The organism is Algisphaera agarilytica, from assembly GCF_014207595.1.
In the GTDB taxonomy this organism is placed as follows: Bacteria; Planctomycetota; Phycisphaerae; order Phycisphaerales; family Phycisphaeraceae; genus Algisphaera; species Algisphaera agarilytica.
Window position 1 is genome coordinate 3,199,143 of the sequence record NZ_JACHGY010000001.1, and the last position, 57,426, is coordinate 3,256,568.

The following is a 57,426-nucleotide window of genomic DNA, read 5'->3' on the forward strand; positions in this document are numbered from 1 at the left end:
TCCCGAGCCTCAGCTGCCGTCGGCCTATTCGGATCTGCTTTCGGCTGAGTGAATCCACCATCCCATCTTGATTGCACCATTTTTCAGAGGCTTCTTCATGGATATCGTTGCATCGGCCTGCCGATCCTTCTCATGGTTCGTGGTTCTGGCCGCCGTTTTGACCGCGGCGATCGCTCAAGCGGGCGAGCAACCGCCGAATATCCTCTGGATCATCACGGACGACCAGCGGAGCGATTCGTTGGCGGTCTACAACCAAGTCACCACAGGCAAGGCCGAGAGCCCGCTGGGTTTCGTGATGTCGCCGCGGATCGACCAGCTGGCCGCCGAGGGTGTCTTCTTCACCAACGCGTATTGCAATTCGCCCGCCTGTGCCCCGTCGCGCAGCTCGATGCACACCGGCAAGTACCCGCACCGCAACGGCATGTTCGGCTTCCGCCCGGCCCACCAGAAGGTCGACGTCGCAAGCCGCATGGTCCCCGAGGTGATGAAGGAACACGGCTACCAGACCGCGCACTTCGGTAAGAGCGGCTACTACATCTTCGACTACCCCGGCCGGCAGACCTACAACCAGATCGGCCACTACGAAACTTTTGTAAGTCGACGCATGCTGCAGGAAAGCGACGGCAGCGACTTCTGGTTCAACAGGCCTTGGGGGACACACAACGGCAAGGGCGGCGTGCTCGGCACCGAAGAGGTGTTCCGCTTCCCCGATGGCACCGTGAAACGTTTCTGGCGCGAACGCCGGGACGCTGAAATCACCGAGGAAGATATCGCCCAGCGAAAGGCGGTCGAGGAAGAACTCGACATCCTGCGCACCTACACCCGCAGCAACCCGAACCTCATCATCGGCGGGGTCTCGTCCAACACCACCTGGAACACCCTCGACGGCGCGACCGCCAAGAGCATGCAGGAATACCTCGCCCAGGAAGGCCAGCCCTACACCCTGGTCGATGGCAAGACCAAGGCCAACGGCCCCGACCCGAGCAGGCCGGTATTTATTCACCTGGGGTTCAGCGCCCCGCACACACCGGTGATGCCCAGCAAGGAGTACCGCGACAAGTTTGCGGGCCAGACCTACAAGGTCCCCGCCTTCAGCGACCGGGAGATCGAGCTGCTGCCCGAGACGCTGCAGCAGATGCATAACGACATGAACTTCTCTCGGATGACCGACGACGAGCAACAGCAGGCCATCCGCGACTACTACGCCCTTTGCGCGATGCTCGATGAGTTGGTCGGCGCGTCCGTCGATTCGTTCAAGGCCTACTCCGAAAAACGCGGCCAGGACTTCCTCATCGTCTACGTATGCGGCGACCACGGCTGGCACCTCGGCGAGCAGGGCATCGAGGCGAAATTCGGCCCGTGGTACCAGTCCAACCACGGCAGCGTCATCGTGGTGTCCTCCGACCAAGAGAAGTACCCGCCCGGCACCGTCTACGACGGCTTCATCGAATACGTCGACTTTGCACCCACGATCTACGAATCCGCGAGCGTCCCGACCTCCGCCCACCCGGGGCTCGATGGCTTTGCCCTCAACCACATCCTTACGGGTGAGGCGGTTCAGCGTGACTACGTCATCGGCGAGTTCAACCAGGTCCGCGGCGAGCGGGCCTACCTCCGCACCAAGGATTTCGCCTTCTCGATGCGGGCACGCCCGTACTTCACCAAGCCCGGAGAAGGCTACGCCCCCGGCGAGCGGAATATGTGGGGCCTTGAGGCCTCGGCCGAGGAAGTCGAGATGTCGCTCTACGATCTGCGGATCGACCCACACGAACGGGTGAACCTGGCCTACCACGAGCTGTACGTCGAGCTGGCGGCCTTCCTCCGCAACAAGCTCGGCCGGATCATCCTGGGCGACGGCCGTGTGGAAGTCGACTGGAAGCAGGAAAACGTCTACCACGTCAGCGACTTCGCTCCGGGAGCTCACGACCGGAAGCTCGACATCCCCGCTGATATCCTGCCCGAGCCGCAGGTGCCCGAGGCGTATGCGGATTTGATAGAGAAAAACTAGGTTTCCTGTTGATGAGGCTGGCGGGCCGAATGGCTACACTATCCCGCCATGCCCGACCTCCGCTTCTACAACACGCTGACCCACCAGATCGAACCGTTTACGCCCCTCGAGGCGGATCGGGTGTCGATGTACAACTGTGGGCCGACGGTTTATGACTTTGCCCACATCGGCAATTTCAAGACGTTTCTGTTTGCGGATGTGCTGCGTCGGTTCCTCGAATTGGTGGGCTACGACGTGCATCAGGTGATGAACCTGACCGACGTCGGCCACATGACCGAGGACCAGTTGGCCGACGGCGGGGGGGAAGACAAGATGGAGGTCGCGGCCCAGCGGCTCGCCGAGGCCAAGAAGGCGGGCGATGCGCACGCCTCGGCCATCGACAACCCCAACGATCCGTACCAGGTGGCGGAGTTCTACATCGATGCGTTTATCGAAGACGCGCAGTTGCTGGGGATGAAGATTGCCGACGAGTTTCCGCAGAACATGCCGCGGGCGACGGATTTTGTGCCGAACATGGTTTCGATGGTTGAGCAACTCGTTGCCAAGGACCACGCCTACGTCGCGGCCGACGGCGCGGTGTACTACTCGGTGGAAAGTTTTGAGAGCTACGGAATCCTCTCGGGCAACAGCATCCACGAGTTGAAGGGCGGGGCGGGCGGCCGTGTGGTGGCTGAGAACCAGGCGGGGAAACGCCACCCAGCGGACTTTTTGCTTTGGAAGCCCGACGACACCCACCTCATGAAGTGGAACAGCCCGTACGGCACGGGTTACCCCGGCTGGCACATCGAATGCTCGGCCATGGCTCGGGCGGTGCTCAAACGTGATGTCATCGACATCCACACCGGCGGCGAAGACAACATCTTCCCCCACCACGAGTGCGAAATCGCCCAGTCCCGTGGCGCGACCGGCGAGGAGGAGTTCGCCCGCTTCTGGATGCACTCCCGACACCTCATGGTCGAGGGCACGAAGATGTCCAAGAGCAAGGGCAACTTCTTTACCGTCCGCCAAATCCTCGACGGCAGATTCACCGATCGCCCGGTCGACCCCGCGGTGCTGCGCTACGAGATGATCAAGGCCAACTACCGCAGCCAGATGAACTTCACCAAACGTGGATTGGAAGACTCGGCTGCGAACGTGAGGAAGCTCCGTGAATACGCCGCGGCTTTGGAAGCCCAGGCGGGCGAACCGGCCGATGTGGGGATCGCCCACCCCGCGGTAGCGCGGTTCGTCGATGCGTTGGCGGACGACCTCAATATCGCCGGGGCGTTGGCCTCGGTGTTCGAGTACATCAACGAGAACCCGGCGGCGGGCATGTCGGCAGAAGCGTCGGCCGAATCGCTTGGTGTGATCCGCTGCTTCGATCAAGTCCTGGGGGTGCTGCCCGTGGCGGACGCCGCGGGTGACGATGAAGCCTGGGCAAGCGAGAAAGCCGCCGCCCTCGACGCCGCCCGCGCGGACAAGGACTACGCGGCCGCCGACGCGATCCGTGGCGAATTGCAGGATGCGGGATACGACGTCAAGACGACCAAAGAAGGCACGGTCGCCACGAAACGCCTTGCGTAGTTTTCGTTGTCGGGAAGAGCTTTACGCCGCCTCGGTGTCGAGGTCGACACCTTCGTAGTGGTACTGCTCAGCGATGTACTGCTCCAGTGGGCGGATATCGGTGATGACCACGCGGAAGGGGATCGCCAGGGTCCGGGTGAGGTAGGCCAGGGCGGTGCCGAGCGTTTCGGAGGTGGTGCAACACAGCAGGTGGCCGTCGGGCTCAATCGCCAGGGGGAGGATCAGGAAATCCCAGGCGTCGCGGGCACAGATGTACTCGAGGGCCGCGGGGTCGTGAGCGGTCTGGGTGAGCTTGACGGCCGTGGCGGTTTTGCGTGTGTGTTCGATCAGGCCGCCGAGGAGATCGGATTCGTCGAGCTCAAGCTGCTTGGCGGCGTGTTCGAGGAAACACCGGTTATCAGACGTCACACCGGGGTCGGACAGCACGGCGGCGCGTTGTTCTTGAGAGATAAGGTTTTGTTGAACCAGAACGGAGGTCATCTGCTCGTGAGTCATCGACGGGGCTCCCTTGGTCGCGCAGGGCGATATATAACCATCGGCCGACGCGGAGCGGGGGTTGATTAATCTTGTGAGAAAGATGTGGGTTTGCGTTCGCGCTATTCCGACTTCTCGGGCTCGGCTTTGAGCTTCTTGAACGCTTGGATTCCATCGGTGATGTAAGGCACGCCGGAGAGGACGGTGGTGATCACGGTGGCGTAGACGAGTACATCACGAACCCAGCCGAGCCAGGTGTAGCCCTCGCGGTTCGGGTCGATCATCACGATCACCAATACGATCGGGACGACCACGGACTGGAGGATCATCTTGAGCTTGCCGGTCCAGGTCGCGCTGAAGTCGATGCCCGCTTTTTCGACCTCGCCGCGGATGCCGGTGACCAGCAGCTCACGGGCCAAAACCAGCACGACCATCCACGGGTACACCCCGCTGACCATCGTGCGGAAACTCCCTGCTTCCACCGCCATCGGGTCGAGGAAGCGCGGGCTGCCGAGGTAGATGACCGCCCCGAGGATCAGGATCTTGTCACAGAACGGGTCCATGATCCGGCCGAACTTCGAGACGACGTCCCACCGCCGGGCGAGGTAGCCGTCGAGGGCGTCGGTGATGGCGGCGAGGATGAACAGGGCGGTCGCCACTGGCAGGACCCAGAGCGGCGATTCGTGCTGCTCCCCGTACCGGTAGAGCTGAAGCACCCCGAAAAACGCCGCGGCGAAAACCAGGCGGAGCATCGTGAGCTGGTTGGGGATGTGCTTGCGTTCGAAAGCCATGTCGGACGCATGGTAAGGGAAAATGAACTGGGGTATTCGTAAGCGGAGCGCCTGCGCGGCGGGCGGTCAGGGCTTTGCCCCGACACCCCAAAGGCAAGCTGCGGCGGCTGGGCATCGGCAATTGGGCAATGACTTCCTTGGCGGCTTGGCAAATTGGCGTTCAATCCTGCGCCAGCGCCTTGGCGGCTCCGAGGCCCGCGAGCCGCCCGGTGCACCAGGCCCACTGGAAGTTGTAGCCACCGATCCGGCCGTCCACGTCGAGGATCTCGCCCGCCAGGTGCAGGCCCGGGCAGACGCGTGATTCCATGGTCGACAGATTGACCTCCGATAGCGGCACCCCGCCCGCGGTGACCTCGGCGAATTCGTAGCCCCGATCGGCCGTGACCGGCAGCGGCAGGGCGGTCAGCGTCCGCACCAGCGCTCGCCGGTTGTCTTTGGAGAGTTGTGAGAGCGGCAGCCCGGGTTCGAGCTTTGCCCCGTGCTGCACCAAAGCCATGGCCAGCCGGTCGGGGAAGTGGGCCTGCACGACCTGCAGCACGGTACGGCGGGGATGGGCCGTGGATTGTTCGAGCAGCTCGGTTTCGAGCGAGTCGAAAGTGTGAGAGGGCAACAGGTTCGCATTGAGCGACATCCCAGCCCCCTTTGCCCCGGGCTCTGCCCGGGGGCGATTGCCAGATGACTCCGCCCCCGGGCAAAGCCCGGGGCTAAGGGGGAAATCGCCGCCGAAGTGGCGGGAGATGTCCATCGGAGCGGGGCCCGACAGGCCGAAGTGCGTTAGCAGCATCGCCCCGTCCTGCTTGTGCAAGACCTTCCCCGTCGGCCCAGCAAGCGAAAGCTCCACATCCACCGCGATGCCCTTGAGTTCGGTCAACCAGTGGCCCTTGGGCAAGAGCAACGGCACAAGCGCGGGCCAGGTGTCGGTGACGGAGTGGCCCAGAGAACGGGCGAGCTGATAACCGAAGCCGTCGCTGCCGGACTTGGGCAGGGCTTTGCCGCCGGTCGAGAGTACGACGCGTTTGGCGTCGTACTCGCCTTGCGAGGTGGTGATACTGAAGCCGCCCTCGACACGTTCGATGGCCGAGGCGCGGTGCTCGGTGAGCAGCTCGGCCCCTGCCTCGTAACAGGCTTCAAGCAGGGCGTTGAGCACCGTGCGGGCTCGGTCGGTGGTCGGAAAGAGCTTGCCGGTGTCTTCGCGTTTGAGCTCGACGCCGCGGTTTCCGAAGAACTCAATCGTGTCGCTCACTGTGAATGATTTGAGCACCTTCTTCACCGCGTTACGCGACGACCCCGGCCCGCTGGCGTAGTCGTCCGGCCGAACGACGTCGTGAGTTACGTTACAACGCCCGCCCCCGGCGATAAGGATTTTGGCTCCGAGTTTTTTGGCGCCGTCGAAGGCTAGGACCGATCGCTCAGATACCGACTCGTGTTGAGCAAAGATCGAGGCGAACAGTCCCGCTGCCCCGGCACCGATGACAGCAATATCGACTTTGTTAGTCATCGATATGCCACGTGATATATGTCGGTATTGTGTGATTCTGTTCAAAATCGCTCAATGCCTGGCGGATCAGTTCAATCGGTAGAGCCCATGACTCGGGGTACTCGTCCACTTGGCCATTGGAAAGCTGGTACTCAATCGTTGAGTCATTGTCATCCGAATAATCAGGATTGCGGGACGTTCGGCTGCTACCGTTTTCAGAGTTCATAATCACGAGAAATCCGCGTTTGCCGTTGATGAGAGCGAGCAGGGAATCTCCATTCGGAGATTGAATGCAAAGTTCATCAAAGCTATCGCGATTTTCGCTCATGAGGTCTTACTTGAAGTCGTCCAACGACAATCCGCCCAGCCCCATGCCGCCGACGTTGCCGAGGCCGGACTTGAGGTTTTCTTTGGGGATGCGGGGCTTGGCTTTGCCTTTGACGATGGGCTGTTCGCCGCCATGGCGACCGCCGCCGCCGTGGTCGCTGCCCGCGGGCTTGAGCGACAAGCTGATCTTGCGCTTCTCTTCGTCGATGTCTTTGATGCGGAACTCTTTGGAGTCGCCGACCTTGACGACGTCGGTGACTTGACCGACGCGTTTGGTGTCGAGTTCGGAGATGTGGACCAGGCCCTCGATGCCTTGTTCGAGTTCGACGAAGGCGCCGAAGTCGGTGGTGCCGGTGACGGTGCCGGTGACCATGGCGTCCTTGGCGTATTTGACCGAGGCACCCACCCAGGGGTCGCCCTTGGCGGCCTTGAGGCTGAGGGTGAGGCGGTGCTTCTTGGGATCAACGTTGAGGATGGCGACCTGAACGACGTCGCCGACCTTGACGACTTCCTCGGCCTTGTGGATCCGCTTCCAGCTCATCTCGCTCATGGGCAGGAGCCCCTCGACGCCGGGCTCGACCTCGATGAACGCGCCGAAGTTGGCGGTGCGGGTGACGCGGGCCGAGACCTGTTCGCCGGGCTTGTACTTGTCGGCCACGCCTTCCCACGGGTCGGGCTGGACTTGTTTCATGCCTAGGGCGATGCGGTTCTTGTCGGAGTCGATTTTCAGGACCTTGACCTTGACCTTGTCGCCCGCCTTCACGACGTCGCTGGGCTTGTTGACGTGGCTGTGGGACATGTCGGTCACGTGGACCAAGCCGTCGAGTCCGCCGAGATCAACGAATGCGCCAAAGTCGACGACGCTGGAGACCACGCCTTCGCGTTCCTGGCCGACTTCGAGCTCGGCCAGGACTTTGTCACGGTTCTTGACCTTCTGGTTCTCGAGGTGGGTCCGGCGGGACAGCAGGACTTTCTTGCCCTTGCGGTCGATCTCCTGGACCACGGCTTCCATCTTCTGGCCGACGAATTGCTCAAGGTCCTCGACGTGGTAGAGGTCGATCTGCGAGGCGGGCATGAAGGCCCGGATGCTGCCGACCATTTCGAGCTCGAGGCCGCCTTTGTTGGATTTGGTCACGCGCGCTTCGACCACGCTGCCGCGGACGAGCTGGTCCCAGGTGGCAAGGCTGACGGCACCTTCGCGTGAGAGGTAGACCAGGCCTTCTTGTTCGTTGACCTTGTCGACGACGAAGTCCATGATCGAGCCCATGCGGGGTGGGCGGTCGAACTGGACCAGGGGCAGGACGCCTTGGAGTTTGGCGCCTTCGGTGGAGAGGCCGCCGGTGATATCGATGAACACGTCTTCGCCGCGGATGGCGGAGATACGGCCGCGCACGACCTGGTGATGGAACTCGCCCGTGCCGCCTGCGGGAGCGGGGTTCTCGGCGTCGCCTTTCTCGGCGGCGGCTTCGGCTGCGGGAGCAGCCTCGGACAGCGATTGTTCAATGAGTTGATCCACACCACCGGCGGCGTCGAGCTCGGCCTGGACCTGCGCATCGATGTCTTGCGCGCTGTCCGTGGCGGCGGGGACCGGGGCTTCTGGAGCCGGGGCGGCCGCTTCGGGCGTGGCCTGGGGGGCGGCTTCCTGAGTTTCGGGGGCCGGTTCGGGGGTGTTGGTCGGGGGGACGCTGTCGTTCATGTGGCTCTCGGAACGTTTTCCGGGGGGCGGGGACTAATGGGTACGCCAGAATCGTCCAGTTTATCCGGCGAGGCGTGTCGATGCTAGAAGCGTGGGACGATGAGCGGAGAATCATACGGGTTTTTGCCCGATTCACCGAACGCTCACATGCTGATTGCCTTTGAGGTAGAATCGCAGCGGGGCGGCGGCCCATTCCTCGGCGTAATCCACGCCCACCCGGGTGGTCGTCTCGATCAGCCGTTTGGGCATCGCTCGCTGGCGGAGCTGTTCCACAAATAGCGAGCGGTTTTCGACCAGATCGACCCCGTCGTGGCTCAGATCGATCCCGAAGGCCGCCCCCAGCTTGCCGGGGCCCGAGCAGAGGTCGGTGTCTTTTTTAGATTTGGAACGGCGTTGGTACATGGCATCCAGCCCTTCGGTCGGCTCGACCGCCCGGAGCAGGACGGCCAATGGTTGTTCGACCCCGGCGACGACGATGTTGAGCAGGTGGTGGATGCCGTAGTTGAGAAAGACGTAAGCCGTGCCGCCGTCGGCGAACATGGTTTGGGTGCGTTGGGTCTTGCGACCGTTGAAGGAGTGCGCGGCCTTGTCGATGTGTCCTAGGTAGGCTTCGGTCTCGACGATGAGCCCCGCGACACGCACTCCTTGCGACACGTGGACCAGGCGTTGGCCGAGCAGAGCCCGGGCGACCGTGACGGGGTCGCGGCGGTAGAAGTCGCGCTGGAGGCGGGGCGGTGGTTTCACGGGGGTGGGGCCACGCGGCAGCTTTGCCGCCGCGGGCTTTCGGGGGAGCCGGTGATTTATGCGTAGGCGTGAAGGCCGGGCAGGAGAAGGTTCACGCCCTTGTAGCACCACAGCATGATGATGAAGCCGACCACGCTGAGCCAGGCGGTGACCAGGCCGCGGTCGCGTACGCCGAAGCGGACGTGGATCGCGATGAGATAAACGATCCAAGTGATCAGGGCCCAGGTTTCTTTCGGGTCCCACGCCCACCATCGCCCCCAGGAGTGGTCGGCCCAGTACGCCCCGAGCAGGATACCCACGCCCAGCAGCCAGAACGCCAGCTGCATCAGTGTCAGCTGGGCCTGGTCGAGGTCGGCGAGCAGTTTCTTCCGGCCCGGCAGTTTCGAGTCGCCCGCCGCAGCGTCCATGTTGCCGGTGCCCGCGGCGACGAAGTTCATCGCTTCTTTCGATTTGACGTAGTGGGCGTAGAGGTAGGACAGGCTGACGAAGAACGACAGCGCGATCAGGCTGTAGCTGACCAGCACCATGTTGACGTGGACGTAGAGAATCCGGCTGGTGCCCAGGATCGCGGCGACCTGGCCGACCTCGTTGGAGGGGATGGCCCAGAGGTTGGCAACCATGAGCGCGATCGCGCCAAGGGCAGCCGAGGCAGCGCCGAAGACCCAGATCTTCTTGGTGAACATGAGGATCATGCCGACGAATACCGCGAAGAGCGAGATGGCGATGAACGATTCGTATTGGTTGTGGATCGCCCAACGGCCCGACAGGATCGCCCGGATCGCGAAGCTCGCCGCGTGGGCCAGGAAGCCCAGGAGCAGCATGGAGACGCCGAGGGTGAGCAGGGTTTTCCGGCCGGTACCGAGCGCAAGGATCATGGCGACGGTGGCGATGGCGTAGAGCCAGTACCCGATGGTGAACTTGCCGGTGATGTTGTAGACGTGCTCGAGGCTCAGCCGGTACTCGGCCGGGTAGGTCGAGGGGTTCTGGGCGGGCAGTTGCAGGGCGATGATCTCAAGCAGGCTGTTCACGGCCTCGGCGTCGCCGTGGCTCCAAGCGTTCTGGAGCTGTACCCAGAGGTCCGAGAGCTGGGCTTGGCGGACCGTGGTCGAGGCGGGCAGGATCACTTCATCATGTTGCTCGACAGGGATAGCGATGTGGGCCCAGTTCTCTTGACCCGGCGGGGGGCTGATCATCAGCAGCCGTTGCCCGGCGTTCACGAACGCGTCGGCCGAGCCGAAGAGCTGGTTGCGCCCTTTAATTTCGGTCTGATTGGTTTCGGGGCCCTGATACACCGACTGGACCGCGGGGTTGGCAAACATCATCCAGGAGATGCGTCCGAGCTGCTTCCATTTTTCCTGGTCGTCCTCGGGAAGGTTCGCCAGCAGCTTCTCACGGAAGGGCAGCACCTCGACGTAGAGGATGGGTTTGTCGGCGTAGTACGAGGCGTGGAACACAATGTCCAGGTAAGTGAAGACTGGGTCGTACTTCAGCTTCTTGCGGTCGCGGGGGTCTTCCTCGTCGGCGGTGTCCCAGGTGTAGTCCTGCCAACGCGACTTGCCGTAGATCGAGGTGAGCTGTTCGCGGGCCAGGGTGTCGAGGATCTTGACCCGGCCGCCGTCAAAGACCGCGAGCTTTCGGAAGGCGTCGAGGTCGACCTGCTTGGCAAACTCCTGGTGCTCTTGGCGGGTCATCGGGGCGTGGTTGTGCCCGGCGTGCGCGTGCAGGCTGTGGATCGCCGAGGGAGCCGTGGTCTGCGTATTGTCGGGCAGCTCGTTGCCCGCGGGGGCGTATTGCGCTGCGGCCGCCGCGGTGAAGAGAAGCAGGGCCAGGCACAACGTCAGTGGTTTGGCGAAAGCGTTCATGGTGTTCATCCGCGTGGGGCGGAGGTGGGTTCGAAGCGTCTGCGGCATGCTAGGCGGCATCGTTGGCCGTCGGGGCCGACTTGGATTGTTGGGTGATCGCCGCGGCGATTTTTCGTGCCCGGCGTTTTTCCAGCCAGGGCTTGGCGTAGAAGGCGTAGGGGATACCAATGGCCATGAGGAACCCGCCAAAGGCGATGACCCTGATGCCTACGTTGTTGCCCACGCCCAGGATCGTGAAACGCTGCTGGTTCACGAATCGACCGTTGGCATCGGTCAGCATTTTATCCTGCGGCGACGTCATCGGATCGCCCGGGTCCCAACCCGCCTGGCTGAGCTTGATCTTTCGCAGGGGCAACGCCACGTCTGCGGTGCGGTGGACCACCGGGTGGTTCATGTGGGGGCTGGCCCGCTCGGGGGCCCCGTTGGGCTGCCCCGACTCGTCCACGGGGTAGATCAGCAGATCGGACTGGAAGTCCTTGGGAATGGTGGAGCCGGGGTAGGGCGTCATCTCAAAGTCGGTCATCGCCACGGCGAAGGGCAGCTGAATACGGCGACGGCCGAAGGCGACCTCGACGTTGCCGTAGCCGGGGATGCTGACGATCTCGGGTTTCATCTCGCCGCCTTGCTGCTCGAGGTAGGGCATCTGGCGGAGGGTGATGGTCTTGGAGAAGGTTTCGCCGGTGAGCTTGTAGTTTTCGTCACGCAGGTCGTACTCAACACGCACCGGCAGCAGGGCTTTTTCGTAGGTGCCCTCAATCTTCGGGTCGCGTAGCTGACGCGGTGTGACCACCGACCGCTTGGCTTGCACCGCGCGCTCCAGACGCTGCACCACGTGGATCCACGAATCCCCACGCTCGGGGTCGGCCAGCGGCATCTTGCCCTCGCTCAACGGACTGATGATCGGCTTGATGCCCGCGATCCGCAGCAACACCCAGATGTCGTCTTGGCTCCCGACCGACGCGAAGCTCTCGGGCAGCGGCGGGTCGGTGAGCAGGTGCGCTTGGATCTTGCTCTGGTCGAGGTAGACGGTGCGGATGGCGGGATCGGGATCGCCGCGTTGGCCCTCGACAAAATCCTGCGTGCGTTCGGGGTAGCGGTGCAGAGCGAAACGTTTGATCGGCTTGGTGGGGCCGGGGGTGGTGATGTTGAGGGTGGTCTGGGTGTCGGTTGCGCCGCGGTAGCCTTCGGAGACGAAGGGCAGGCCGTAGGGCCCGATGTCCTCGATCTCGATGCGGTAGCCGGTATCGCCGACCTCGAAGACATCACCCGGGTTGATCTCACGGACCTCGCGGAAGCCTTGCTCGGGCACTTCGATGAGCAGCGCGTGGCGGGCCTGGGCGGGCGGCTCGGACATGAGGTCGGCGAGCCGCTGCGGGCTGGGGGCGTGGAGGTATTCCAGTGCCCAGGCTTCGTTTTCCATCAGCCGGTCGGCGGGCTTCGCGGAGGTCAGCGTGGTGCGGGGCCCCATGCCGGGCGTGTCCTGATCGCCCATGGCGAGGGTGATGGCCGGGCCGCTCCCGGGGGCGACGGTGTCGTCGGGGGCTTCGATCCAGATGGGTTGCAGCTCGCCGTAGGCGATGAAGCCCGGGATGGTGATCCGCAGGTCCTCACCGAGCCGGTCGGCAAAGCCGGGTTTTTCGTGCAGTCGGATGTCCAGCTCGCCCATCTCGTATTCGTTGTAACGCGGCAGCTCGGGCAGCTCGACCTGCACCGCGGGGGCGTTGTCCACCGACACGAAGACCGCGGGCATCTTGCGGTCGTAGAAGTGCGACACCGGCCGAGCGCCGGGCAGGTCGCTGCGGACGATGAACATGTCGCCTTCGAGTTTGAGCTGGGCGTAGAACACCGAGCCGAGCGCCATGGTCACGATGCCGGTGTGGACCGTGAGCACACCCAGTCGAGGGATGGAGAACTCGATCCGGCGGATCGTCGCCCAGATCATGTTGACCACGAACAGCAACAAGATGATCTGCAACGGCCACCAGCCGAAGAACTCGGTCTCGTTCATTTCGATCGCGGGCAGCTTGTAGACCTTCGTCGCCTTGTGCTGCTCGAAGACGGGCATCGAATCGATCAACGCATACGACAACTGCCCCAGCAGCAACGCGCTGCCCACCAGCCCGAGCAACACGCCCGCGCTGATGATCATCTTCTTCCCGGTCGACCAATCGGTCTTGCCGCCGAGCCGAACACCAAACGTCACCAGCCCCGCGACGAGCCCCGCCAGGATCAACATCCAGGCCAGGCCGATCAGCAGGAAATAGAACGGCATCGAACCCGCCGCGCCGTACAACGCGACGCAGATCAACAAGATCACCGAAAGGGTGATCGAGCTGAAGGCCCGGGTCAGCCAACGCAGCGGCGCGGGCAACGCCTCGTCCGCCTGTTTCACTCGTTTGTATTTCGCGCTCATGGTGGGGCAAAGAGTATAGGTGTTCCGCCATGCCCCGGGACGGCCGTTTTGTGGCTTTATCGTGCCAGGCTCACGATCATCCCCAGCCGTCTCCCCGCTACACTCTTAAATATGTCTCGCCTCTGGCCCATCCTGCTACTCGCCCTCGGCGGGGCGCTCGGCACCCTCGCCCGGGTCGGGCTCGCCGCGGCCGTGAACAAGCTCCACGGCGGACCCTGGCCCTGGGGCACCTTCGCCGCCAACGCGGTGGGCTGCTTCCTCTTCGGCATCCTGTTCACCGTCATCGACAAGAACCACCCGCTGGGCCCGCTCGCCAGCCTCGCCCTGATCGCGGGCTTCTGCGGGGCCTTCACGACCTTTAGCACCTTCGCCTTCGACACCACCCACCTCGCCCAGGGCAACACCTTCGCGGGGTCCAACGCCCTCCACGCCCTGGGTAACCTCTTGCTGCACAACGTGGTAGGCATCACGCTGCTCTTCGCGGGCCTGGCCCTGGGCCACCGTATCGCCTCCAACTCATAACCCACGAAAACCCGCCGCTGCAGAGCTGCGGCGCGGCTCGGCCGTTTGCCACCCCATTCCGTCCACCTCGGCATCTTGTCCCGCCCCTCAGACCGGCTATCATGCGGGATTCCCACATTTTCCGGGGTGGCCCACCACCCCGCGCCCCGCCTGTGAACCCGCCCATGCCGCCCGAAACCCTGACCCCCGCCAGCGAAACCGAACGCACCCAGCGCATCAACGCCGTCATCCGCTTTGCGGGCGACTCCGGCGACGGCATGCAGCTGGCCGGCACCCAGTTCACCGACACCTCCGCCGTGGCGGGCAACGACGTGGCGACCCTGCCGGACTATCCCGCCGAAATCCGCGCCCCCGCGGGCACCGTGGCGGGCGTCTCGGGCTTCCAGATCAACTTCGCCAGCGAAAACATCTACACCCCCGGCGACATCGTCCACGCCCTGATCGCCATGAACCCCGCCGCGTTCAAGGCCCACATCCACGACGTCGAGCCCGGCGGCTACGTCATCGTCAACGAGACCGAGTTCTCCAAGACCAACCTCAAAAAGGCGGGCTACCCGCTCATCGAGGGCACCCGCGACCACGTCAACCCGCTGGACGACCCCGAGCTCAACGCCCAGTACAAGATCGTCCGCGTGCCGATCACCAAGCTCAACCAGGAAGTCCTCAAAGAGTCCGGCCTGAACCCCAAGGGCGTCAACCGCTGCCGCAACATGTGGGCGCTGGGCCTGGTTTATTGGCTGTTCGAGCGTCCCCTCGACACCACGATCAAGAACCTCAAGCAGACCTTCGAAGTCCGCAAAAAGATGCCCGAGGTCGCCGAGGCCAACATCCGCGCCCTGCGTGCGGGCTACGACTTCGGCGAAACCGCCGAGCTGTTCCCCGTCACCTACCGTGTGCCGCAAGCCTCGATCAAGCCAGGCAAATATCGAAAAATCACGGGCAACGAAGCGCTCGCGATGGGCCTCGTCACCGCCGGGCAGTTGTCCAAGAAGGACGTGATCTACTGCTCCTACCCGATCACCCCGGCGTCGGACATCCTGCACTACCTCGCCCCGCAGAAGCACTACGGCGTCAAGACCTTCCAGGCCGAAGACGAGATCGCCGCGTGCTGTGCCGCGATCGGCGCGTCCTTCGCCGGGCAGCTCGCCGTCACCGGCACGTCCGGCCCGGGCCTGGCGCTCAAGGGCGAAGCGATGGGCCTGGCCGTGATGACCGAGCTCCCGTTGGTTGTGGTCAACGTCCAACGCGGCGGCCCGTCCACCGGCCTGCCCACCAAGACCGAGCAGTCCGACCTCCTGCAAGCCATGTTCGGCCGCAACGGCGACTGTCCGATGGTCGTCATCGCCCCGCAGTCCCCGGCCGACTGCTTCACCAGCGCGATCGAGGCCTGCCGGATCGCCATGCAGCACATGGTCCCCGTGCTCCTGCTCACCGACGGCTACCTCGCCAACGGCAGCGAGCCCTGGCCCGTCCCCCAAGCCTCCGACTTCGCCCCCATCGAAATCAGCCACCCCAAGCCGAGGGCTGCGGAGCAAAGCGACAAAGCCCCGGATGCCGAGTCCGACTTCCACCCCTACACGCGCGACGACAACCATGCCCGCCCCTGGATGCTCCCCGGCACGGTCGGCGGCGAGCATCGCCTCGGCGGCCTCGAAAAGCAGAACGGCACCGGCAACGTCTCCTACGACCCGCAGAACCACCAAGACATGGTCCGCCTCCGGGCCGAGAAGGTTCAAAAGGTCGCCGACGCGCTGCCCGACCTCGAAGTCAACGGCGATGCCGAGGGCGACCTGCTCGTCCTGGGCTGGGGCGGCCCTTACGGCAGCATCACCACCGCCGTCAACGCCGCTCGGGCCGAAGGCAAGTCCGTCAGCAGCGCCCAACTCCGCTACCTCAACCCGATGCCCAAGAACCTGGGCGACGTGCTCAAGCGGTTCAAGAAGATCCTCATCCCCGAACTCAACGACGGCCAACTCCGCCTGCTCATCCGCGGCAAATACCTCGCTGACGCCCGCGGCCTCAACAAGGTCCAGGGCAAGCCCTTCCTCGTTGAGGAAGTAGAGCAAGCGATCGAGTTAATGCTGAATGGTGAGTGGGGGGATGCCGAGGCACTGTGGCCGGAGAGTGGGCAAGTACTCGGGGCAAGATAATGCTGTTTTATTTGATGGTAATTATTGCGACATATTGCGTTACCAAACTGCTTTATCCCAACGGCTCACATAAACGACCTGATGGAAAAGAAGTTGGAGCCTTTGCAGCGTTATTCAACCTATTTGTGCATGCGATCGCCATCATAATTATCTGCGGATGCGTTTTCTGAAGCTACCTGGAAATTCAAGATTCCGAGCAAAAAAGTTTGCACGAGTCTGCTCAGGATTTCGTCGAATCACTTAATGAGATGCAAGAAAACAATTTCGGTCGTGAACCATGAGCTTGATAACAATCGATTCAATCAGTAGCGATAATTGAAAGTAGGTCAGGCATGCTTGCCTGACACCAACCAATAGAAACTGCGCGTCAGGCAAGCATGCCTGACCTACGAAAACGACGTTATGTCTGAAACCAAACTCCCCGTACTGAAAGCCAAAGACTTCGCCTCCGACCAGGAGGTGCGGTGGTGTCCCGGCTGTGGCGACTACGCGATCCTCAACGCGGTGCAGCGGGTCGTGGCCCAGACCGGGCACAGCCGTGAGAACACCGTGTTCATCTCCGGCATCGGCTGCTCGTCGCGGTTCCCATATTACATGAGCACCTACGGGTTCCACTCGATCCACGGCCGGGCCCCGGGCTTTGTGACCGGGTTGAAGGTCGCCAACCCCGAGCTGGATGTGTGGATGGTCACCGGCGACGGCGACGGGTTCTCCATCGGCGGCAACCACATGATGCACATCCTCCGGCGGAATGTGGACGTGAACATCATGCTGTTCAACAACCGCATCTACGGCCTGACCAAGGGCCAATACTCGCCGACCTCGGAGCAGGGCAAGAAGACCAAATCGACGCCGATGGGCTCGCTGGACTTCCCGATCGACCCGATCCAGGTCGCCCTCGCCGCGGGTGGCACCTTCGTCGCCCGCTCGACCGACAAGGACCGTGGCCTGGCCGACGTGCTCACCGAAGCGAGCAAGCACCGCGGCTCGTCGTTCTGCGAGATCTATCAGAACTGCAACATCTTCAACGATGGCGCGTTCGAAGACCTCACCGGCAAAGACACCCGCGAAGACAACGTGCTCTACCTCGAACACGGCAAGCCCATGGTGTTCGGCAAGAACAGCGACAAGGGCCTCCGCCTCATCGGCAACCGCCCCGAAGTCGTCACCCTCGGTGAAGGCGGCGTGAGCGAAGACGACCTGCTCTTCCACGACGAGACGAACCACGCACTGGCGACGATGCTCGCCTGCCTGCACCACCCCGAGTTCCCCGAGCCGCTGGGCGTGTTCTACCGCGAAGATCGCCCGACGTACGAGACGCTGGTCGCCGACCAAGTCGCCGAGGCCAAGGAAAAACGCGGCGCGGGCACGCTGGACGACCTGTTCAACGCGGGGGACACCTACGTCCTCGAAGGTGCGGATTCGAATCACGGTCTGCACGATTGATTTGGTCCACATTAGCCCCGGGTCAATGACCCGGGGTGCCGCGGCAACCCATAAATCCATCATCACCGGCCCCGGGTGACTCACCCGGGGCTAAATTTTTGCCTTTGGGGTGTCGGGGCAAAGCCCTGACCGCCCGCCGCGAAGGCGATCCGAAACCCAAACCCCACATCCAAACACTCTTATCCTTCTTGTTAAACTTCCTCCCATGAGTGAGACCACCACGATTCAATCGGGCGACGGCGCGATCACCGTCGCGACCCGCGGCGCTCGGATCCTTGACTGCCGCGTCGACGGCGTTGACGAAAACCTGTTCTATGACGACGGCATCGGCATCGGCATCGGCAACGGCGGCGACCGCCTGTGGATCGCGCCCGAGGTGGCGTACTACTGGCCGAGCCTGGAAGACGCGCGCACCGACCCCGTCGGCACCGCCGAGACGCCCGCGGACGTGGACCCCGGCGACTACGAAGTCGTGGGCGACTACGAAGACGGCAAGGGCCTGGTGCTCCGCAACGACTGCTCACTGATCGACAGCCGGGACGAAAAGGCCATCGGCCTGGAGCTGACGCGGTCGTTCGCCGCCGCGGATATGCCCACCGATCTGCTCGAGGGCGTGAAGTGCGTGAGTTTCACCATCACCAACGAACTGCTCGTGCGCGGCGGCGACGACGGCGCGGTCGCCTCGGCCTGGAACATCCTGCAGGTCCCGCCGACGGGCACGCTGATCTGCCCGACCAAGGGCAAGGTCGATCCCCGCTCGTACTACGACCCGTTCGGCGAGAAGCACGTCCAGAGCGACGACACCGCGGTGCGGTTCCTCATCGACGCCCAGCGTCGGGTGAAGATGGGCATCAAGCCCGCCGACACGCTCGGGAAGATGGGGTACTACCGGCCGCTGGGCGATGGCCACAGCACGCTGATCTATCGCGAGTTCGAGGTGGACCTGGACGGGACGTACGTGGACATCCCCCGCGACCACCCGGCCGACCAACGCTCGGACGGCGACGCCCTGCAGGCCTACAACGACGACCAGACCTTCGGCAACTTCGGCGAGATGGAGTACGTCGCCCCGGCGGTGATCGTCGGCGAAGTCGAGTCGCGTGCCGTGACCTGTACGACCCACGTCCTGGCCGGGCCGGATGCTGCGGTGAAGGCGACGGGCGAGGCACTGCTGGGCGTGTCGGTTTCGATGATCGGCTAAGCTATTGGGATGAACGCCAAGACGCCAAGACGCCAAGACACCAAGCAGAACCGCTTGGTCCGTTTGAGGCATTGGCTCGGTGTTTATTACCATTTCTCTTTCAGTTGGATTGATTGTGCTAATCCGGGTCTCCCTGTCTTCCTTGGCGTCTTGGCGTCTCGGCGTCTTGGCGTAGAACACAACGGGAGAACAGCCTGATGGCCCGAAAGATGCCCGCCAAATCGGTGACGCTTGACGCGGATGTCCGCGTTCTGGCGCTGCATGGCCCCGAAGAGGCGATCAAGAAAGAGAAGATCGATCAGCTGCGCGAAGCCCTCGAAGCGGAGCACGGCGAGATCCAGAAATTTATCTTCGACGGCAAGATCGCTACGTTGGCTGAGGTATTCGATGAGGTGCGTGGCTATTCGCTGATGGGCGGGTACAAGCTGGTCATCGTCGATCCGGCGGACGACTTCGTGAAGGCCCACCGTGAGCCTCTCGAACGCTACGCCCAGAGCCCAGTGGACCATGCGACGCTGGTGCTGCGGTCGGCCAGCTGGAACCGGGGGAACCTGGACAAGTACATCGCCAAGGTCGGCGCGGTGATCAAGTGCGAGCCGCCCAAGCCCGCCGAGGCGGTCGCCCGATTGGTCGCCCGGGCCAAGGACGTCCACGGCATGTCGATCGATCGGCCCGCGGCCCAGCTCATGGTCGATCGTTTGGGCGTGCATCTGGTCCGTTTGGAGACCGAGCTCGACAAGCTTGCGGCGATGGCGGGGGCGTTGTCACCCAAGGGCCGATCGATGAAATCGGCGGGCGGGATCGACCGGGCGATGGTCGAACAGGCGGTCGGCAAATCCAGCGACGAGAAGGCCTGGGAAGTGCAGGAAAGCATCCTCGCAGCGATGGGGGCCCGCAACGCTTCTGCCGGGACGATTGTGACCAAGGTTCGCGAGCTGATCGACCTCGGCGGGCAGCCGGAGATTCTGGTCATGTACTTCGTGGCGGACCTGGCGCGGAAGCTGGCGGTGGGCGGGCAGATGCGGGCGGCGGGGGAGCCGGAAGGGGCGATCAGCAAAGCACTTAAACTCTGGGGCCCGCGTCAGCGGCTGTTTATGGATGTCTTGCGGAAGGTCGGGCCGGATGGCGGGGCGAGGCTGTTGGATATGGCGTTGACCGCGGACGCTCGCAGCAAATCGGGGTTTGGCCCTGCGGGGCGGAATCTTGAAGGTTTGTGCGTGCAGATGGCCGATGTTCAGGGGTAGCCCGGGTTCCGATAAGCGTTTGGCTTGATCGGGGTTGGGCGGCTCACCGCAGGAGGCGGTGGGGTGGTTGATTGGCATGGAGGCACGATGCGTACGGAAGCCTGGAGCTGGATGCTGAGTTGGTCGTTGATGCTGGCCTTGGGGCTGGTGGCGACGCTGATGTTGATGGGCTGCGAGTCGAGCGGCGGCGGGTCTACACCGTCGCTGGCGACCACGTCGAACTTTAACGGTGACGGCAGCGTGCCCCAGCGCGACAGCGCGTTGGCGGATGAGACGCGAGCGCTCGCTGAACGACTGACCGCCTCGATGGACGCCGCCCCGAGCGGTGAAGGGGCAGACGACCCGTTCGCCGATGCGATGGGGTTTGGCGATGAGAGAAGAGCCACGGCGGCCTCGCCGAAGGCCATGCCTGAGCCCGATGTTCCCGCGCCGGTGGATCGCGAAGCGGCGCTGCTCAGCCAGAAGCCCGATCCCGCGGTGATGGTGGATGTGCCCGGCGGGGCGTACGAAGTACGGCCCGCCACGGTCGTGCCGATGCCCGAGATGCAGAAGCCGCTGAGCCGTGAAGACCTGCTCGCCGAACTCTCGGCTCAGGTCCGAGCCAGCGACGACCCGGCCCTCGTGGTCGCGGTGACCGACGCGGCGCTTAGCCTCGCTCGCCCCGACCATCAGCTCGACCCCGCGGTGCTCGAACCGCTCAAGCCGATGCAGCGTGAGGCGGTCAAGCGGCTGCACACGCTGTTTCTGGGGATCCAGCAACGGGCCGAGGAGCAGGGCAAGGTGTCGCCCACGTCGCGTGCCCAGATCGGTGGGCCGACCACGGCGGGTGGCGGCGGGTTTGATCGCAAGGCGTTGGACGAGGCGATGGCGGATGCATTCGGCGAGATGCCGGTGACGATCGTGCACTCGGACCTGTGCCGAAGCGTGTCGGGTTACGGCGTCTATGAACCGTTGGGCACCCACAATTTCCTGGCGGGCCGTAACAACCGGGCGATCGTGTACGTGGAAGTCGAAGACTTTGCCGCGGCGAAGCTGGACGACAACCGTCGTGAAGTGCGCCTGACCCAGGAACTGATCCTCTACAAAGAAGACGACGGCCTGGCGGTTTGGCGTCACGAGCCAACCCAGGTCACCGACATCTCACGCAACCGCCGACGGGATTTCTACGTCGTGCAGATGGTCACGCTGCCTGCCCGGCTGAGCGCGGGCAAGTACCGCCTGAAGGTCCGCATCACCGACCAGCACGGCGATTCGGTCGACGAGACCACGCTCAAAATCAACGTTGTTGCAGACCCCCAACTGCTCAACGCCAACGAGCAGCAGTAGCCTCCGCTCTCATGCCTAGGCAGCGGCCAAACGGGAGCGATCCTGCTATCCTCTCGGCATGCAAGCCCTGGCCGACGCATCACAAGTGACCCAACTCATCAGCGAGATGGGCGCGTGGGTCGATTCCAAGCGGCAGGCCAACCCCCAGCACACCTTCGCACTCGTCGGCATCCGCAGCCGGGGCGATGTGGTTGCCCACCGGGTCGCGGAACAACTCGACATCACGCAGGTCGGCGTGCTCGACATCACGCTGTACCGCGACGACCTCTCGGAGATCGCCAGCCAGCCGACGGTTCGGACCACCGAGATCGACTTCTCGCTGGACGGGTTGGATGTGGTGCTGATCGATGATGTGCTGATGAGTGGCCGGTCGATCCGGGCCGCGCTTTCGTCACTGATGGACATGGGCCGACCCCGGCGGGTGTGGTTGGCGGTGCTGGTCGACCGGGGTACCGATGTCCGCGAGTTGCCCATTGCGGCGGACTACGTGGGGCTGACGCATGCGGGCGACGAGCACGTCCGTGTGTTAGTGATGCCGACCGATGAGAAAGACGCGATCCTGCTCGGAGAGGACGCCCGATGAGCGACTACGCCTGGCCGCACCGACACTTGCTCGGGATCGAAGAGCTCTCGGCCGAGGACATCCGTTTCGTCCTGCAAACCGCCCGCGGCCTCGAAGATGTTTCGACCCGTAGCGTGAAAAAGGTTCCCGCTCTCCGCGGAAAAGTCGTGGCCAACCTCTTCTTCGAAGACTCCACCCGCACCAGCAGCAGCTTCCAACTCGCCGCCCAGCGGCTCTCGGCCGACGTGCTGGATTTCAAGGGCAAGGGCAGCAGCGTCTCCAAGGGCGAAACGCTCGTCGATACCGCCAAGACGATCGAGGCGATGGGCGTCGATGTCATGGTCTGCCGTCACCACCACTCGGGGGCTGCCCACAAGCTCGCCGCGAACGTCGGGGCCCACGTGGTCAACGCGGGGGACGGCCAACACGAACACCCCACCCAGGCCCTGCTGGACCTCTACACCATCGCCAAACGGCTCGATCGCCTCGACACCTTCGACTTCACCGGGCTGACCGTCGCGATCGTCGGCGACATCGCCCACTCCCGCGTGGCCCGCTCGAATGTGTTGGGCCTGCAGAAGCTCGGGGCCAAGGTGATCCTGGTCGGCCCGACGACCCTGCTACCCGGCGCGTTCCGCGACCTGGGGTGCGAGTTGTCCAACGATCTGGACAACGTCCTGCCGCGGGTCGATGTCGTGAATATGCTCCGGGTGCAGTTCGAGCGGATTGCCTCGCAAGCGTTTCCCTCGACCCGGGAATACGCCGTGCTCTACGGCCTGACGCCCGAGCGACTGGCCCGCTGCAAGCCCGAGGTCGTGGTCATGCACCCCGGCCCGATGAATCGCGGCCTGGAGATCGACGGCGAGGTGGCCGACGGCCCGAACTCCGCTATCCTCCAACAGGTCACCCACGGCCTGGCGGTCCGCATGGCGGTGCTCTTCCTCGTCAGCACGACCCACCAGAACTGAACAACCTAATCGGCACCGATGTCTGTGCTATAACACCCGATCCATGACCGACCCCGCCGACACCCCGACCGAAACCCGCGAAGGCGTTCTCCTGATCATCTCCGGCCCGTCGGGCGTGGGTAAATCGACCCTGACCAACGCGTTGCTCGAGAACCTCGATGCCGATCTCTCGGTCTCGATGACCACTCGGCCGATGTCGAAGTCGGACGTGGACGGCGAGCACTACCACTTCGTGGATGTGGCGACGTTCGAGCAGAACATCATCAACCAGCAGTTCCTCGAACACGCGGTGTACAACGGCAACTACTACGGCACGCCACGGATGTACGTGCAGCAAAAGCTCGATCGTGGCCGTGTCGTGATCCTGGAGATCGATGTCGAGGGAGCCCGCCAGATCAAGTCGGCCATGCCCGACAGCTACGCGATCTTCATCAAGCCGCCCAGCGAAGACGCCCTGATCGACCGCCTCCGTGGCCGAAAGCGGGAGGACGAGGAGACGATCCAGAAGCGGTTCAGCCTGGCGAAGAAGGAGATCGCGTTCGCCGAGAGCACTGATGTCTACGACGTCTTTGTCGTGAACGATGACTTCAACCGTGCCGTGGCCGAGATCGAGAAACTGATCCGCAGACGCTTGGCCGAGGGGCAGGAACCGACGCTGTTCTGATCCCGTGCCCTTGGGCGGTTCCATCGCCCCGGCATCTGCTAGATTGTGTGCATGAAACGGCCAGCGGTCTTCCTCGACCGTGACAACACGATCATCCACAACGACGGCGACCTCGGCGACCCCGAGGAGGTCAAGCTCATCCAGGGCGTGGCCTCGGCGATCGCGTCGGTCTGCGGGCTCGGCTACAAGGTCGTGGTCGTGACCAATCAGGGCGGGGTGGCCCGGGGCAAGTACGGCGAAGAAGACGTGGACGCGGTGCACGACCGGATCGAAGAAGTCATCCGCGAGCGGGCCAACGGAGCGCGGATCGACGCGTTCTACTTCTGCCCGTTCCACCCGCAGGGCACGGTCGCCCGGTACAAGAAAGAACACCCCACACGCAAGCCCAAGCCGGGGATGCTGCTGCAGGCGGCCGAGGATTTGGACCTGGACCTGAGCCAGAGCTGGATGGTGGGCGACGCCTTGCGGGACATCGAGGCGGGGGCCGCGGCGGGGTGTCGGACCGTGCTGCTGCAGGCCGACTGGACCAACACGTCGCTGGCGGACCTGCGCAAGCGGGAGGCGGCGAAGGCGGGGAAGAAAACGACGGGGCGGGGAAAGAAAAAAGTGGAGCCGGACTTTGTGGCCAAGGGTCTGGTCGAAGCGGTGCGGATCATCGCGTCGCAGCGTAAGCCCGAGGCGAGCGAAGAGATCAGCCGCACACGCATCGCGGGCAAGCGATGGGACGCCGAGGCGATGGCCAAGCTGCAGCAGCCACGGGCCAAGACCCCATCGGCCGAGCCCGAAAGCGCGGACCCGCCCGCCAAGGAATCGGAGCCCGCAGACCCGGCCAGTCCCTCGGCTGAAGCGGAGAGTTCGGAATCCCCCAAGGTTGAAATGGTGAGCCAGGTCGAGGCGTCCTCCACCTCGTCAACCTCCAGCCAACCAGCCCGGCCGTTTGTTCCCTGGACCAAGCAGGCCCCTCCCGAAGAGCTTACCGAGGCGGAGCCGTCCGCCGAAGCAGATGCACCCTCAGGCACTGCGTCACAAGAAACGACCGGGGCCGACGACAAAGAGGCTTCAGCGTCCCCCTCGACATCCGCCTCGCCCGAACCTGATGAGTCTCCCGCTACTCCGGACCCGGAGCCCGCCCAACCCACGGCCCCGGCCAATCCCGAGGCCATGACCGCGCTCAACAAAACCATGCGGCTGGTTCTTCAGGAACTCCGCATGCAGCGCGGCACGTCCGGCGAGTTTCAGCAACTCGGGGTCGTGGCGATCGTGATCCAGGCCGTGGCGTTCATCTGCATGCTGGGGGCATTGTGGATGGGCGGCGGCGACGGGGCGTTTCTTCGCTGGATATCGGTGGCGATCATCTTGCAGCTTGCGGTGATCGCGACGCTGCTGTTTTCTAAGCCCTCGGGCTGAGCACTCTGGGTATACTCGTCGGTCCGATGGCCAAACGCGATCAGCACCAGCCCGCCGAGCGACTGCTCGTTGTCCTGCCGACCTGGTTCGGCGACATCCTCATGGCCACGCCCACGCTGCGGGCGCTCAAACGCCTGTGGCCCGATACGCAGCTGTCGGTCCTGGTCCGCGAGAGCGTTGCCGAGCTGGTGGAAGGGCTGCCGTACATCGACCACCACGTGCCGGTGCTGATGAAGGGCAAGGGGGCCTCGGCCTTCCGCCTCGCCAAGCGCCTCTCCAAACAGAAGTACGACGCGGCGATCCTGCTGCCCAACAGCTTCCGCTCGGCGGCATTGGTCTCCATGGCCGGGATCCCCCGCCGTATCGGCTACGAGCGTGACGGGCGGGGCGTGCTTCTGACCGACAAGCTGATCCCCCGGCGTGACGGCCGAAAGTTCCTGCCTGTGCCGACGCTGGACTACTACCTCAGCATCGTGCATTACCTCGGCGGCGAGGCCTACGAGGGCGACCACCTCATGGAGGTCGCCACCCGCCCCGAAGACGACGAGCGTGCCGCGGGATTGCTCGCTGGGGCAAAGGGCAAACCCGTGGTGCTGCTGAACCCCGGGGCTCAGAAAGAATTCAAACGTTGGCCCGCCGAGCGGTTCGCCCAACTGGCGGCCCGCTGCAGCAACGAGCTGGGCTGCGCGGTGGCGGTGACGGGTTCGCCCGCCGAGCGCGATGTGCTGGCCCGCGTCACCGGCGCAGCAACGACGACGATCATCGATCTCCCCAAGGCGGGCATGAACGTTCGGCTGCTCAAAAGCGTCACGAAGCAGTGTGCCCTGATGGTGACCAACGACACCGGCCCGCGCCACCTCGCGGCGGCCTGCGACACGCCCCTGGTCACGCTCTTCGGCCCGACGACCCCAGAATGGACCGAGATCGGCTACGACAAAGAGCGGCAGGTCGTGGCCCGGGACGCAGGTCACGCCGAGAGCATGAAGCAGATCGGCGTCGATGAGGTCTTTGATGCCGCTCGTGATCTGCTGAGTTCGTCTCAAGCAAAGGTCGGCTCGTGACCGAGGCGCTACGCCTGGCGGTCGTGATCGAATCGTTCAACCCTGCGGCGGGGGGCAACGAGCGTTCGACCCAGCAGATCATGCAGGAACTGGTGAAGCGGGGCCATTCGGTGACGTTGATCACGGGTTGCTGCTCGACGGACAACGAGCCCGAGGGTGTTGAGACCGTAGCTTTATCGCAAAAGAAGTCTTCGTCGGTCATCCGGCTGATGCGTTTCTCTCGTTGGGCCAAGCGGCAACTGCGGGAAGGGCGGTTCGACGCGAGCCTGTCGGTGACCATGGCGGTGCCTGCAAGCGTGGTCCAGCCCCGTGGCGGCACGATCCGCGAGACGCTTGCCCGGAACGTCGCGATGCGTGGCGGCGGCTTCCGCAGAACGAAGAAAAAAATCGAACTCGCGCTCGATCCCAAGCAGCGGCTGCTGCTGGCGCTCGAGAAGAAGACCCTGGCCGACCACTCGGTTTACCGCATCGCGGCGCTGAGCCGATACGTGGTCGAGCAGCTCGAAACCCATTTTGCGTTTCCCGAATCGCGGACGGTCGTGATCCCCAATGCGGCGGTCATGCCCGACCTCGACGCGGACCAGCGGGCGGAATCACGCCGCTCGATCCGCCATTCGTTCAAGGTGCCCGACGACGCGGTGCTCTACCTGTTCGCGGCCCAGAACCCGAATCTGAAGGGCTACCCGACGCTGCTCGGCGCTCTGAAGCGTCTGCGTGATCAGGGGCTGAACGTCGTGGCGTTGCTGGCGGGCGGGTTCGACTACCCCGAGAACCAGGCGGCTGAGGCCCAGGGCGTGCGGGACGCGGTGCGGATCGTCGGCCCGACCCGCGAGATGCCCAAGCTCTTCGCCGCGGCGGATGTGACGGTGCTGCCCAGCTGGTACGACCCGTCCAGCAAGGTCGTGCTGGAGTCGCTCATGATGGAAACCCCTGCGATCAGCACCACTTACAACGGGGCCAGCGACCACCTGGCCCCGGATGGCAGCCCGCCGCGGGGTTGCGTGATCGACGACCCCGGCGACCCCGACAAGCTGGCCGACGCGATGGCCCGGCTGGCAGATAGTGACTTCCGGACGGCTTGCTCCGCGGCCTGCGAGGGACTGGCGGATCAGCTCAGCATGGCTCAACACGTCGATCAATTGGAAGAGGTCCTCGCGGAGGCTGCTCTGGCGGCCCGAGACTTCTGATCGGCGTCGGATTTCCGATTTGCAACCAGGTGATGCTTTTGGGTATACTGCGTAGCTCGCTACTCCGAACCAGAGAACCGGCCCATGCCCACTATTAACCAACTCGTCCGTAAACCCCGCCGTACGCCCAAGTTCAAGTCGAAGGTCAAGGACCTCGATCAGTGCCCCCAGCGTCGCGGCGTCTGCCTCCAGGTCAAGACCGTGACCCCCAAGAAGCCTAACTCGGCTCTCCGGAAGGTCGCCCGTGTCCGCCTGTCGAACGGCAACGAAGTCACCGCCTACATCGGCGGCGAAGGCCACAACCTCCAGGAGCACAGCATCGTGCTGGTCCGCGGCGGCCGTGTCCGCGACCTCCCCGGTGTGCGTTACCACGTCGTCCGTGGTGCCCTCGACACCCTCGGCGTCGACGGCCGTAAGCGTGGCCGCTCGAAGTACGGCGTCAAGAAGCCCAAGGGCTAAACCCCCGGTCTTCCGGGACCGTCCTTGGTTAGGACAACCGCCGCTTGCGGCGTAGCGAAAGACAACCCAGCGATTTTTCAACCCTCGGCAAGTAATCGCAGACGCAACATCTGCGGTGAACGAGAGAACGCCCCAGCCCGCGACGTAGCGAGCAGGCCGACTCCGAAAGCCGACCCCAGGAGTGCCCAACATGGGACGTGGATTCACCGCCTCAGAAACTCAGCTCAAGCCCGACCCCCGTTACGGCGACAAGACGCTCGCCCGTTTCATCAACTGCCTCATGCTCGACGGCAAGAAGTCCGTCGCCCAGCGTGTGGTCTACCGTGCTCTCGACGAAATCGATAAGCGTCTCGAAGGCGACGAAGTCACCGCCATCGACGTGTTCCGCAAGGCCATCGAAAACGTCAAGCCCAACGTCGAAGTCCGCTCGAAGCGTGTCGGCGGTGCGAACTACCAGGTCCCCATGCAGGTCAAGCCCAAGCGTAAGCAGGCCCTGGCCTTCCGCTGGATCCTCGCCGCGGCCCGCTCGGAAAAGGGCAAGCCCATGCACATGCGTCTCGGCCGTGAGCTGATGGACGCCTACCACGGCGAAGGCCGGGCCATGAACACCCGCGACCAAACCCACCGCATGGCCGAAGCCAACAAGGCGTTTGCCCACTTCGCGTGGTAAAACTCTGCACAACTCAAGCTTTGAAATTAACCCGCCTCATGGCGGGTTTTTTCTTGGGGTAACGCGCGGATGTGTTAAAGTGCTTTAGTTGCTGGTTCGTGTTCAGCTTCATCTATTAATTGCATTGGAGGCCGTGTTGTGAAGATCCGTGTATTGCTTCGCACAGCTTTGTTGTTCTCGGGTGTTTTTGCTACGAGTTTTTCATCCGCCGAAGGGCAAGAGGCGGGCAGCGTCCTGTTTGTTCGCGGAGCCGACCGCAGCGGCGGGTTCCTCGAAGCGGGCAATGACAACTCCCGCACCGAGCAACTCGCAGACATCAGCAATCAATCACAGTCCGGGGGCAACCACGGCTGGTTCGAGTTCGCCACGCTCTTGGAGAGCAACGGCTACCTCATCGAACAGGCGAAAGAGCCCCTTGAGTCCGGTGCACCTTCAACCGGCCAAACCACGGGTGCAGCGTTGAGCCTCGACGGGAGCTTTTCAGTGATCGATCGTTTTGGTTCGAGTCCGGGTTCCACACGCCAGCTTTCGGATTACGACGCCGTGGTCTTTGGCTCGAACAATGCGGTCTACGGCAGTTCGCAGATCGATGCGGTCGAGAGCTACATCCGTGGCGGGGGCGGGGCCTTATTCATCAGCGACGCCAATTTCGGCAGCAGCTGGAGTGATGCCTCGAATTCCGATCAGCAGTTCCTCGACCGCTTCGGGTTGATCGTCAACCAAGACCGCGGGACTACGGTGCACTCCAGCGCTGAAGTCCCGGGCACACCGAACGACTACTCGCAGAATGACCACCCGATTTTGAACGGCGTGGATGCGTTTGATGGCGAAGGTGTCACGCCCTTCCAGATCGGTACGTTGACCAACGGCGTGACCGCAGAGATCCTGGTGAAGGCCGAGGGCAATACCAGCGACAACACCGGAACCAGTACTCGGGGTGCTTCACGGCCGGTGACGGACAACGATGCCGCCTTGCTCATTGCGTTGGCGGACGCGGGACGCATCGCGGGGCACTTCGACCGCAACACTTTTTTTAATGCCAACGGCGCAGGATCGAGTTTGTTTGAAACGCAAGACCGTCGCCAAGGGGTTGTGCTGGACAACGACGAGTACGCGCTCAACCTTGTCGGGTGGGTGGTCAATATCCCCGAGCCGACTTCATTTGCCTTGCTCTGCAGCGGAGGGCTGCTTCTACTGCGTCGGCGTTGTGGATGAAGACAAACCGTTTTGGGCTTATCTGAGCTGCATCAGCAGGTACATCCAGATCATGCCCGCGAGGATGCCGAGTAGGCCGGTGATCAGCACAACGTATCGGCGTCGCACTCGGCGCAGCGGGTCGGTCCACCGGCCGGCATAGGCTTCGACCTTCTCGGGGACCGCGTCGCGGAAAGCCTGGAGGTCAGTGATGAATGTGCTCACGCTGGGGTAGCGCTCTTCGGGGGCTTTCGCCAGGCAGCGGAGGCAGATGGCTTCCAGCTCGTGGGGGATGTTGTTGTGCGGCGAGACCTCGTGCGGAGCGGGGGTGGGGCGTTCGAGGATCTGCTTGAGCACGTCGTCGATCTGGTTGCCGAAGACCAGGGGCTTGCCGGTGAGCATCTCGTAGAGCACGATGCCCAGGGCGTAGACATCGGTCCGTTCGTCGGTGTGATCGCCGCGGGCCTGTTCGGGGCTCATGTACAGAGGGGTTCCGAAACGTCGGCCCGGCTGGGTGAGCTCGAGTGAGATTCCGGTTTTGCCTTTGGGTGGGAGGGCGGCGTCGGGCGTGGGTTCGCCCCGGATTTTCGCGAGGCCCCAGTCCAGCACCGTCACTTCGCCGAACTCTCCCACCAGGATATTGGCGGGCTTGATGTCGCGGTGGATGACGCCCTGCACGTGGGCGTAGGCCACGGTCTGCGAAGCGCTGATGAGGATGTCGATCAGTCGCTCCAGCGGGTAGAGGTCTTCGGTCCGGTGCTTGCGGGCAGACAGATCCGCCAGGATGGAGCGAAGGTCCCGGCCCTCGAGTTTCTTCATCGTGAAGTACGGGTGGCCCGACCGGTCCCGGCCGATCTCGTAGAGCGGCACCGTGCCGGGGTGGGGGATCATCGCGGTCACCCGGGCTTCACGCACGAACCGCGCGGTCTCGACCTCGTCGTCGGCGAGGTGGGGGTGCAGCGATTTGTAGGCCACGACACGGTTGAGGTTGCGGTCGACGCAGGTCTGCAGCGCCGCGGTTCCGCCCTCGGCCAGGGGCTTGAAGTCGTCGTACTTCAAAGAGCCCGACTTCCAGTACTTGGGGAAGTCGGCGTCGGTCAGCTTGAGGTTAATCGGGTGCTCGGGCGGGTGCTCGTCGGCGGGGGCGTGCCCCGTTTCCGCTCCTTCGGCCGTCGCCGCGTCGGCGTTGATGGGGTCGGATTCGTGGGCAGGGTCAGTCATAGGGGCCGCGAGTCGAGGTACTGCGTGTTTCGCTCGGTTCTATCCTATTCGAGTTCGGTGACGGGGAAAGGCCCGGGTATCCTGCAATTATCATCGGGTTGACTCGGGGGATAGATCGAGATATTATTTGTTGCTCGGCCTAGCCGAGGACATCCAAGCGTATTGCACTTATCCAGAGTGACTGAGGGACGGGCCCTATGAAGTCACCGCAACCGTCGAGCCACGGCTCGAAGAGGTGCGAATTCCCGCTCTCGGCCGTGCCGGGGGGAAGATAAGCAGCGGTTCGAGCTTCTTTTCCAAGAACGCACCAACCCTTCTTATCTTTCGATTTGAAGGGTTTTTTACTGGCTTTTATGCCTCCAGCGTTTTCGACGAGACCGAACCATGAGCTACGTCAAATCACTCCGCGGTAAAGAATCGGGCGTGGATTACCCCATCGAGCCCCGAACGATCTGTGACTCGGACTTCGGCCCGGTCGAGGTCACCTACGACTACGAAGCGATGAAGGGGAAGGTCACCCGTGAATCGATCGAAGCGGGGCCTTTGTCGCTATGGCGCTACCGCGACCTGCTGCCGATCGAGAACGAGCCGCGTGCAGGCCTCCAGTCGGGCTGGACCCCGCTGGTCAAGGCCGACCGTCTGGCCAAGCACCTGGGCGTCAAAGAGCTCTACATCAAGGACGACTCGGCCAACTACCCGAGCTTCTCCTACAAGGACCGCGTCGTCGCCGTGGCGGTGACCAAGGCGTTTGAGTTCGGCTTCGACACCGTGGGCTGTGCGTCCACCGGCAACCTGGCCCACTCGGTCAGCGCCCACGCCGCCGCCGCAGGGCTTAAAGCCTGTGTGATGGTGCCCCACGACCTCGAGGCGGGCAAGATGGTCGGCATGAACGTGTTCGGCCCGCGCGTCGTCCGCATCGAAGGCAACTACGACGACGTGAACCGCCTCTGCTCGCAGATCGCCGACAAATACAACTGGGCGATCGTCAACGTCAACCTCCGTCCGTTCTACACCGAAGGCGCCAAGACCCACGGCTTTGAGATCGCCGAGCAGATGGGTTGGAAGCTGCCCAAGCACACGGTCGTCCCCGTTGCCGGCGGCACCATCCTGCCCAAGATCTGGAAGGGCTACCAGGAGTTCATCGAGCTCGGCCTGGTTGAGGACAACAAGCCCGCGATGTACGGCGCACAAGCCGAGGGCTGCAATCCGATTGTCACCGCGCTCGAAGAAGAAGCCGAGCTGTTCCGCCCGCAGAAGCCCAACACGATCGCCAAGTCGATCGCCATCGGCAACCCCGCCGACGGCTACTACGTGCTCAAGAACATCCGCGAGTCGGGCGGCTACGGCGCCTCGGCCAGCGACCCCGAAATCCTCGAAGCCATCAAGCTGCTCGCCGAGCACGAAGGCATCTTCACCGAGCCCGCCGGTGGCACGACCATGGCTTGTGCGATCAAGCTGATCAAGTCCGGCCGCATCCCCAAGGACGAGCCGATCTGCGTCTGCATCACCGGTAACGGCCTGAAAACCCTCGAAGCGATGGACGGCCAATTCCCCGAATCCCGTGCCATCCCCGCTAAAATGGCTGACTTCGACCAACTGATTCAAGAAACCTCGCAAACCAAAGAGCCCGCCCATGTCTGATACCACCCTTGCTGTAGAAATCCCCACCGCGCTGCGTCCGCAGGTCGGCGACCAAGAGTCGGTCGAAGTGTCCGGCGGCACCGTCGGCGAATTGCTCGGCAAACTGAAAGCCGAGTACCCCGACTTCGGCGCCAAGCTGTACAAGACCGACACGGAACTCAACCGCTTCATCAACATCTACCTCAACGATGAAGACATCCGGTTCCTCGAGAACCTCGAGACCCCCGTGAAGGCCGGCGACCACCTCGCCATCGTCCCCGCAATCGCTGGCGGCTAAAGCCGCCCCGTGATGAGTAATGAGTGAACCGTGATGAGTTCACTCGCTCCAACTTATCACTGTTCACTGTTAACTCATCACTCGGATTTGAGGTTGGCATGGCTTCTCGAAAATGCTGGTTAACTTTTGAAGGCGGCTGTCAGGATCAGCCCGTGATCTGGCAGCTCTCGCAAGCGTTTCCCGCGGTGCAGTTTGATGTCCGGCAGGCGTCCGTCAGCCAACAGATCGGCATCATGGCCCTGCAGTTCACCGCCGAGGACGAAGAGCAGCTCGAAGCCGCGATCGCGTTCCTCGTCGACAAGGGCGTCCGCGTCGATCCGGTCGAGGGCGGCTCGTTAGTGGTGGGTTGATCCCATGAAGGTCCGCAACCCGGCCTGGTTCCGCTCGGCGATCGTCTCGAACTTCTTGGCGTTTGCCTGCTTCGCGGCTTCGACCATGTTGAACGCCAACCTCGCCTCGAAGGCGATCGTTCTGGGGCTGGGCTTCGCGGTTGCGGGCCTGTACATGTTTGCCGTCTCATGTAAGGACAGCAAAAAGAAAAAGGAATAGAAACCGTGTCATCCGAACTCGATCGATATCACCGCCAGATGCTCCTGCCCGGATTCGGGGAAGAGGGCCAACGTAAACTCCTGGACAGCACCGCGCTGGTCGTCGGTTGCGGCGCGCTCGGCACAGTGATCGCCAACATGCTCGCCCGGGCTGGCGTCGGTCACCTCATCATCGTCGATCGCGACTTCATCGAGATGACCAACCTGCAGCGGCAGGTGCTGTTCGACGAGAGCGATGTCGCCAACGCGATCCCCAAGGCCGAGGCGGCGAAGAACAAGATCGCCCAGATCAACTCGCAGGTGAAAGTCACGGCGGTGGTCGAAGACGTCAACCACACCAACATGGAAAAGCTCGCCTGCGGTGATTACAACGACGGCAAGCCCGTCGACATCATCGTGGACGGCGTGGACAACTTCGAGACCCGTTACCTCGCCAACGACTGCGCGGTGAAACGCGGCATCCCGTACGTCTACGGCGGGGCGGTCGGCACGGTCGGTGCGTCCTACGCCGTTCTCCCGCACACCGCGTCGGGTGACTCGGCGTGGGAAAAAGCGGGCAAGGCTACGCCCTGCCTCCGCTGCATCTTCGAGCAGGCCCCGCCGCCTGGCCTTAACCCGACCTGCGATACCGCGGGCGTCATCGGCCCGGCCGTTTCGATCATCAGCAACTACCAGGTCGCTGAGACTCTGAAGATCCTCACCGGCAACCTCGACCGCGTCTCCCCGACGATGCTCAACTTCGACCTGTGGGGCAACACGTTCCGCCAGTTCAAGGTGGCCCGTGCGTACGACGTCGGCGATTGCCAGTGCTGCAAGCACCGCAACTTCGAGTTCCTCGACGGCAAATTCGGCAGCAGCACGACGACGCTGTGCGGGCGAAACGCTGTGCAGCTTACGCAGAAGGACGACGGTGCGAACGGTTCGAAGCTCGACTTCGACGAGATCGCCAAGCGGCTGGAGTCCCATGGCAGCGTGAAGGCCAACAAGTTTATGCTCCGCGCGGACATCACGGACAACGGTGAAAATTACGAACTCACACTTTTCACCGATGGCCGCGCTATTGTGAAGGGCACGAAGGAGGCGAACGTCGCCAAGAGCGTGTACGCGAAATACGTCGGGGCCTAACCCCGCTTCACAAGGAGTCGTTGCATGGCATTCGAACAAGAGATCACCGTCTACCGTTTTCAGGCCGGTTACGCCGAGATGCTGCTGGACGGGTTAGACGCGGACAAGGCCTTCTCGCTGATCTGTGACGGCGGGGTGAGCCCGGCCTGGATCATCGGGCACCTGGGCTTTGTGTCCAACAACGTGGCGTCTCGTTTTGGCGGCGAATCCAAGATCGACCTGGAAGCCTGGGGCAAGCTCTTTAGCGGAGGCAGCACGCCGACCGCGGACGCGTCGGACTACCCGTCCTGGGACGAGTTGCTTGGTGTGTACCGGCAAGGGCACGAAGTTTTTATTGCCACGATTTCGGGCATCGGTGAAGATGTTTTGTCGGCCGAGAACCCCAATGAACGGATGCGGCAAGGCCTGCCCACCGTTGAGGATTTCCTCAGCTTCGTCGCCACCGGCCACGTCGCCATGCACCTGGGGCAACTCTCGACCTGGCGTCGTGTGCAGGGCCAGCCGCCGTTGTTCTAAGGGCTGGCTCAAGGCTTCTCGATTCACCTCTTCAAGGACAAGCCATGATCCGCAACATCCTCAACCTTCGGTACGCCGCGAATCTAGATTACGCTCACCGTTTGGTCGAGGGGTTGGATGAAGCTCAAGCCAACGAAGCCCCCGCGGAAGGAATGAATACTCCACGCTGGATCATCGGCCACCTCGCTCAGACGGCTGATCAGGTCGGCTTGGGTTGGGTGTTGGAGATGGATCGCACAATCCCGGAGTGGGATGCGTGGTTCGATCTGGGCACCTTGCCGAGTGATCTGGCCGAGGAGCAGCCCTCGTTGGCCGAGGCGCTGGATCATCTCGATCGTTTGCACGGTGTCGTCAGTGAGCGAGTTCTTGCATCGCCGCCGTCGTTTTTTGAAAGGTCGTTACACGACGTCGCCCCCGAACGCTTCCGCAAGCGCTTCCCGACCGTGGGCAATGCCTTGGCCCACATCATGCTGTCGCACGAGATGCAGCACCTGGGGCAGCTCTCGGCGTGGCGGCGAGTGAAAGGGCTTTCTGCGGTTTAACGCGGGTGGTAACCAGGGATGCAGATGGACTTCGCGAAAGAGATCACGGTGCTGCGTTTCATGCAGGGGTACGGGGATGACCTCGTGGCGGATATCGAGCCCCAGGACATGTGCAAGCAACCGGTTGTCGGCATGAACCACCCGGCGTGGATCCTCGGGCACCTCGCGATGGCGGTCGACAGCCACGCTGAGAGCGTCGGCGGCACGCCGCAGCTCATCGATTGGCGGGACCGATTCGGTTTCGGTACGACGCTCACCACCGACCCCGCGGACTATCCCGCCAAATCGGAGTTGATCGAAACCTGGCACGCCGCCAACGATCGGTTCATCGCTGCGGTCTCCTCCGCCTCGCCCGAGGACCTTAGCAAGCCCACGCTGGGCCCCGCGGCCTTGGGCCTGCCGACCGTTGGCGATTACACGAGTTTCTCGCTGACCGCCCACACGGCGCTGCACCTGGGGCAGCTCTCGGCCTGGCGCAGGGCCGACGGCCGTCCACCACTGTTCTAGACCCAATAAACCGCTATCTTGTCGGGCTTCGACCCGCTCCTCGAGGCCAGAGTTACGTTGGCCGAACCTGAACCAAGACATGATTTACCTCGATAACGCCGCAACCAGTTTCCCGAAAGCCCCCGGTGTCGGAGAGGCCGCCGCCGCCTTCATCGCCAAGGACGCCGCCAACCCCGGCCGGGCCGGTCACCGCATGGCGGTTGCGGCCGAGCAGATGCTCGACGGTGTACGGCTGAGGTTGGCTCGCCTGTTCAACGCGCCCGACTTCGAACGCATGGTCTTCACCATGAACGGCACCGATGCCCTGAACATCGCGATCAAGGGTGTGGTGTCGGCCAAGTCCGCGGGCGGGAAGGTGCCGCACGTGATCACGACGGTCCTCGAACACAACTCGGTCAGCCGACCGCTGCAGGCGTTGTCTGATGCGGGCAAGATCACGCTGACGCGCGTTGATTGCGACGATCAAGGTTTCGTGAGCCCCCAGGACATCAAGGCGGCGATCAACGACGACACTGTGTTGATCGCGATGACCCACGCCAGCAACGTCACCGGGACGATCCAGGACGCGGCGGCGGTGGGCGCAATCGCCCGGGAGGCAGACGTGCTGTTCCTGCTCGATGGGGCGCAAACGGTCGGCGTGGTTCCAGTCGACGTCCAGGCGATGCAGATCGACCTGCTCGCCTTTCCCGGCCACAAGTCGCTGCTCGGCCCGACGGGCACGGGGGCCCTGTACGTGGGCGAGCGTTGCCCGGCTTCCAGCGAGGACGCCAATGACGCAGAGCGCTTCCCGCCGTTCCGTGAGGGCGGCACCGGGGGCGACTCGGCAACACCGACGCAGCCCTCCCTCTTCCCGTATTACCTCGAGGGCGGCACGCCCAACACGGTCGGGATCGCGGGCTGGTCGGCGGGCATCGACCACGTGCTGAACAACCCCATGGCCGAGACCCTGGCCCACGAGCAAGCCCTGTGCGGCAAGCTCATCGACGCGGTGAAAGACGACGAACGGTTCACTGTGCTCGGCAGCCACGACCCTCAGGCCCGCGTGGGCACGGTGGCGATCAACGTGGTCGGCATGGATGCGCCGGACGTGGGCTCGATCCTGGATGACAGCTTCGAGATCGCGGTCCGCCCCGGGCTGCACTGCTCGCCGTATGTCCACCAGAGCTTCGGCACCTACCCGGACGGCGCGGTGCGGGTGAGCCCCGGGGCGTTTACCACCGAGGACGAGATCGACCAGCTCATCGAGGCGCTCGACCAGATCGCCATGTGATCCGGTCTGAAATAACTCAACTCAAAGAAAAAACCCGGGCCGCGTAAACGGCCCGGGTTTCGGAGTTTTATGAGTTCGCGAGGTTGAGGCCCGGGTTCCAAGAAGGCCTTTAGCCAAGCGTCTCGTCAGAGCCGTGCACGACTCTGGGAGGGTTTTTAGTACTCCATGCCGACGCCGAGGAGGGCGGCGATTTCGAAATCGTCGCCGTCGTCGAGCAGACCGGCATCGTCGTTGACGAAGTACAGGTCCAGACCGGCCGAGGCCGACCAGACGCCGTAATCGGAGGGGATGAAGTCCAGCGGCATGCTGGCGGCAGCACCGATCTTGAAGAAGCCGAAGAACTCGTTGTCACCACCGGCGTCGGTGTAGTAGTCATCGATGCTCAGACCCAGAGCGATGGGGAAGCTCAGTTCCACAGGCAGGTCTTCGCTTTCGATGAAGAACGCCGAGAAGGCGCCACCGAGTTCGAGGTAGACGTCTTCCGAACCGCCAGCATCGCGGGTTTCGATGGCGAGCAGGGCGTAAGGCGCGAACGCGTAGTCACCCAGGGCTTCGCTGTCGTCGTACTCGACGCCGAAAGCGATTTCTTCGATGTCGGCGAACGCGTTGTTCGGCGAATAGTAGCCGGTGAACGTGGCGCTGACGGCGAATTGATCGTTGATGGCGTAGCCGAGGCCCGCATACAGGTCCGACTCGTACCAGTTCGAGGGGCCGCCCGCGACAGCGCCGGTGGCGTTGCTGTGGATCGACGACCAGGTACCGAGCGTGAAGTCGAGGCCGGTGTCACCCAGAGGGGCACCCACTTCAACGTAGGGCTGAACGATCAGACCGCTGTCTTCTTGCTCGATGCCACGGAACATGTAGGTGGAGACGACGTCTGCACCAGCGCTCCAGGACAGGAGGCCGTTGTTGACGGCGGGGGGCGCGTCTTGGGCGACGCTCGAGGTGGTCAGTGCCGCGGCAGCCAAACCACCAACCAGGCACAGCCCGGCAAATTTACTTTCCTTTGTCATCTGAATGACTCCTTACCGTAGGGGGAACCCTTGAAACTGAATCCGGGGTGTGCCGTCAACGTGACGGACCCGTCTGTGAAACACTTGATTCGCCGAGATAAATACCAGATGCGTTAGCGTCCCGCAAGATTTGCATGAGCGTGGTGTTAGCATCTGCTCGGGCGATGGCTGAACGCCCAGCCAAGGCTTATCACCACCTATCGGCGGGACCTGCTCTCGGTGACCAGAAAAAGTCGGATTTATCGCGTTTACAGGCCAAAAACACCGCTTTTGACACAAAGCCAAGAAGATGATTTTGCCGAGACCGTTGACGCGGTCGAGGTGAACACCGTTCTCTGTGTGGGGCTTTCTGGGAGGCGAGATTATCGGGCGTGGGCCGAAACTTGGTGGAGCGGTGCGGGTACAGATCACGGCCGGTCAGGCTGGCGTCAAGCCGCGATACAACTCCTGGACCCGTTGCGATTGGGTCCGGCGGACGGTTTCCAGGGTCAACCGATTGATGTGGTAGTCGGCGGTATCCTCGGGTAGCAAGCGGCAGTGTTCCTGGACCACGTTGTAGAGGAACTTGAACGCGTCGCGTGGCTGGTGCATCTGATCGAGCGCATCGATCAGGGTTTCACGCGTCACGCTTTCCTCGAAGAAGTCGGTCAGCGAGAGCTCGCCGGTCTTGCTCGCGGTCTTGCATGCGTTGAGTCGGCTGGAGCACAGGTCGTAGAGCGTGGCCCCGGACCAGGTCAGCTTGTCGATCATGTTCTGCTTATCGAGGCGGGCTTCTTGGAAGAAGCTCGGGCTTTCCTTGTTGAGGAGGTAGCTCAGTTCGATGGGCAGCAGAAGCTTGAGGCCGATGCCGTCCTGCTTCAGGAACTTGTTGTCGAACATCGGCCAGATGAGATCGCGCATCTTGCCCGCGTCGCCCGCCACCGCGGTGGGTTCGTCGACGCGGTCGACCAGTACGACCATGCCCGAGTAGCCCAGGGCTTTGAGCACATCCACGAAACGCCGGGTCAACTGGTAACGGCTGTCACGCTGCTCGGCGGCGTCTTTACCCGCAGCGGGCAGCGGCTGGCCGACGAGGGTGGATACTCCCAACTCGCCGAATACGCCGCGGAGCGTCGCGGTGTTGCGGCCGATGGCGGGCATCTCTTTCGCGACTTTCCGGGCCAGCCCCCAGGTCCGCATGAACTGCACCGCCCAGGTAACCCACAACGCGATCGTCCCCGCCGCGACAAGTCCCAGCACCGGGATCATCCAGCTCGCGGGGGCACCGGTCACGGCACCGGTCGTCTCATCAACGGTCTTGCTGTAATCCAGCCAGGCGTACCAGCCGCCCAGGCCCGCCGTGACCAGCGTGACGAAGATGGCCGCGTTGCGCCAGAACGCGATGGGCAGACGCCATTTCAATCGCAAGGTTTTACGCAGCTTCCGCCATCGTGGAATCACGATGCCGGACGGCGGCTGGTCGTACAGGCCCGCCAATACCGCCAGGTCCAAGCGCTGTTGCTGAGTCAGTCGCTTGCGGAGCTTGGAAATCTTTTCGTTGGGCAGCGACATCGCCTCGTCGCCCGCCGTGGTGCCTTCGTTCAGCAGCGCGTTAACCAGCTTGGTCGCCGCCTCGGTCAGGATCGCGTCCTGGTGATCCGCCAAGCGGAAGTTGCGGATGATCTCGGAGGTGTCTTTCTTGTTGGCCCGGCTGAGCTTGTCCAAAACGGGGTTGAAGTCGTCGTAAGACACCGCGAGCACCCGCCGGTGGTCGTCCACCTCCAGCACATTGGCGTTGTGCTCGCTGATCTTGCGTTGCATGGTCAGGCGGATCGCGGTCTTGCCCGAGCCTTTTTCGCCGAAGACGACCGCCGTGCTGGGCTGGTCCAGGGTGCCGAAGATCTTGTTGATGTCGGGGTGGTGCAGCGACGAGTCGGCCAAGCGGTTGAACACCGCGTCGAGTCGTGCTTCTTCGGCCGCGAAGGGGTTTTCGATCAGGCCGTGGTGTTCCAGGAAACTTTCAACTTTCATGTGCTTTGATCCCCACTTCGGCAGGCCGTGGTCGTGCGTAAAATCTGTCCCGGTTATACACTACTTCGCGTTGAGAGTTGGCGGTAAACCCCCGCCGTGACCGAATTTTTGTCGAGGCCGTGACTGCGAGTTCCCGGGCCGCAAGACACCGAACCCCACGTGATGAATCCAGCCCGACGCAGCATGATCTGGTGGCCCTGAGCGGCCGACCCGCCCCCGTTTTTGAGTTGCCCTGAGGTGCGACTCGGGACCGCCCCGTGCTATCGCTCTTTCCCAGATCACCCTTTGCGTCGAGTCTCCATCCCATGTCCGATCCTGCCACCCAGCCCCACCCCAGCCTGCCCGATCCGCAGAGGTTCGCGCAGCGTTTCGCCGCCGCGCAATCCGCCCCGGCCGAAAGCCACCCCATCATCCCCGTGTTCCGCCGCCTGCTCAACGATTCGTTGACGCCGGTGTTGGCCTACCGCCGTCTGGTCCGCCCCGACGACCGCATGGCCCCGAGCTACCTCTTCGAGTCTGTCGTCGGCGGAGACCGTGTAGGCCGTTTCAGCTTCCTCGGCAGCCGTCCCGCCGCCGAGGTCGTTGCTCGTGGACACGAAGTCGTCTACACCAACCATGCCGCGCCTGACGAGTCACGCACCTTCACCAGCGACGACCCGCTGATGGAAATGCAGAAACTCACCGCCAACTACGCGTTGGATGAAGAATCCTACGCCTTGCTCCCGACCAACCTCCCCGGCGCGGGCGGCTGGGTCGGCGTCGCGGGGTACGACACGGTGCGTTACCTCGAAGGCGAGTCGCTGCCCAATCCCGCAGCCGACGACCGTCAACTCCCCGATCTGCACATGCAGCTCTACCTCGACACGGTCGTCTTCGACCACGTGCAGAAGACGCTGCTGCTGATCACTTTTGCGCAGGTCAAGGAACACGGCACGGCCGAGGACGCCTACGCCGCGGCGCAGTCGCGCCTGGACGACCTCGCGTCACGTCTTCTGGAGTCCGACGTCGCCGACGGCATCAGCCTCCCGCCGGGGCACGTCTCGCTCGACACGCCGCCGCCCACGCTGCCCGACAGCAACATGGGGCAGGGCGGTTACCAGAAGGCTGTCGAAGCCTGCAAGGAATTCATCCAGGCGGGCGACGCGTTCCAGATTGTGCCGTCGCAGCGGTTCGAGGTGCAGACCCAGGCCGACCCGTTCGACATCTACCGTTCGCTGCGGGTGGTGAACCCGTCGCCGTACATGTTCTACCTGCAGATCGACGGCGGCATCCTCGTGGGCTCGTCCCCCGAGATCCTGGTCAATGTCACCGACCGCATCGCCACCAGCCGACCCCTCGCGGGCACCCGCCACCGCGGCGCGACGCCCGCCGAGGACGCCCGCCTCGAAGCCGAGCTCCTGGCCGACCCCAAGGACCGCAGCGAGCACATCATGCTCGTGGACCTGCACCGCAACGACATCGGCCGGATCGCCGAGCCCGGCACCGTCGAACTCCCCGAGCTCCTGGTCGTCGAAAAGTACTCCCACGTCATGCACATCAGCTCGGCCGTCCAGGGCAGGGTCCGCGACGGCCTCACCGCCTGGGACGCCCTCCGCGTCAGCCTGCCCGTCGGCACGGTCAGCGGGGCCCCCAAGGTCCGGGCGATGCAGATCATCGACGACCTCGAGCCCACCCGCCGCGGCCCCTACGGCGGGGCGGTGGGCCACGCCGACTTCGCCGGGAACATGGACATGTGCATCGCCCTGCGGACGATGGTGATCCTTCCTTCTAGGGGCTTGGAGGTTGGGGGCTTAGGTGTCGGGAAAGATGCGGGGGAAGGTGATCCAAGTCCCCAGGCCCCCAAGTCCCCAGGCGCCCAATGGACCGTCCATATCCAGGCCGGGGCGGGCATCGTCGCCGACTCCGACCCAGACGCCGAGCACCAGGAGACCGTGAACAAAGCCGCGGCGCTCGCCAAGGCTGTCGAGGTCGCCGAACACCTGTTCACGTAACGCTATGGATCACGGCGGCTCGACCCTCTCTCCCGCCGGGAGAGGGTTGGGGTGAGGGCACTTGGTCGGTGACACGCTCGTCGCCACAGAGTTACCCAGCTTCCCCCTCCGACCCGCTACGCGGGCCACCTCCCCCGGCGGGGGAGGGGTTTATCCGCTCGGCATTGAACCCTTCGCCCCGAACTGGCCGATAAACCCTTCGTGGCCACCGACTTCAAAACTATCCTGAACCTCACCGTCCCGATGATCGTCCAGATCGGCAAGCGCAAGCTCCCGGTGAGCGAAGTCCTGTCCCTCGCCCCCGGCTCGATCATCGAGCTGCCCAAGTCCGCCGACGAAGAACTCGCCTTCTGCATCAACAACAAGACCATCGGTACCGGCTCGGCCGTCAAGGTCGGCGAAAACTTCGGCATCCGCATAACCGAGATCAACTCGGCACGGGATCGGGCTGAGACGGTCTTGGGTGGCTAACAGCGGCTTTCCTAGGGTACCCTCAACTCGGCCAGCCTGTTTTCAAGCGGCTCCAGAATTATTTTCTTCTGTTCTGGATTAGTAAAACCAGCCGACACTTCTTGCTCAATAGTCCATTCTAGAGCTTCAATTTGAAGTTCTTGAAGGCTTAGGTATTTCCGCTCTTCCCACCAAGCTTCTAATCCATGGTTCCGCATAGCGTAGAGATAACTTGGTTTGGTGAAAGATGGGGCGGTACTTCCAGTTGATGGGGCTTGACGGCTTTTGTAGCCATAGCCGTAGTACTCAACTTGTGATTGGATGATGAAGAAACATGCGTCACCGACTGAGTGATTTCGCCATGCGGCGTACACACCGGAGTATGAGTATCTTTCGTCATCGATGGCATTAACTAAAGCAGGGAATGCATTCAGACCCAATGACTTGAGTTGGTCTTTTGCGTTCCAGATTCTCTCGTAGTTGGCGACGCGTGACGGATCAGGCTGTTCGTCCTCCTGATCGCCAAATATCGATATTGCTAATTCTGGGCCGTGGTACAGATCTTCGTGAGCGGGAGGGAAATCTGAGGCCAGCTGTTCGATCAGAAATTCTGCCCGATGTGAATCAGTAGGCGTATGTGCCACACATCCAAGCATAGAAAATGCGATTAAAACACAAGAGATAATTTCTTTCATCGCTGCCCATCGGAAAAATTAGCGGATCGAAATTAACGTGATCAATACTCCCGGCGCTGACGTGCGGGCGGAATATTCAACTGCTTGCGATACTTCGCCACCGTCCGCCGGGCGATTTCGATGCCGTGCTTTTTGAGTTCGTCAACAAGCGCATCATCCGACCACGGCTTGTTCTTGTCTTCGTTGTCGATGACTTCCTTGAGCTTGGCCTGCACGGCGGTCCAGCTCATGGCGTCGCCCTGATCGGTTTCGGTGCCGCCGGAGAAGAACATGCGTAGGGGGAAGATGCCGCGGGGGGTCTGGAGGTACTTCTCGCTGACCGCACGGCTGACCGTGGCGACGTGGATGCCGAGCTGGTCGGCGACGAGGGTCATGGGCAGCGGCTTGAGGGCTTGGGGGCCTTGGTCGAAGAAGTCGCGCTGGGCCTCGATGACCACGCCGATGACGCGGAGCAGGGTCGCGTGGCGTTGGCGGACAGCATCGATGAGCCAGCGGGCGTTGCGGAGGTTCGTGCCGATGAAGTCGCGGGTCTTCTTGTCCTCGCTCTTGTCGGCCGCGATCTTTTCGTACTCGGCGCTGATCTGCAGTGCGGGCAAGCGGCTGTGTGTGAGCTGGACCGAATAGGTGTCGCTCTCGTCGTCATAGTCGATCGTCGCGTCGGGCGTGATGGTGCGGACGGTGTCGGTCGCCAGTAGCCTGCCCGGGTGGGGGTGGAACTGCCGGAGGTTGTGCACCGCCTTCTGCACCGCCTCTATCTCCAGTCCGGTGGACTTGGCGATCTTGGGGTAGCGGTTGGCTTCGATGTCTTTGAGGTAGTCGCTGACCAGCAGCCGTTCGGTCTTGAGGTCGGCGTCCGGCTCGAGGTAGGTCTTGTTGTCGATCTGCAGCAGCAGGCATTCCCGGAAGTCGCGGGCACACAGGCCGGTAGGTTCCAGGGCTTCCTGGAGCAGCTCGATGCACTCCTCAATCTGCTCGGCGGTCGTCCCGGCGGGGGCTTGGTCGAGCAGGTCCTGGAGCGGGTTGCGGAGGTAGCCGTCGGCGTCGACGAAGCCGATGAGGTATTCGCCGAGCTTGAGCGTGGGCTCGTCGATGTCTACGAGGTGCCACTGGTCGACGAGCTGGTCGTAGAGCGAGGCGCCGCGGGCGGCGGTGTTGGCCATCGCGTCCATCTTGGCGTCGCGCTCGCCGCCGGTGTTCACGGCCCGGCGGAACTCGGTGGCACCGCCCTCGGAGGTGTTGCTCGCCCAGGCCTCGCCGTACTGCTCGGACATGTTGGAGAGGCGTTCGAAGTCGTCGGCCTGGCCGGTGCTGCCGTCGCCGTCGGACACGACGAGTTCGCGTTCACCCTCGCGATCGTCCCGCTTGGCCTGCTCCATTTCGGCCAGGAGCTTGTCGCGGTCGCTGCCCGGCTCGACCTGTTCGAGAGTGGGGTTGCTGGCCAGCTCCTGCTCGATGCGTTCTTCCAGGGCCGGCTGAGCCATCTGGAGGATCTCCATCGACTGGATCATGCGCGGGGCCAGCTTCATGCGCTGGTCCATGCGGAGGTGTTGGCCGGTATCGATTCTCATGGGCTAGGGCGTTCGGGGGCAATTCGACGAAGAGCGTTCACTTTGGCCCGGAATTTGCTCTACGGCATAACCTTACCACGCCAGACCACGCGGACCAATCCAGCTGGCATGAAATGTGGATAGGGCGGCTAAAACTCGCTCACTCGGCCCTGCACCGCGTCGCTCAGCACCGCCTTGCTGACGTTCTGGAGGTTCGACCCCGTTGGCAGCCCGCGGGCCAGCCGGGTGACTTTTACGCCCATCGCCTGGAGCTTCTCGGCGAGGTAGAGGGCGGTGCCATCCCCCTCGAGCGTGGGGTTGGTGCCGAGGATGACTTCGGTGATGGCGGGGCTGGTGCCGGCCTGACCCGCCTCGACGCGGCCGAGCAGTTTGTCGATGTTCAGGTCGCCCGGGCCCATGGCCTCCATGGGAGCCAGCCTGCCCATGAGCACGTGGTAGCTGCCCGTGTAGGCCCCGGTTTGCTCCATGGCGATGACGTCCGACGGCTGTTCGACGACGAGGATGGTGCTGTGGTCGCGCGACTCGTCGGTGACGATGCTGCACGGGTCGGACTCCGAGACGTGGCCGGTGACCGAGCAGACCTTGAGGTTTTCGCGGAACGCCCGCACTGCGTCGGCCAGGCCGAGCGTGTCGGATTCGGGTTGGCGGAGCAGGTGGAAGGCGATGCGCTCGGCCGAGCGCTTGCCGATGCCCGGCAGCTTCTCGAGGTGGGCCAGCAGGTTGTCGTAGGCCGTGGGCTTTCGCATGCCCCAAGCGTATGCCACAACCCGCCGACCGTCGAGCGGCCAATCACCCCAACGTTAGCCCCGGGTCGATGACCCGGGGCTGCCGCGGCGGCCAACCGCGCGGTGCTAAACTAACCCCATGGACCCCGACGACCACGTCTGCCTCTGCTTCCACGTCAGCCAGCGGAAGATCGCCAACTACTGCAAGCGCGAAAAGCCGCCCGTCGCCAGCCTCATCAGCGAATGCCTCGGGGCCGGCACCGGCTGCGGCTGGTGTATCCCTTACCTCAAGAAGCTGCACAAACAGGCCCTCGACGGCGTCGAACAGCCCGATTTGCCGGTTAGTCCTGCGGAGTACGCGAACCAGCGGGCGAAGTATCGCAAGACAGGGGAGCGGGAAACGGATTAAACCGCGAAGACGCGAAGACTGCTAAGTCATCGCATCGGCCTTGCTCCGCGTTCTTCGCGCCTTCGTGGTTAAACCGGATCGAACCCAGTAAAGTAGGCACATGACCCCCCAAACCCTCATCCTCCGCACGGCCGGGACGAACTGTGACGGCGAGCTCGCCAACGCCTTCGAGCTGGCCGGGGCCCCGGCGACCGTTGTGCATCTCAACGACCTGATCGACCACCCCTCGCGTCTCGAAGAATTCGACCTCATCGGCTTTGCCGGCGGATTCAGCTACGGCGACGACATCGCGGCGGGGCGGATCTTTGCCAATCGGCTCAAGCACCGGCTGTACGAGCCGCTGCTCGCCGCGATCGACCGCGGCGTACCGATGTTCGGCACGTGCAACGGCTTCCAGATACTGGCCAAGCTCGGCCTGCTGCCCGATCCGCACGCCGGAGTGCAGGAAGTCACGCTGGCGGACAACGCGTCGGGCCGATACATCGACCGCTGGACGCCGATGCAGGTCGTGGCCGACAGCAAGTGCATCTGGACCAAGGGCCTGGAGGACCACGACCTGCCCATGGCCCACGCCGAGGGCCGCTTCACCGCGCCCGACGAAGTGCTGGACCGCATTGAAGCCAACGGCCAGGTCGCGCTGCGTTACAAAGACAACCCCAACGGCTCGGCCCGCGACATCGCGGGCATCTGCGACCCCACCGGCCTGGTCTTCGGCCTCATGCCCCACCCCGAACGCTTCCAACACCCCACGAACCACCCGCAGTGGACCCGCATGGGCGAAGACTTCCTCACCCAAACACCCATCGGCCTGCAGTACTTCCACAACGCGGTGGTGTATGTGAAAGACAAGCAAGCCGCGGCTGTTGGCGGCTGACGTGGGTGGGCACTGCCCACCGAAACGATTTGCAATTCATCCAAGGTGGGCGGTGCCCACCCTACAAGAGCACACGCTCGGGATGTGAATAGACATTCATTCGGTTGTCACGCAGGAAACCCACCAGGGTTTGCTGGCTGTCTTGTGCGAACTCGGCTGCGAGGCTGGAGGGGGCGCTGACGGCGGCGACGATGGGTACGCTGGCCGAGAGGGCTTTCTGCATGATTTCGAAGGATGCCCGGCCGCTGACCAAGAGGGCGTGATCGGTGAGGGGTAGCCAGCCTTGCAAGAGGGCGTGGCCCAGCACCTTGTCGATGGCGTTGTGTCGGCCGATGTCTTCGCGGACCACAAGGAGGTTGCCCGCGGTGTCGAATAAAGCAGCGGCGTGAAGGCCGCCGGTTCGGTCGAAGGTGGCTTGCGAGGGGCGGAGCTTGTCGGGCAGGGCCAGCAGTGTGTCGCTGGTGATCTGGGCGTCGCTGAAGACCGGGGGGAAGTGGGCGTGGACCGCGTCGATCGAGGCTTTGCCGCAGAGGCCACAGCTCGACGAAGCGAAGACGTGTCGACTGAGTTTCTCGGGGTCGAAGTCGCAGGTGGGGGCGAGGAAGACGTTGAGGATATTGCCGTGGCTGTTGGCGGGGCGGCCGCAGGGTTCGACGCTCAGGATGTCGTCACCGTCGTGGATCACGCCTTCGCCTAAGAGGAAGCCGATCGCCATCTCCGCATCATGTTGATCACGCTGATCCGGATCAGGGTGGGGCGTTCGCATCGTGACCGACACCGCCTTGCCCCGAACCCGGATTTCCAGCGGCTCTTCCCCCGCGAGCTCGTCCTCGACGCGCAGCGGCTCCCGGCCCGCCTCGATCTTCAGGATCGACTGGGTCGTGGCGGGGCCGTCGGAAACAGGGGGCGGGGGCTTCATCCTTCGGCTTGGGCCAGGGTGATGGGGATCAGCTTTGACACCGGGGTGTTCGACCCGACGGCGACAGACTTGAGGCTCACCAATGGGTTGAGTTCGGGGAAGTAGCCCGCGCTGCATCCCCGCGGGATGTCGTAGGCCACGACACGGAACCCCGCGACCTTGCGGACGGTGTCGTCGTTGAAGTGGCTCTCGATGTCGACGAGGTCGCCGTTGGTGAGGCCACGCTCGGCTAGGTCGTCGGCGTTGACGAACAAAATCTCGCGGGCGTTCTCGATGTCGCGGTAGCGGTCGTTGAGGCCGTAGACCGTGGTGTTGTACTGGTCGTGGCTGCGTAGCGTCATGAGCTTGAGTTGCCCGTCGGGCAGCGTCATGTCGTGGATCGGCGAAACGGTGAAGGCCGCCTTCTTGCCAGCATTAACCCACACGCGGTCGCGTGCGGTGTTGCCGAGGTAGAAGCCGTTGGGGTATTGCTTCAGGTTGAGCTTGTCGTTGAAGTTTTCGAAGCCGGGGATGACCGCGGCGATCTTGTCGCGGACGGTGCCGTAGTCCTCGGCAAAATCTTCCCACGGTGTGGGGTCGTCGGGACCAAACGTAGCCCGGGCGAGACGGCAGACGATCGCGGGCTCGCTGAGCAGGTGCTCGGAGGCGGGCGGGTTCTTGCCTTCCGAAGCGTGGACCATCGACATCGAATCTTCGACGGTCACGCGTTGGTTGCCTGCCCCCGTCTCGTCACGTTCAGTTCGGCCGAGGCAGGGCAGGATCAGGGCGTCCTTGCCGACGACGGTGTGCGAGCGGTTGAGCTTGGTCGACACGTGGACCGTCAGGTCGCACGTTTCCAGGGCCGCGTAGGTCGCTTCGGAGTCGGGCGTGGCTGCGGCGAAGTTGCCGCCCATCGCGAAGAAGACCTTGCCCTTACCCATACGCATGGCGTGGATGGCTTTGACGACGTCGTAGCCGTGCGAGGTGGGGGGCTCGAAGTTGAAGACCTCGGCGAGTTTGTCCTGGAACGGCGGGGGCTTCTCGATGATGCCCATCGTGCGGTCGCCCTGCACGTTTGAGTGGCCGCGTACGGGGCACGCTCCCGCGCCGGGCTTGCCGAGGTTGCCGCGGAGCAGCAGCAGGTTGACCGCCATCTGGATCGTGGCGACGCCGTGGCGTTGCTGGGTGAGCCCCATGGCCCAGCAGATGATGACTTTGTCCGAGGCGAGGTACAGGTCGGCCACGGTCTCGATCTCGGCCCGCGTCAGGCCCGACTGTTTCTCGATGTCGTCCCACGAGGACTGCTTCACGTCGTCGATAAATTCCTCGAAGCCCTCGGTGTGCTGCTTGATGAAATCGTGATCCAGCACTTTGCCGGGGTCGGCGCCCTCGGCGTCCACCACCAGTTTGCACAGCCCTTTGAACAGAGCCAGGTCGCCCGCGATCGTCGGCTGCAGGTAGTGCGACGAGATCGGTGTGCTGTGGTTGGTCAACATCGCCACCTTGTGCTGCGGGTGCACGAAGTTTTCCAGGCCACGTTCTTTGAGCGGGTTGATCGAAACGATCTTCGCGCCACGCTTGGAAGCCTTCTGCAACTCGCTGAGCATCCGCGGGTGGTTCGTCCCCGGGTTCTGGCCGACCACGACGATCATGTCGGCCTCTTCAAAGTCCTCGATGGTCACCGTGCCCTTGCCGACGCCGATGGCTTTGTTGAGCGCCACGCCGGACGACTCGTGGCACATGTTCGAGCAGTCGGGGAAGTTGTTGGTGCCGAACTTCCGGCCGAAGAGCTGGTAGAGGAACGCGGCTTCGTTGCTGGTCCGCCCAGAGGTGTAGAAGATCGCTTCCTTGGGGCTTTCAAGTTTGTTGAGGTGCTCGGCGATCAATCCGAACGCGTCGTCCCACGAGATCGGCTCGTAGCGATCCGTCTCGCTGTTGTAACGCATCGGGTGGGTCAGTCGGCCCTGTTTCTCCAGCCAGTAATCAGTCTGCTGGCGGAGGGTGGCGACGTCGTACTGAGCGAGGAACTCGGGGCCGACCTTGCGTTTGGTCGCTTCCCAGGCCACGGCCTTCGCGCCGTTTTCGCAGAACTCGAACGACGACCGGTCCTTCGGCTCGGGCCACGCACAACCCGGGCAGTCGAAGCCGTCGGCCTGATTGACGTTGAGCAGCGAAAGGGCGATCTGCATCTTGCCCTCCTGAGCCCCCACGTGTTTCATGGTGGAGATCAGGGCCCCCCATCCGCCCGCCGCGTGTGCGGGCTTATCGGTTGACGTAACTTCATCGTGGGACTGGTCTTGGCTGGGCATGGGGTGCGTATCTCAAGGAGATATAGGGTGAGTCGGTGCTTTGGAACACCGATATCGCTCAGTATACGTCCAGCGAGAAGGGGGCCGCGGGGCTCGCCAAAGATTACGACCCATAAACCCTCATTTATCGCATCCGAGGCCTGTTTCTGATAAACTGCTCGGCTCGCTATCTCTTCTCGTCGGCCGGTGTCGGTCGGCAGATTTTTGCACCAGGCGGCCTAACCGTGGGCCGCGACCCGGTGGTTCCCCAGCACACGTGGTGCAGGGCCGGGTAAATCGATTACGAAGGAAAAGCATTTCTTATGGTAAACCAGAACCTTATCGCATCCCTCAGCATTGAAGACCAGGAAGCCGAAGCGATGATCGCGGAAGCCCTCGGACAGGCGGTCGCCGACGGCGACATGGAAGGCCTGCTTGAGGAAACCATCGGTGACTTCAGCACCGGCACCATCCTCCAGGGCAAGATCATCGGCCACGCCGGTGACGACTTCCTCGTGGACGTCGGTCTTAAGTCCGAAGGCATCCTCGACAAGACCGAGTTCGACGACCCCAAGGACGTCGAAGTCGGTGACACCGTCGAAGTCCTGCTCGAAGAAGTTGAAGGCGACGGCGGCACCGTTGTTGTGTCGAAGCGCAAAGCCGACCGCATCCGCGGTTGGGAAAAGATCATCTCCGAGAACAAAGAAGAAGACGTTGTCGAAGGCAAGGTCATGCGGAAGATCAAGGGCGGCCTGCTCGTGGACATCGGCGTGCCCGTGTTCCTGCCCGCCTCTCAGGTCGACGTCCGCCGCCCGGCTGACATCGGTATCTACATCGGCCAGACCATCGAGTCGAAGATCCTCAAGATCGACCTCGAGCGTCGCAACATCGTCATCAGCCGCCGCAACCTTATCGAAGAGCGTCGCGCCGAGCTGCGTAAGGGCCTGCTCGACAAGATCAAGGTCGGCGACATCGTCGAAGGTACCGTCAAGAACATCGCCGACTTCGGTGCGTTCGTGGACCTCGGCGGCATCGACGGCCTCCTGCACATCACCGACATGTCCTGGGGCCGGGTCAACCACCCCTCGGATGTGGTCAAGATCGACGACAAGCTCGAAGTCAAGATCCTCAACATCGACTTCGAAAAAGAGAAGATCGCCCTGGGCCTCAAGCAGAAGGATTCTTCGCCCTGGGAAGACATCGAAGCGAAGTACCCCGCCAACACCCGCGTCCGTGGCGAAGTCACGAACATCATGTCCTACGGTGCCTTCGTCAAGATCGAAGAAGGCGTCGAAGGCCTGGTCCACATCTCCGAGATGTCCTGGACCAAACGCATCAACCACCCGTCGGAGCTGGTCTCCATCGGTGAAGAGGTCGATGTCGTCGTGCTCGATATCAACAAGGACAAGCAGGAAATCAGCCTGGGTATGAAGCAGACCGAGGTCAACCCCTGGGAGCTCGTGGCCGAGAAATACCCGCCCGGCACCGTGGTCGAAGGCAAGGTCCGCAACCTGGCCAGCTACGGCGCGTTCGTCGAGATCGAGCCCGGCATCGACGGCCTGCTGCACGTCAGCGACCTGTCGTGGACCAAGAAGATCAGCCACCCCAACGAGCTGCTCAAGAAGGGCGACAACGCCAAGTGCGTCGTCCTCGAAGTGGACCGCGAGAAGCAGCGTGTCGCCCTGGGTCTGAAGCAGATGACCGAAGACCCGTGGGACGAAGCCATCCCGTCGGCCTACCAGCCCGGCATGATTGTCATGGGCAAGGTGACCAAGATCACCAACTTCGGCGTCTTCGTCGAGCTCGAAGACGACCTCGAAGGCCTGCTGCACATCTCCGAGCTGGCCGACCACAAGGTCGAGAACCCGCAGGACGTGGTCAAGCAAGACCAAGAGATCGAAGTCAAGATCCTGCGCGTCGACCTGGACGATCGCAAGATCGGCCTGTCGCTCAAGCGTGCGATGTGGACGTCCGAGCAGGACGCCGCGGCCGAACGCCAAGAGAAGAAAGCCGGCGGCAACGCGGGCTTCGGCGGTGGTGCCGGCGGTGCGGGTGGCCTCGGCGGCCTCGGCGACGGCGACCACCTGGGTACCGACAAGATCACCTTCGGCCAAGGCGGCGCATCGTCCGACTGATCCCGTCGAGTACAACTCACGTAACCCCAAAGCCCACGGACACCTGTCCGTGGGCTTTTTTTGTTTATTTGGCTAACGAGGAGATTGAAGCTTCGTTCAAGGTGCCATGCGCTCTATGCTTTAGGTATGGACCGCTATGACCTCCAGGATCGCTACCTCGATTTGACCCGAGTGATTCTCCCGTCGCTAGGGCGTACTCGCGGTTGGGTAATTAAAGAAGACCACTGCTTCATGCGGATTGTGTTAGACCATGTGTTTGCCGACTGCTGGTACAACCACGTTGACAAACGGCTGCGGGCGTACAAACAACTCAACGACACTCAGTTGGCCCAAGCGGTTGCAATTGCAGAGCAGATGACGAAAGCAGATTCCGCGACCATCGATGCGATGAATTCCCAGTCTTTGGAATGGCGGAACAAGCCTGTTCCACAAAGGGCCAAGCAGCACCCGCCACGTCTAGTGCGAAATTAAATCTAAACCGGCAGGTTACGGGGCTAAAGATGATTGCTTCCACAATCACGACACTCAGTACCTCTATCGGTTGAAACTGACGAAGGTTCTATCTTTGAGACAGTAATGGCCAGGCATTGGTTTGAACAATCCGGTTCCCATGTTGACGCAACCCGAAAGTATTTCGTGTCAGTCTGCTCATTCACGTTTGAGTTCAACGACACCGCTCAGATCAAAGAAGCGCTTGATTTCTATAGCCAAAGGATCCACCCCTCGTCTCGGCTACCCGATCCCGAGTGGGTGGGGAAAGAAGCCCGGATAGAACCAGCGAAAGCTCGTCGTCGAATTGACATCCTAATCGATAGCCACCATTACGAAATCCAAAGGTGGTGGGAGAAAGTTCCGTTGCGCCTTCAGAAGAATGGCAAACGAGAAAAAGTTGCTAAAGCTCTCTCAAATGCCTTTGAGGAGTTCTCTGGTCAACAGATTTAATCAATCGAGCCGAGAATCAAACCCCGCGTTTAACCTCGAATCCGTTACCCCATTGTCCTCTGCCGCAGCATGTGGTCAGCGAGTGTGATTGCCATCATTGCCTCGGCCATGGGGACGAATCGTGGCAGGAGGCAGGGGTCGTGGCGGCCCTTGGTGGCGAGGGTCGTGGCGTTGCCGTCTTTGTCCACGGTGGGGCGGTCCTGGGGGATGCTGCTGGTGGGTTTGACGGCGCAGCGGAGGACAATGGGCATGCCGCTGGAGATGCCGCCGAGCATGCCGCCGTGGCGGTTGGTGTCGGTGGCGATGGGCGGGGCTTTGCCGGGTTCGGGGACGAACGTGTCGCTGTGGCCGGTGCCGCGGGTGTTGGCGACGCCAAAGCCTTGGCCGAACTCGACGCCGAGCACGGCGGGCAGGCTGAACATCGCCTTGCCCAGGTCGGCCCGCAACTTATCGAACACCGGCTCGCCCCAGCCCGCCGGAACGTTCAGCGCGACGACCTTCGCGGCGCCGCCGATGGAGTCCTGCTGTTTGCGGACATCCTTGATGAGCTGTTCCATCTTCGCCGCGGCCTCGGCATCGGGGCAACGCACGTCGTTGGACTCGACCTGCTCCAGCGTGATTTTCGTCACATCGGGGATGTCGGCCACGATGTCGCCGACCTGATCGACCATGCCGAGGATCTGGATGCCGTGGGCGGTGTGGAGCAGCTTCTTGGCGATGGCGGCCGCGGCCACCCGGACCGAGGTCTCACGGGCGGAGGAACGCCCGCCGCCCCGGTAGTCGCGGAAGCCAAATTTGGCGTCGAAGGTGAAGTCGGCGTGGCCGGGGCGGTACTTGTCCTTGATGTCGCCGTAGTCGCGAGAGCGCTGGTCCTGGTTGCGGATCAGGATCGCGATTGGGGTGCCGGTGGTCCTGCCCTCGAAGACGCCCGAGAGGATTTCCGGGGTGTCGTCTTCCTTGCGAGGCGTGGTGATACGCGACTGGCCGGGCTTTCGGCGTTGCAGGTCGGGGATCAGGTCATCGACCGACAGCGGCAGGCCGGGCGGGCAGCCGTCTACGATGCAAACGTTGCCGGGGCCGTGGCTTTCGCCAGCGGTGGTGACGCGGAAGAGGGTGCCGAAGGTGGAGCCTGCCATAAGTCAGTGAACAGTGATGAGTGAACAGTGATGAGTGAAAAACGATCAAGCATTGTAGCGAAACTCATCACTGAGCACGGCTTGTGTCTCACTCGGTGGCCTGGGCGACGGCGGTGTCTTCCACGATCTGCCGGGTCTTGAGCACGAGCAGGGCGGCCTCGAGCTGGGGGTCCAGTCCCAGATCCAGTAGGTCGTGAGGCTGAGGCCGGGGCACTTCAACGGTCTCGTCCGCGTTGTCCGCGTCGATATCGACCGGCGTGAACCCGCCCAACTCCACCCAGGGCTTGGTCATCTTGACCTCGATGGAATCTGCATCGGCGTCGCGGATCACGTCGATCTCCTGACGCAGTTCCAGGTTCCACGCGACCGTTTGATTGGTCACGTCGACCGTCAGGTCGGGGTCGATCCCCCAGGTTTCCGAGTCGGGTTTGCGATGGATGATGCGGCCCTTGGGCAGCTGGTAGTACTGGGTGGTGACCTTGAGGCCGTACTTCGGCTCGCGGGTTCGCGGGGGGAACCAGTGCACATCCTGAACCGAGCCCTTGCCGTAGCTGCGGTCGCCGATGACGAACGCCCGGTCCCGGTCCTGCAACGCCCCCGACACGATCTCACTGGCGGAGGCCGAGCCGCGGTTGATCAGGATGACGACCTCGAAATCGGGGTAGGTGTCGCGGCGTTTGGCGTCCCAATAGCTCTGGACTTCCTGGTCGCCATCCACGGTGTAGAGGATGGGGCCGTCGTCCAGGAATCGATTGACGATGTCGATCGCTGAAGTCAGCAGGCCGCCCGGGTTGTGGCGGAGGTCGAGGATCAGGCTGTTGAGGTGCCCGGTGCGTTGGAGGTCGGCCACGGCCTGGTCGATCTTGTTGACCGATTGCGGGATGAACTGGGTCAGGCGGATGTAGCCGATGCCCGAAGGCTGATCGATCCAGTAATCCCAGCCGCCGTCTTCGGTATGAGCCCAGCCCTTAACGGACTGGATTTCGATGCGGTCGCGTTTGATGGTGTAGGGCAACAGCTCGGGCTCGCCGATGCGGCGGATGCCCAGCTCCACCTCGGTGCCACGCGGGCCGGTGATTTCACGCACGGCCTTGTTGAGCGACCACGACGAGGTGTCCTTGCCGTTAACCGTCGCGATGACATCATCGGCCTTGAGGCCCGCACGCTGGGCGGGGGTGCCGTTCAGCGGGCTCACCACAGTCAGCTGCTCGTTGCGTTTGGCGATCTGAACGCCGATGCCGGTGAACGAGCCCTGAGTCGAACGGCTGAGGAAGTCGATGTCCTCGGGCCAGTACATGCTGGAGAAATCGTCGAGCGTGCCGAGGGCGCCTTCGGTCATTTCGTAGACCATCACGGCTTCGGGCAGCTTCACGGTCCGCTGGTTCTGCGCCAGGATTTCATCCAAGCGAGACAACGCACGGAATTCGGTTAGTTCGCGGTCGGCGTCGATCAGCTCGGCCTTCATCCGCAGCAGGTCGCCGCGAAACGCGTTGCGTTTGGCTTCGTCGCCCAGGCTTTCAAAGGTCCCTGCGAGCGAGGGGGTGTCGAGCAGGGTGAGCAGCGGTTCGATCGCGCCCACGAGCAGCTTGTTGTAGCCTTCGTGATCGATGTGGAACTGGGCGACGGTTCGCAGCGACTCGCGCAGCATCTCGTCGTTGATGCCGCTGAGCCGGGTTTCCCAGGTCTCGTCGTCGGGCCGGGCGCGGTTGAGTTCGTCTTCCCGGCCGACGCGTTTGGCCCGGGCTTCCTGGAGGGCACGCAGCTCTTCCGGGGCGTACAAAGCCAGCACCCGCAGGTGCGAGCTCACCCGCTTCACATCATCGCGGTACCGGGCGTCTTCTTCGTAGAGCAGGTGAAGCCGACCGAACAGCACAGACGCCTCGACCCAGTCTTCATCGAGTTCCGCCTGCTTGGCGGCGATCTCGGTTTTCTTGACCAGGTCCATCACCGCGGGGTCACGCAGGACCAGAAGCGGAGCGTCCGCGATGCTGTGGGCTTCGATTGCGGCGACTAACGCTTCTTCGAGGTCCCCGGCTTCGATCTCTTTGGATACGGTTTCGAATGCGTCTTCGTACGCATCGGTCCGGCGTTGCTCGCGGACTTGCTCGTTTTCGCGGTAACGCTCAAGGCTGGCGACCAGCGACGCGGCGTCCTCGGCTTCGTGTCGATTGGGATCGGCTTGGATGGCGTTGAGCAGATCATCAAACCGACCCTCGCTGGCCATGGTTTCCAGCGACGCCAACGCCTCGTCTGCAGAACTCGGGGAGGCGAAGCCAGCAGAAAAAGCCAGGACACACCCAACGGCGGTCATTGAGAAAAAGCGTCGCGTTTGCAGCACATCGATCCTTTCGGCTTTCAGTCGAGACTTCGCCATCACCCGGACGGCACGGATACGCACAGTATAGATCGGCACATCGGGCGATCGGTTTCAACCCGTCATATTACATACGCCCGGGCACAAGACAGGTTCAACAAGGAGTTTAGGCCCATAAAAAACCCCTCGAGCCCGGCGGGGCTGAGGGGTTTGTAGTGGTCAGGGGAGATGTCGCGAGGAATCAGGCCGATTCTTTCTGCTGCACGCGGAGGTTGACCAGGTTGGTCGGGTTGTGGACCGCGGGCTCGGTGATGACGTATTTCGCACCGTCGTTCTCGAGGTCAGGCAGTTCGTACATCAGTTCGAGCATCAGCTCTTCCATCACGCTGCGGAGTGCCCGGGCACCGGTTTCTCGCTTGATGGCGTTGTTGGCCAGGGCGAGCAGGGCCTCGTCGGTGAATTCCAGCTCAGCGCCTTCCATCGAGAAGAAGTACTGGTACTGACGCACCAGGGCGTTCTTCGGCTCGGTGAGGATGTTGACCAGGGTCTCGGCGGTCAGCGGCATCAGCGGGGTGATGATGGGCAGACGGCCGATCAGCTCGGGGATCATGCCGAACTCGAGTACGTCCTCGGCCTGGACCTGAGCCAGGACCTGTTCGCGGTCGAGCTTGTGGTCATCAGTGGTCGCCTCGGAAGCGAAGCCGATCGACTTGCTGCCCAAGCGCTTGCGGACGATGTCTTCCAGGCCGACGAACGATCCTGCACAGATGAACAGGATGTTGCTGGTGTCGAGCTGAATGTACTGCTGCTCGGGGTGCTTCCGGCCGCCTTGGGGGGGCACGTTGGCGACGGTGCCTTCGAGCATCTTCAGCAGGGCCTGCTGGACGCCTTCGCCCGACACGTCGCGGGTGATGC

At 63.0% G+C, this 57,426-nt stretch carries 52 protein-coding genes and 1 riboswitch (2 of these 53 running past the window's edge); of the genes, 33 read left to right on the top strand and 19 right to left on the bottom strand.

Going from position 1 to position 57,426, the window contains the following annotated elements:
* The 3 genes in view from HNQ40_RS13800 to cysS are tightly spaced (at most 48 nt apart) and all read left to right on the top strand, a layout consistent with a single transcriptional unit that may run on beyond the window.
* Positions 1-52, top strand: the 3' end of a protein-coding gene (locus HNQ40_RS13800) for a sulfatase-like hydrolase/transferase (protein WP_184678406.1). It extends 1,862 nt beyond the left edge of the window; 52 of the gene's 1,914 nt are visible here — the last part of the coding sequence; its start codon lies off the left edge, out of view; its stop codon occupies positions 50-52.
* Between the two features lie 45 nt (positions 53-97).
* Entirely contained in the window at positions 98-2,008 is a 1,911-nt protein-coding gene (locus HNQ40_RS13805) for a sulfatase-like hydrolase/transferase (RefSeq protein WP_184678407.1), read from the top strand.
* 48 nt (positions 2,009-2,056) lie between these two features.
* Positions 2,057-3,571, top strand: coding sequence for a cysteine--tRNA ligase (cysS, locus tag HNQ40_RS13810; RefSeq protein ID WP_184678408.1), 1,515 nt, complete (start codon positions 2,057-2,059; stop codon positions 3,569-3,571).
* A 21-nt stretch (positions 3,572-3,592) separates the two neighbouring features.
* On the opposite strand, the gene HNQ40_RS13815 is transcribed toward cysS, so the two are convergent.
* The 8 genes from HNQ40_RS13815 to HNQ40_RS13850 all read right to left on the bottom strand — a co-directional run bounded on the left by HNQ40_RS13815 (position 3,593) and on the right by HNQ40_RS13850 (position 13,355).
* Positions 3,593-4,066, bottom strand: a complete 474-nt coding sequence (locus HNQ40_RS13815) for a hypothetical protein (RefSeq protein WP_184678409.1) — start codon at positions 4,064-4,066, stop codon at positions 3,593-3,595.
* 101 nt (positions 4,067-4,167) lie between these two features.
* On the bottom strand, positions 4,168-4,836 hold the full coding sequence (locus HNQ40_RS13820) for a CDP-alcohol phosphatidyltransferase family protein (RefSeq protein ID WP_184678410.1): 669 nt from the start codon (positions 4,834-4,836) through the stop codon (positions 4,168-4,170).
* A gap of 160 nt (positions 4,837-4,996) precedes the next feature.
* Positions 4,997-6,334: a BaiN/RdsA family NAD(P)/FAD-dependent oxidoreductase gene (locus HNQ40_RS13825; RefSeq protein WP_184678411.1), complete on the bottom strand. Its 1,338-nt coding sequence runs from the start codon at positions 6,332-6,334 to the stop codon at positions 4,997-4,999.
* Complete coding sequence (locus HNQ40_RS13830) at positions 6,327-6,641, bottom strand: Imm1 family immunity protein (protein WP_184678412.1); 315 nt, start codon at positions 6,639-6,641, stop codon at positions 6,327-6,329. Before HNQ40_RS13830 ends, HNQ40_RS13825 begins: the two co-directional genes overlap by 8 nt.
* A gap of 6 nt (positions 6,642-6,647) precedes the next feature.
* Entirely contained in the window at positions 6,648-8,336 is a 1,689-nt protein-coding gene (locus tag HNQ40_RS13835) for a 30S ribosomal protein S1 (protein ID WP_184678413.1), read from the bottom strand.
* 132 nt (positions 8,337-8,468) lie between these two features.
* Positions 8,469-9,080 (bottom strand): DNA-3-methyladenine glycosylase, encoded by a 612-nt coding sequence (locus HNQ40_RS13840; protein WP_184678414.1) that lies wholly within the window; start codon positions 9,078-9,080, stop codon positions 8,469-8,471.
* Between the two features lie 56 nt (positions 9,081-9,136).
* Positions 9,137-10,990, bottom strand: coding sequence for a cytochrome c biogenesis protein CcsA (ccsA, locus tag HNQ40_RS13845; RefSeq protein WP_184678415.1), 1,854 nt, complete (start codon positions 10,988-10,990; stop codon positions 9,137-9,139).
* A 1-nt stretch (position 10,991) separates the two neighbouring features.
* On the bottom strand, positions 10,992-13,355 hold the full coding sequence (locus tag HNQ40_RS13850) for a hypothetical protein (protein ID WP_184678416.1): 2,364 nt from the start codon (positions 13,353-13,355) through the stop codon (positions 10,992-10,994).
* Positions 13,356-13,466: 111 nt separating this feature from the next.
* On the opposite strand from HNQ40_RS13850, the gene HNQ40_RS13855 reads away from it, so the two are divergent.
* The 15 genes from HNQ40_RS13855 (at position 13,467) to HNQ40_RS13925 (ending at position 29,437) form a co-directional block, all read left to right on the top strand.
* Entirely contained in the window at positions 13,467-13,877 is a 411-nt protein-coding gene (locus HNQ40_RS13855; protein WP_184678417.1) for a fluoride efflux transporter FluC, read from the top strand.
* A 164-nt stretch (positions 13,878-14,041) separates the two neighbouring features.
* Positions 14,042-16,027, top strand: coding sequence for a 2-oxoacid:acceptor oxidoreductase subunit alpha (locus HNQ40_RS13860; RefSeq protein WP_184678418.1), 1,986 nt, complete (start codon positions 14,042-14,044; stop codon positions 16,025-16,027).
* A 402-nt stretch (positions 16,028-16,429) separates the two neighbouring features.
* On the top strand, positions 16,430-17,473 hold the full coding sequence (locus HNQ40_RS13865) for a 2-oxoacid:ferredoxin oxidoreductase subunit beta (RefSeq protein WP_184678419.1): 1,044 nt from the start codon (positions 16,430-16,432) through the stop codon (positions 17,471-17,473).
* A gap of 205 nt (positions 17,474-17,678) precedes the next feature.
* The gene (locus tag HNQ40_RS13870) at positions 17,679-18,674 is read left to right on the top strand and encodes a DUF6786 family protein (RefSeq protein WP_184678420.1); all 996 of its coding nucleotides are present in this window, start codon (positions 17,679-17,681) and stop codon (positions 18,672-18,674) included.
* Between the two features lie 197 nt (positions 18,675-18,871).
* A complete protein-coding gene (gene holA, locus HNQ40_RS13875) occupies positions 18,872-19,918 on the top strand; it encodes a DNA polymerase III subunit delta (protein WP_184678421.1) in 1,047 nt (348 codons plus the stop codon).
* Positions 19,919-20,005: 87 nt separating this feature from the next.
* Positions 20,006-21,244, top strand: coding sequence for a hypothetical protein (locus HNQ40_RS13880; RefSeq protein WP_184678422.1), 1,239 nt, complete (start codon positions 20,006-20,008; stop codon positions 21,242-21,244).
* Between the two features lie 58 nt (positions 21,245-21,302).
* Positions 21,303-21,827, top strand: coding sequence for a bifunctional pyr operon transcriptional regulator/uracil phosphoribosyltransferase PyrR (locus tag HNQ40_RS13885; RefSeq protein WP_184678423.1), 525 nt, complete (start codon positions 21,303-21,305; stop codon positions 21,825-21,827).
* Positions 21,824-22,774 (top strand): aspartate carbamoyltransferase catalytic subunit, encoded by a 951-nt coding sequence (locus tag HNQ40_RS13890; RefSeq protein ID WP_184678424.1) that lies wholly within the window; start codon positions 21,824-21,826, stop codon positions 22,772-22,774. Before HNQ40_RS13885 ends, HNQ40_RS13890 begins: the two co-directional genes overlap by 4 nt.
* A 43-nt stretch (positions 22,775-22,817) precedes the next feature.
* Complete coding sequence (gene gmk, locus HNQ40_RS13895; protein WP_184678425.1) at positions 22,818-23,438, top strand: guanylate kinase; 621 nt, start codon at positions 22,818-22,820, stop codon at positions 23,436-23,438.
* Between the two features lie 51 nt (positions 23,439-23,489).
* Positions 23,490-24,845: a D-glycero-alpha-D-manno-heptose-1,7-bisphosphate 7-phosphatase gene (locus tag HNQ40_RS13900; protein WP_184678426.1), complete on the top strand. Its 1,356-nt coding sequence runs from the start codon at positions 23,490-23,492 to the stop codon at positions 24,843-24,845.
* Between the two features lie 26 nt (positions 24,846-24,871).
* A complete protein-coding gene (waaF, locus tag HNQ40_RS13905; RefSeq protein ID WP_184678427.1) occupies positions 24,872-25,906 on the top strand; it encodes a lipopolysaccharide heptosyltransferase II in 1,035 nt (344 codons plus the stop codon).
* Positions 25,903-27,093, top strand: coding sequence for a glycosyltransferase family 4 protein (locus HNQ40_RS13910; RefSeq protein ID WP_184678428.1), 1,191 nt, complete (start codon positions 25,903-25,905; stop codon positions 27,091-27,093). Before waaF ends, HNQ40_RS13910 begins: the two co-directional genes overlap by 4 nt.
* A gap of 84 nt (positions 27,094-27,177) precedes the next feature.
* Positions 27,178-27,552 (top strand): 30S ribosomal protein S12, encoded by a 375-nt coding sequence (gene rpsL, locus HNQ40_RS13915; protein WP_184678429.1) that lies wholly within the window; start codon positions 27,178-27,180, stop codon positions 27,550-27,552.
* 190 nt (positions 27,553-27,742) lie between these two features.
* Positions 27,743-28,222, top strand: coding sequence for a 30S ribosomal protein S7 (gene rpsG, locus HNQ40_RS13920; RefSeq protein WP_184678430.1), 480 nt, complete (start codon positions 27,743-27,745; stop codon positions 28,220-28,222).
* A 153-nt stretch (positions 28,223-28,375) separates the two neighbouring features.
* Entirely contained in the window at positions 28,376-29,437 is a 1,062-nt protein-coding gene (locus HNQ40_RS13925; RefSeq protein WP_221435535.1) for a PEP-CTERM sorting domain-containing protein, read from the top strand.
* A gap of 18 nt (positions 29,438-29,455) precedes the next feature.
* On the opposite strand, the gene HNQ40_RS13930 is transcribed toward HNQ40_RS13925, so the two are convergent.
* A complete protein-coding gene (locus tag HNQ40_RS13930; RefSeq protein WP_184678432.1) occupies positions 29,456-30,637 on the bottom strand; it encodes a serine/threonine-protein kinase in 1,182 nt (393 codons plus the stop codon).
* Between the two features lie 165 nt (positions 30,638-30,802).
* Positions 30,803-30,915: riboswitch (SAM riboswitch) on the top strand.
* Between the two features lie 106 nt (positions 30,916-31,021).
* Between HNQ40_RS13930 and thrC the strand changes: the two genes are divergently transcribed.
* The 9 genes from thrC to HNQ40_RS13975 all read left to right on the top strand — a co-directional run bounded on the left by thrC (position 31,022) and on the right by HNQ40_RS13975 (position 37,063).
* Positions 31,022-32,278, top strand: coding sequence for a threonine synthase (gene thrC, locus HNQ40_RS13935; RefSeq protein ID WP_184678433.1), 1,257 nt, complete (start codon positions 31,022-31,024; stop codon positions 32,276-32,278).
* A complete protein-coding gene (locus tag HNQ40_RS13940; protein ID WP_184678434.1) occupies positions 32,271-32,555 on the top strand; it encodes a MoaD family protein in 285 nt (94 codons plus the stop codon). The genes thrC and HNQ40_RS13940 overlap by 8 nt, the downstream gene beginning before the upstream one ends.
* A 98-nt stretch (positions 32,556-32,653) precedes the next feature.
* Positions 32,654-32,905, top strand: coding sequence for an NIL domain-containing protein (locus HNQ40_RS13945; RefSeq protein WP_184678435.1), 252 nt, complete (start codon positions 32,654-32,656; stop codon positions 32,903-32,905).
* Between the two features lie 4 nt (positions 32,906-32,909).
* Positions 32,910-33,104 carry a hypothetical protein gene (locus tag HNQ40_RS13950; protein ID WP_184678436.1) on the top strand — a complete coding sequence of 65 codons (195 nt, stop codon included), beginning with the start codon at positions 32,910-32,912 and terminating at the stop codon, positions 33,102-33,104.
* 5 nt (positions 33,105-33,109) lie between these two features.
* Positions 33,110-34,228, top strand: coding sequence for a ThiF family adenylyltransferase (locus HNQ40_RS13955; RefSeq protein ID WP_221435536.1), 1,119 nt, complete (start codon positions 33,110-33,112; stop codon positions 34,226-34,228).
* A gap of 24 nt (positions 34,229-34,252) precedes the next feature.
* Positions 34,253-34,744, top strand: coding sequence for a DinB family protein (locus HNQ40_RS13960; protein WP_184678437.1), 492 nt, complete (start codon positions 34,253-34,255; stop codon positions 34,742-34,744).
* A gap of 44 nt (positions 34,745-34,788) precedes the next feature.
* The gene (locus HNQ40_RS13965; protein ID WP_184678438.1) at positions 34,789-35,286 is read left to right on the top strand and encodes a DinB family protein; all 498 of its coding nucleotides are present in this window, start codon (positions 34,789-34,791) and stop codon (positions 35,284-35,286) included.
* Between the two features lie 24 nt (positions 35,287-35,310).
* Complete coding sequence (locus HNQ40_RS13970; RefSeq protein WP_221435537.1) at positions 35,311-35,793, top strand: DinB family protein; 483 nt, start codon at positions 35,311-35,313, stop codon at positions 35,791-35,793.
* Between the two features lie 79 nt (positions 35,794-35,872).
* Positions 35,873-37,063, top strand: a complete 1,191-nt coding sequence (locus tag HNQ40_RS13975) for an aminotransferase class V-fold PLP-dependent enzyme (protein ID WP_184678442.1) — start codon at positions 35,873-35,875, stop codon at positions 37,061-37,063.
* Between the two features lie 155 nt (positions 37,064-37,218).
* On the opposite strand, the gene HNQ40_RS13980 is transcribed toward HNQ40_RS13975, so the two are convergent.
* On the bottom strand, positions 37,219-38,076 hold the full coding sequence (locus HNQ40_RS13980) for a TorF family putative porin (protein ID WP_184678443.1): 858 nt from the start codon (positions 38,074-38,076) through the stop codon (positions 37,219-37,221).
* A 417-nt stretch (positions 38,077-38,493) separates the two neighbouring features.
* On the bottom strand, positions 38,494-40,086 hold the full coding sequence (locus HNQ40_RS13985) for a hypothetical protein (RefSeq protein ID WP_184678444.1): 1,593 nt from the start codon (positions 40,084-40,086) through the stop codon (positions 38,494-38,496).
* A gap of 305 nt (positions 40,087-40,391) precedes the next feature.
* Between HNQ40_RS13985 and trpE the strand changes: the two genes are divergently transcribed.
* On the top strand, positions 40,392-42,077 hold the full coding sequence (trpE, locus tag HNQ40_RS13990; protein ID WP_184678445.1) for an anthranilate synthase component I: 1,686 nt from the start codon (positions 40,392-40,394) through the stop codon (positions 42,075-42,077).
* Positions 42,078-42,278: 201 nt separating this feature from the next.
* A complete protein-coding gene (locus tag HNQ40_RS13995; RefSeq protein WP_184678447.1) occupies positions 42,279-42,548 on the top strand; it encodes a FliM/FliN family flagellar motor switch protein in 270 nt (89 codons plus the stop codon).
* Between the two features lie 11 nt (positions 42,549-42,559).
* Here the strand turns inward: HNQ40_RS13995 and HNQ40_RS14000 are convergent, their stop codons facing one another.
* The 3 genes from HNQ40_RS14000 to recR form a co-directional block, all read right to left on the bottom strand.
* Entirely contained in the window at positions 42,560-43,222 is a 663-nt protein-coding gene (locus HNQ40_RS14000; RefSeq protein WP_184678449.1) for a hypothetical protein, read from the bottom strand.
* 41 nt (positions 43,223-43,263) lie between these two features.
* Positions 43,264-44,790: an RNA polymerase factor sigma-54 gene (gene rpoN, locus HNQ40_RS14005; RefSeq protein ID WP_184678450.1), complete on the bottom strand. Its 1,527-nt coding sequence runs from the start codon at positions 44,788-44,790 to the stop codon at positions 43,264-43,266.
* 128 nt (positions 44,791-44,918) lie between these two features.
* Positions 44,919-45,536 carry a recombination mediator RecR gene (gene recR, locus HNQ40_RS14010; RefSeq protein ID WP_184678452.1) on the bottom strand — a complete coding sequence of 206 codons (618 nt, stop codon included), beginning with the start codon at positions 45,534-45,536 and terminating at the stop codon, positions 44,919-44,921.
* Between the two features lie 118 nt (positions 45,537-45,654).
* On the opposite strand from recR, the gene HNQ40_RS14015 reads away from it, so the two are divergent.
* Entirely contained in the window at positions 45,655-45,924 is a 270-nt protein-coding gene (locus HNQ40_RS14015; RefSeq protein WP_184678453.1) for a (2Fe-2S)-binding protein, read from the top strand.
* A gap of 100 nt (positions 45,925-46,024) precedes the next feature.
* Positions 46,025-46,798, top strand: a complete 774-nt coding sequence (locus HNQ40_RS14020; protein WP_184678455.1) for a phosphoribosylformylglycinamidine synthase subunit PurQ — start codon at positions 46,025-46,027, stop codon at positions 46,796-46,798.
* A gap of 61 nt (positions 46,799-46,859) precedes the next feature.
* Here HNQ40_RS14020 and fdhD read toward each other — a convergent pair whose 3' ends face one another.
* Entirely contained in the window at positions 46,860-47,717 is an 858-nt protein-coding gene (gene fdhD / locus HNQ40_RS14025; protein WP_184678457.1) for a formate dehydrogenase accessory sulfurtransferase FdhD, read from the bottom strand.
* Positions 47,714-50,005 (bottom strand): FdhF/YdeP family oxidoreductase, encoded by a 2,292-nt coding sequence (locus HNQ40_RS14030; RefSeq protein WP_184678458.1) that lies wholly within the window; start codon positions 50,003-50,005, stop codon positions 47,714-47,716. The genes fdhD and HNQ40_RS14030 overlap by 4 nt, the downstream gene beginning before the upstream one ends.
* A gap of 302 nt (positions 50,006-50,307) precedes the next feature.
* Here HNQ40_RS14030 and HNQ40_RS14035 point away from each other — a divergent pair, with 302 nt between their 5' ends.
* Complete coding sequence (locus HNQ40_RS14035; protein WP_184678459.1) at positions 50,308-52,119, top strand: 30S ribosomal protein S1; 1,812 nt, start codon at positions 50,308-50,310, stop codon at positions 52,117-52,119.
* Positions 52,120-52,245: 126 nt separating this feature from the next.
* Positions 52,246-52,590 (top strand): hypothetical protein, encoded by a 345-nt coding sequence (locus HNQ40_RS14040; RefSeq protein WP_184678460.1) that lies wholly within the window; start codon positions 52,246-52,248, stop codon positions 52,588-52,590.
* Between the two features lie 515 nt (positions 52,591-53,105).
* Here the strand turns inward: HNQ40_RS14040 and aroC are convergent.
* The 3 genes from aroC to clpX all read right to left on the bottom strand — a co-directional run.
* Entirely contained in the window at positions 53,106-54,197 is a 1,092-nt protein-coding gene (gene aroC, locus HNQ40_RS14045; protein ID WP_184678461.1) for a chorismate synthase, read from the bottom strand.
* An 88-nt stretch (positions 54,198-54,285) separates the two neighbouring features.
* Entirely contained in the window at positions 54,286-56,508 is a 2,223-nt protein-coding gene (locus tag HNQ40_RS14050; protein ID WP_184678462.1) for a S41 family peptidase, read from the bottom strand.
* Between the two features lie 244 nt (positions 56,509-56,752).
* On the bottom strand, positions 56,753-57,426 hold the 3' portion of the coding sequence (clpX, locus tag HNQ40_RS14055; RefSeq protein WP_184678463.1) for an ATP-dependent Clp protease ATP-binding subunit ClpX. It continues 685 nt past the right edge of the window; the window shows 674 of its 1,359 coding nt (coding positions 686-1,359); its start codon lies off the right edge, out of view; it ends in the stop codon at positions 56,753-56,755.

Coding starts and splice junctions, on each gene's coding strand:
- HNQ40_RS13985 (WP_184678444.1), bottom strand. CDS start 40,086: ATGAAAGTTGAAAGTTTCCTGGAACACCACGGCCTGATCGAAAACCCC.
- HNQ40_RS13945 (WP_184678435.1), top strand. CDS start 32,654: ATGGCTTCTCGAAAATGCTGGTTAACTTTTGAAGGCGGCTGTCAGGAT.
- HNQ40_RS14050 (WP_184678462.1), bottom strand. CDS start 56,508: ATGACCGCCGTTGGGTGTGTCCTGGCTTTTTCTGCTGGCTTCGCCTCC.
- ccsA (WP_184678415.1), bottom strand. CDS start 10,990: ATGCCGCAGACGCTTCGAACCCACCTCCGCCCCACGCGGATGAACACC.
- fdhD (WP_184678457.1), bottom strand. CDS start 47,717: ATGAAGCCCCCGCCCCCTGTTTCCGACGGCCCCGCCACGACCCAGTCG.
- HNQ40_RS13865 (WP_184678419.1), top strand. CDS start 16,430: ATGTCTGAAACCAAACTCCCCGTACTGAAAGCCAAAGACTTCGCCTCC.
- HNQ40_RS13805 (WP_184678407.1), top strand. CDS start 98: ATGGATATCGTTGCATCGGCCTGCCGATCCTTCTCATGGTTCGTGGTT.
- waaF (WP_184678427.1), top strand. CDS start 24,872: ATGGCCAAACGCGATCAGCACCAGCCCGCCGAGCGACTGCTCGTTGTC.
- HNQ40_RS13830 (WP_184678412.1), bottom strand. CDS start 6,641: ATGAGCGAAAATCGCGATAGCTTTGATGAACTTTGCATTCAATCTCCG.
- trpE (WP_184678445.1), top strand. CDS start 40,392: ATGTCCGATCCTGCCACCCAGCCCCACCCCAGCCTGCCCGATCCGCAG.
- rpsL (WP_184678429.1), top strand. CDS start 27,178: ATGCCCACTATTAACCAACTCGTCCGTAAACCCCGCCGTACGCCCAAG.
- HNQ40_RS13890 (WP_184678424.1), top strand. CDS start 21,824: ATGAGCGACTACGCCTGGCCGCACCGACACTTGCTCGGGATCGAAGAG.
- HNQ40_RS14035 (WP_184678459.1), top strand. CDS start 50,308: ATGGTAAACCAGAACCTTATCGCATCCCTCAGCATTGAAGACCAGGAA.
- HNQ40_RS13860 (WP_184678418.1), top strand. CDS start 14,042: ATGCCGCCCGAAACCCTGACCCCCGCCAGCGAAACCGAACGCACCCAG.
- HNQ40_RS13850 (WP_184678416.1), bottom strand. CDS start 13,355: ATGAGCGCGAAATACAAACGAGTGAAACAGGCGGACGAGGCGTTGCCC.
- HNQ40_RS13870 (WP_184678420.1), top strand. CDS start 17,679: ATGAGTGAGACCACCACGATTCAATCGGGCGACGGCGCGATCACCGTC.
- cysS (WP_184678408.1), top strand. CDS start 2,057: ATGCCCGACCTCCGCTTCTACAACACGCTGACCCACCAGATCGAACCG.
- HNQ40_RS13975 (WP_184678442.1), top strand. CDS start 35,873: ATGATTTACCTCGATAACGCCGCAACCAGTTTCCCGAAAGCCCCCGGT.
- HNQ40_RS13815 (WP_184678409.1), bottom strand. CDS start 4,066: ATGACTCACGAGCAGATGACCTCCGTTCTGGTTCAACAAAACCTTATC.
- HNQ40_RS13940 (WP_184678434.1), top strand. CDS start 32,271: ATGTCTGATACCACCCTTGCTGTAGAAATCCCCACCGCGCTGCGTCCG.
- aroC (WP_184678461.1), bottom strand. CDS start 54,197: ATGGCAGGCTCCACCTTCGGCACCCTCTTCCGCGTCACCACCGCTGGC.
- HNQ40_RS13930 (WP_184678432.1), bottom strand. CDS start 30,637: ATGACTGACCCTGCCCACGAATCCGACCCCATCAACGCCGACGCGGCG.
- HNQ40_RS13855 (WP_184678417.1), top strand. CDS start 13,467: ATGTCTCGCCTCTGGCCCATCCTGCTACTCGCCCTCGGCGGGGCGCTC.
- HNQ40_RS13960 (WP_184678437.1), top strand. CDS start 34,253: ATGGCATTCGAACAAGAGATCACCGTCTACCGTTTTCAGGCCGGTTAC.
- HNQ40_RS14030 (WP_184678458.1), bottom strand. CDS start 50,005: ATGCCCAGCCAAGACCAGTCCCACGATGAAGTTACGTCAACCGATAAG.
- HNQ40_RS13900 (WP_184678426.1), top strand. CDS start 23,490: ATGAAACGGCCAGCGGTCTTCCTCGACCGTGACAACACGATCATCCAC.
- HNQ40_RS14020 (WP_184678455.1), top strand. CDS start 46,025: ATGACCCCCCAAACCCTCATCCTCCGCACGGCCGGGACGAACTGTGAC.
- holA (WP_184678421.1), top strand. CDS start 18,872: ATGGCCCGAAAGATGCCCGCCAAATCGGTGACGCTTGACGCGGATGTC.
- recR (WP_184678452.1), bottom strand. CDS start 45,536: ATGCGAAAGCCCACGGCCTACGACAACCTGCTGGCCCACCTCGAGAAG.
- HNQ40_RS13820 (WP_184678410.1), bottom strand. CDS start 4,836: ATGGCTTTCGAACGCAAGCACATCCCCAACCAGCTCACGATGCTCCGC.
- HNQ40_RS13965 (WP_184678438.1), top strand. CDS start 34,789: ATGATCCGCAACATCCTCAACCTTCGGTACGCCGCGAATCTAGATTAC.
- rpoN (WP_184678450.1), bottom strand. CDS start 44,790: ATGAGAATCGATACCGGCCAACACCTCCGCATGGACCAGCGCATGAAG.
- HNQ40_RS14000 (WP_184678449.1), bottom strand. CDS start 43,222: ATGAAAGAAATTATCTCTTGTGTTTTAATCGCATTTTCTATGCTTGGA.
- HNQ40_RS13825 (WP_184678411.1), bottom strand. CDS start 6,334: ATGACTAACAAAGTCGATATTGCTGTCATCGGTGCCGGGGCAGCGGGA.
- HNQ40_RS13880 (WP_184678422.1), top strand. CDS start 20,006: ATGCGTACGGAAGCCTGGAGCTGGATGCTGAGTTGGTCGTTGATGCTG.
- HNQ40_RS13950 (WP_184678436.1), top strand. CDS start 32,910: ATGAAGGTCCGCAACCCGGCCTGGTTCCGCTCGGCGATCGTCTCGAAC.
- HNQ40_RS13835 (WP_184678413.1), bottom strand. CDS start 8,336: ATGAACGACAGCGTCCCCCCGACCAACACCCCCGAACCGGCCCCCGAA.
- HNQ40_RS13970 (WP_221435537.1), top strand. CDS start 35,311: ATGGACTTCGCGAAAGAGATCACGGTGCTGCGTTTCATGCAGGGGTAC.
- HNQ40_RS14040 (WP_184678460.1), top strand. CDS start 52,246: ATGGACCGCTATGACCTCCAGGATCGCTACCTCGATTTGACCCGAGTG.
- gmk (WP_184678425.1), top strand. CDS start 22,818: ATGACCGACCCCGCCGACACCCCGACCGAAACCCGCGAAGGCGTTCTC.
- HNQ40_RS13885 (WP_184678423.1), top strand. CDS start 21,303: ATGCAAGCCCTGGCCGACGCATCACAAGTGACCCAACTCATCAGCGAG.
- thrC (WP_184678433.1), top strand. CDS start 31,022: ATGAGCTACGTCAAATCACTCCGCGGTAAAGAATCGGGCGTGGATTAC.
- HNQ40_RS13980 (WP_184678443.1), bottom strand. CDS start 38,076: ATGACAAAGGAAAGTAAATTTGCCGGGCTGTGCCTGGTTGGTGGTTTG.
- rpsG (WP_184678430.1), top strand. CDS start 27,743: ATGGGACGTGGATTCACCGCCTCAGAAACTCAGCTCAAGCCCGACCCC.
- HNQ40_RS14015 (WP_184678453.1), top strand. CDS start 45,655: ATGGACCCCGACGACCACGTCTGCCTCTGCTTCCACGTCAGCCAGCGG.